The sequence below is a fragment of the Anaerobacillus alkalilacustris genome (assembly GCF_001866005.1).
In the GTDB taxonomy this organism is placed as follows: domain Bacteria; phylum Bacillota; class Bacilli; order Bacillales; family Anaerobacillaceae; genus Anaerobacillus; species Anaerobacillus alkalilacustris.
This window is the reverse complement of the sequence record NZ_MLQR01000016.1, coordinates 1-57,671: the sequence shown is the minus strand read 5'-3', so window position 1 is coordinate 57,671 and position 57,671 is coordinate 1. Positions and strand designations below refer to the sequence as shown.

Genomic DNA, 57,671 nt, shown 5'->3' with positions numbered 1-57,671 from the left:
TGCTACCTTTATTTATAACAAACCTATTGAAGTTTCCCAAATCCTTGCAGAAAACTTCTTCAGCAAAAAGCATAGTGTGATAATGACTAGTGCAACATTAACAGTAAAAAATTCGTTTGAATATCTTATTCATCGATTAGGATTAGAGGATTTTGGTCCATCAACAAAGATTATTGAGTCTCCTTTTTTGTATGAAAATCAGGTGCAGTTGATGGTACCAACGACGCTTCCTAATATTAAAGAAGTCGATGAAGATGAGTACATATATGAGATTGTCATGAGTATTTTAGATATTGCAAAAACGACAAAAGGAAGAATGTTAGTATTATTCACTTCCTATGATATGTTAAGAAAAGCCTATTATCAGTTAAAGGATTTTATTGTTAATGAGGAATTTGTCCTAATCGGCCAAGGAATTAGTAGTGGTAGTAGAGCGAAGTTAACCAAAAACTTTAAACAATTTGACCAAGCAATCCTGTTTGGGACAAGTAGTTTTTGGGAAGGGGTTGACATTCCTGGCGAAGACCTAAGTTGTCTAATAATCGTTCGATTGCCATTTTCTCCACCTGATAATCCTATATTTGAAGCGCGAAGTGAAAAGTTAAAAGAGTTAGGAAAGAGCCCGTTTATGGAGCTTTCTTTACCACAAGCTATCATACGTTTTAAGCAAGGGTTTGGTCGTTTAATACGTTCATCACATGATAGAGGGGTTGTGTTTGTATTTGACCGAAGAATAACTGGTACTAGGTATGGAAAATCATTTATACAGTCTTTACCACAAGTTCCGTTAAAAGAAAACACTTTACAGGAACTATTATATGACATAGAAAATTGGTTATAATGTAAAAGGTTTGAAAGAAGTTTTTTCGGAGTGATTAAATTGAAGAAAATTGTACTAATGGTTATTTTGGCAATGCTACTTGGTTTAGTTCCACAAACAATATATGCTGAAAAAGAAACTTTGGAGGTTGATCTGAATTTAGAAGATCAAGATTTAGCTTATACTTTCTTTGATTTATCCAACGGTGAAGCGACATTGTTGCAATCAGGAAAAGGCCAAAATATATTAATAGATACTGGGAGTATACAATCTCAAGAAGAGTTAGAAGAGCGATTAAAAATGTATCATGTTTCTATGATAGATACCGTAATCCTAACAAATCAAACGGAAGAATATACAGGTAATTTACAATGGATAATTAATAATTTTAATGTTGAAACTGTTATTGTTCCTGAAATAGTAAAGGAAAATTTTGTTAACCTTTATCACCTCCATGATAAAAAAGTGATTGGCTTAAAAAAAGGTGATAAATTTGAGTTACTCCCATTTTTAAATACCGACGTTATTTATGTTGAGGAGAGAGACATCGAAGATAAGGGTGCCCTTGTTCTTGTTCTTACTTTTGGAAAGCAAACGTTGCTGTATATGGGAATTGCTGATCAGCAAGTTGAAAAGCAATTAGTTGATAGTTATGCATTAAAGTCAACGATATTAAAGGTTGCAGATTTTGGAAGTGAGAAGGGTACTACTGAACCCTTTTTAGATGAAGTCGATCCTCAAGTAGCAATTTTGTTTAAAAAGAATGGTAGAGCAGTTAGTGAAATAGTATTAGAACGACTTCAAGAAACGTGGATAGAAATTTATCAAACGAACAGATTAGGTACAGTTTCAATCAAATGTCATAACGATGATTATGAAATTTTAACTGTACGCCCGAAGGAAGAGGAATTCTCTTTTGGTTTGGCGAACAATATTTCTAAATATATTAGAAATCATCATTAGTTAATGGATAAAGGAGAATAAATGAAACAGCTTTTTTATAACGGAATGATTGTTACAGGGAAAAAAGGCGAGATCTTAAAAAATGGTTACCTAATCGTAAATAACGGTAAGATTGAAAAAGTAGGATTAGATTTTGAATTTAAGGACACTGATGAATTTACAGAAAAGGTTCATTTAGGTGGAAAGTGGGTTCTGCCTGGTCTTATTAATACTCATGGTCATATAGGGAGCTGTCTGTTACGTGGAAATGGAGATGACCTTCCATTGCAAGAATGGTTACAATCGAAAATGTGGCCAATGGAAGCGAAATTTACAGAGAAAACTGTAAAAGCTGGTGCGTCTTTAGCGATCATTGAGATGTTAAAAAGTGGAACAACAACATTTTTAGAAATGTATCACCTTCATTTAGATATTATTGGCCAGCTAGTTGAAGATTCAGGTATTAGGTCTGTGATATCAAGAGGAATGATTGGACATTGTTCGATAGAAGAACAAGAAAAGAAACTAAGAGAAGCGTGTGACCTTAGTAAACGATTGCGTTCAATGGCAGGTGGAAGAATTACAACAATGTTAGCACCACACGCCCCGTATACTTGTCCACCTGAGTTTTTAAAAAGTGTTATTTATGAAGCGAAGAAGAAACAATTACCAATTCACATTCATCTTTCTGAAACAGAACAAGAAGTGAATGAACATATTCAAAAATATGGAAAGCGTCCAGTGGTTCATCTTGCAGAGTTAGGAATGTTTGATGTTCACACCTTAATTGCACATGGTGTTCATTTAGATGATGAAGAATTAAAACTTTTAGCTCATTTTGGTGTTGCAGTTTCTCATAACCCCACGAGCAATTTAAAGCTCGGTTCTGGAATTGCTGATGTACCTTCTATGTTGAATAAAAATATTTTAGTTTCAATTGGTACTGATAGTGCAGCGTCCAATAACAATTTAGATATGTTTCAAGAAATGAGAATGACGGCTCTTATTCATAAAGGAAATAAACAAGACCCTACAGTTGTTAATAGTGAAACAGCTTTATTAATGGCAACTCACAACGGGGGAAGAGCTTTAGCCATTGATGATATTGGGGCGATTGAAACAGATAAAGATGCTGATTTTATCATCGTTGATAGTAGTAGTCCACACTTACAACCGAGTGAACATCTTCTTTCTCATCTTGTATATTCGGCTTCAGGATCAGATGTAGAACAGGTTTATGTAAAGGGTAAATGTTTAGTACGTAATAAGGAATGTCTTACAATGGATGAGGAAAAAATTATTTATGAAGCAAATAGAGCTTTTAAAAGATTATTTTACTCCTAATGGGGTATTTAAATGATTGTAAAAAAAAGGCTAAACTCAAAAATGTAATATACATCGATAAAGTGGAAATTAGCATCGTAAAGATGTATCTATACATTTTGAGTAGCCTTTAGAAAAGGTTGTAGGTGTAGTTAGGAGGTTATTTTAAATCATTAAACGTAATAAAGGGATACTGTTACTTAATAACTAAGTAACTTTTAATTCTTTAAAGAACTTGGAAAGGATGTTTGCCTAAAGGAATACTTTAGTGTACTTTCAATTTTAGGCCGATTAGGGGAAGACAATGCATAGTTCTCTTTTTCCCTTTGATACCATTCACAAGTACTTAATTGAGAGCTAGTTTCTTTTGTTGGAGATACTTGCTTCACGCTCATTCCTCCTTTATTGAGCGGTATTTATATTATATCCTTTATGTACATACCTATGTTTAGTAATATTTTAATAAGTAGGAAGAAAGCTTTATAATAAGATAAGTATAGAAAAAATGCTTTATGAAGGGAGAATATTTAGTGAATAAAATTGATATAATATCTTCAGCGAAGGTGAATAAAACCCCCGACTTATATGAAATTGTTGGTGCGTGCAATCGAACACTTAAAGAGAGAGATTTGATGTTTGGTCTTGCTCTTGATGAAAAAAATAAAACAAAAATGGTATTTACCATATACGGTACATAAATTAGATGATGAGAAAAGCAATTATTTTTTTTCTTTTAATTTTTAGCATAATTATTATCTGGCAAGGTATACATTTATATTCTGTTATAAACAAGTCATTTCAATTAAGCGAAAAAGAAGCACTTCAATATATTGAAAGTAAGAATTTAGATTTAGTAGATATTTATGAAACATCTTTTTATAATGGGACAGAAAGTTACCAAGTAATAGTAGGTAAAAACTCAAGAGGTAAGGAAATTATTATCTGGGTAGCCGACACATTGGATACTCATTTTATTAGAAAAAAAGAAGATGGAATTTCCTATGAGCAAGTATTAAGTTTTATCGAATCCGAATTAAGTCCTGAAGAAACTATTAGTATAAAATTAGGGATTGAACAGTCAGTACCATTATATGAAATTATTTATAAAGATCAATCTAATCGTTTTTCATATTATTATATTAGCTTTAAGGATGGCAAGTATTTAAAACATTATCACTTAGGTCGTGAGTGAATTCCTTAATTACTAAAACCGTGGCGTCGATTAAATCTATTTTTAGTGGTGAGAATAAGGATTATTAAATTCAGTAATGTGAAGAAATATAATTATCTGAAAAAAGCTTGAAAGGACAGCTGAACACATTTATAGTTGAGATATAATGTTTTATAATCGATGATAAAAGTGCTCCTCGGATAATATAATAACTATAGAGTAATAACGAGAAAGCATAGACAGATAAGGGGATGAGAAAAATGAAATTAGCGAATCGAGTTGCAACGTTAACACCGTCTACAACACTTGCAATAACAGCTAAGGCAAAAGCTTTAAAAGCAGAAGGACATGATGTAATTGGTCTAGGTGCTGGAGAACCTGATTTTAATACTCCAGATTATATTATTGAAGCAGCGGTTAAATCAATGAGGGATGGGCATACCAAATATACTCCTTCAGGTGGATTACCAGCGTTAAAAACAAGTATTATTAAAAAGTTCCAAGATGATCAACAGCTTACATATTCACCAAAAGAAGTTATGGTGGCTAGTGGAGCTAAACATGCTCTTTATTTATTATTTCAAGCGATATTAAATCCTAAGGATGAGGTAATTATTCCTACACCATATTGGGTGAGCTATCCAGAACAAGTAAAGCTTGCTGAAGGTACTCCAGTCTATGTAGAAGGTATGGAGTCAAATAACTTTAAGATAACTAAAGAACAACTAGAAGCGACAATTACTGATAAAACTAAGGCGTTTATTTTAAACTCACCGAGTAACCCAACAGGTTCTCTTTATACAGAGGAAGAATTAAAAGAACTAGGTGAAGTTTGTTTGAAGCACGATATTATTATTGTTTCCGATGAAATTTATGAAAAATTAGTATATGGCGATGCTAAGCATATTTCGATTGCCCAGCTTTCTGATGAATTAAAAAAACAAACGATTATTATTAATGGTGTTTCAAAATCACATTCAATGACAGGGTGGCGTATCGGATATGCAGCTGGTGATGCAGAGATTATCAATTGTATGACAGACTTAGCTAGTCACAGTACATCGAATCCAACTTCAATGGCACAATTTGGTACGATTGCAGCTTATGATGTAAATAGTGACTTTGTTGAAAAAATGCGAGTAGCATTTGAAGAGCGTTTAAACGTTGTTTATGAACAATTAATAAAAATTCCTGGTGTTACGTGCGTAAAACCTAAAGGAGCTTTTTATTTATTCCCTAATGTTAAAGAAGCTGTTAAGTTAAATGGCTTTGATAATGTTGATGATTGGGTAACAAAGCTATTAGAAGTGGAAAAAGTTGCTTTAGTTCCTGGCTCAGGGTTTGGCGCACCTGATAATGTTCGCTTGTCTTATGCGACTTCATTAGATCAAATTCAAGAGGCATTAACAAGAGTTGAACGATTTGTAAAAAATAATATGAAGGCTTAAAATCACCTTTCCCTCCATACGTTGACTTCTATTTTTAAAGAGATGTATAATGGTAAAAGTCAGTAATGACTAGTTATACATAGAGATAGAAACAACATTTATGGAGGGAAAATTTGTGAAAACGACTATTTCTCAGGTTGGAAATTATTTAGATAAAGAGGTCACCATTGGAGGCTGGCTAGCCAATAAGCGCTCAAGTGGAAAAATTGCATTTTTACAATTACGTGACGGAACAGGTTTTATTCAAGGTGTTGTCGTTAAAGCAGATGTAGGTGAAGAGGTCTTTACTGTTGCTAAAAACATGACACAAGAATCGTCACTCTATGTGAAAGGAATTGTTCGTGTCGATGAAAGGGCTCCTTCGGGATATGAGTTAACGGTGACAGGTTTAGAAATTATTCATGAAGCTGTTGATTACCCAATCACACCTAAAGAGCATGGAACAGAATTTTTAATGGATCATCGCCATTTATGGCTTCGTTCTAAACGACAACATGCCGTTATGAAAATTCGAAACGAATTAATTCGTGCTACATATGAATTTTTTAATGATAATGGTTTTGTTAAGGTAGATCCACCAATATTAACTGGAAGTTCTGCAGAAGGAACAACTAACCTTTTCCATACGAAGTACTTCGATGAGGATGCTTATTTATCACAAAGTGGGCAATTATATATGGAAGCAGCTGCTATGGCGTTAGGAAAAGTATTTTCATTTGGTCCTACTTTTCGTGCTGAAAAATCCAAAACACGTAGACACCTAATTGAGTTTTGGATGATTGAACCTGAAATGGCGTTTATTGATCATGAGGAAAATCTTAAGGTTCAAGAACAATATGTTTCTTATATGGTTCAATCGGTCTTGAAAAATTGCCAACTAGAATTAAAAGCATTAGGTAGAGATACCTCTAAGCTAGAAAAGATTGTTGCACCATTTCCAAGGATTACTTATGATGATGCTATTAAATTCTTACAGGAAAATGGTCATGAAATAGAGTGGGGAGAAGATTTTGGTGCTCCACATGAAACTGCTATAGCAGAAAGTTTTGATAAGCCAGTTTTTATCACGCATTACCCTTCTGTGATTAAGGCATTCTATATGAAACCGGATCCAAATCGTTCAGAAGTTGTTCTATGTGCAGATTTAATTGCTCCTGAAGGGTACGGTGAAATTATCGGTGGTAGTCAGCGTATTGATGATATGGAATTATTGAAAAAACGTTATGCAGAACATAACTTATCAGAAGAAGCATATAAATGGTATTTAGATTTACGAAGGTATGGTTCGGTACCACACTCAGGTTTTGGCTTAGGGTTAGAAAGAACAGTGGCTTGGGTTTGTGGTTTAGAGCATGTACGCGAAACAATTCCGTTTCCACGTCTGTTGAATCGATTATATCCTTAAGGACAATGATAAAAACCCCGATCATCGGGGTTTTTTATTTCTAATAAATAGTTTATAAATTGTCAAGGTGGTACTAACACTAAGGTATCGCTTAAATCGCATAACGATAAGTTCAAGTAAGAACATGATATAATTGTATTTGAGGTGTATGAAATGGATCGAAGTATAATGGTAAAATGGATTAATGAGGGAAATGTTTCGATCCCAATTAGATTAATCCAGGATTATAAAAAGTTGGGTTTAAATGAAAGTGAAGTAATGCTTTTAATTCATTTCCATTCCTTTATCCAACGAGGGAATAGTTTTCCAACTCCACAGCTAATAGCAAGTCAAATGAGTCTTTCGGAAACAGAATGTCTTTCGGTATTACAAAGCTTATTGAAAAGAGGTTTTCTAGAACTTACTGAACAAAGTGATGAAAATAATATATTTTATGAAGCATTCACTTTATCTCCTTTATGGGACAAGCTCGTTACTTTAGCTTTAGAAGAAAACTTAGAAGAGACAACTCAAGATAATTATGAAGAAGAACAATCATTATATCATTTATTTGAGTCGGAATTTGGCCGGCCATTATCACCGATGGAATGTGAACTAATTACAATGTGGTTAGACCAAGATAACTACAACCCAGGTTTAATAAAAGCTGCACTTATGGAAGGCGTCGTTTCAGGTAAGAGAAATTTACGTTATATTGACCGTATATTAATTGAATGGAATAAAAATGGCGTTAAAACAGTTCAAGAAGCAAAAGAATATGGACAGAAATTTCGGCAACACCAATACAAATCAACTCCACAAAAACAAACAGAACAAAAGAAATTTCCAACGTATAATTGGTTAAAAAATTAAATGCGTTATTGAATAGGGAACATAACGGTAATAAAAAGAGAGGTTGTAAATAATGAGCTTTGGTGGTAACCATATTAAGTAACTAATAAATAAAGTATTGCTAATTAGGAGGGGGTAAACATTCTTACAATAAAACAAATTACGGAAGAAGTATTAGTTGAAATGGAGAAGATGTTCCCAGATGCTCATTGTGAGTTAAATCATGATAATCCATTTGAGTTAACAATTGCAGTTTTACTATCAGCCCAGTGTACCGATGTACTGGTAAATAAAGTTACAAAAGAATTATTTAAAAAATATAAAAAGCCAGAGGACTATTTGGCAGTACCGCTTGAAGAATTAGAACAAGATATTAGGTCAATAGGATTATATCGTACAAAAGCCAAAAACATAAAAAAACTTTGCCAATCATTGATAGAGGATTTCCGAGGAGAAGTGCCTAGGGAGCGAGATGAACTAGTTCGCTTGGCTGGTGTAGGACGTAAAACTGCTAATGTAGTTACGTCTGTTGCATTTAACGTTCCTGCTATTGCGGTAGATACACATGTAGAGAGGGTAAGCAAACGCCTAGGTATTTGTAAATGGAAAGATTCTGTTTTAGAAGTAGAAAAAACCTTAATGCGTAAAATACCAGAACATTTATGGTCCGATACACATCACCGCTTAATCTTCTTTGGAAGATATCATTGTAAAGCACAGTCACCTCAATGTGAAATTTGTCCTTTGCTATATTTGTGCAGAGAAGGGAAAAAGCGGATGAAAAAGGAAGAGTGAAAATGAAAGAAATAAAAATGCCTGAAGAATTTATTTTATCTCCGTTTTTTGAAATTGGAGATACAATTTTTTTTGGAAGTGAAAGTTCCTTTGAAGAATTGATAAATAAACAACCACTCTATTTTGATATACTTTATAGGAAACAAAAAAATACAATAAAGCCTTGGGAAGATAAGAATACTTATATTCCGATTTTGTTAGAAATCTGGAAGTCGGAAAAACCTATTATTACTAACTACTTTAGTGAACGTAAAAGAAAAGAAGCAATGGAACCAATGAAACTAATGATCATGAATTTTATTGCTTTCCTATTTTGGCTTAACGATAAACCTGTACCTGAATTAAAGAATATTACGCCTCACATAAATCTTTTAAATACAAAGCCTGTGAATGCAGTTGAGAGAATAGCATATGTATTATCGGTACCAAATCATCATCATGCTTTTACTCAGCTTGATCAACTTTATATTGAGTTAAATAAAAAATATGCAGTCATAAAATTAAAGTCAGTTTAGAAAAAAATGCTAGTCAAATCGAACTATTTAAAAGATACAAAAAAGGATGACTTATCAAGCAAATAGTAGCTTTTGATAAGTCATCCTTTTTATTTTTTACTCTAATCATTGAAACTTAATCAAACTGATTTGGACTTAAGGGTCATAGACCTCCACCTCTAAGCGTAGCTTAGGTGGGAACTTCCATTCAGTTGGAGTTGATACTCCATCTGAATTTCTATGTGTTCTAGCGAAGCTAGAACGAGTTGTCTCAAGTTCCATTTGTATCTTCACTTTGTTGTTCTACGATTTCTTCTGTTTGCTCGCTGTTATTTTCTTCTTCTGGTTTCTCATCATCTTCTTGTACTTCATCTTCAACTTCTAGATCTTCAACAGGATCAGGTATTTCAATAGGTGGTGGCGTTTCTTCAACCACTTCTTCAATTTCCTTTTTAGGGGTTGTTATAGAAATTTCTATCGGATCGCTTCTTAATTTATTATTATCTTTTGATACGGCACTTAATCTAAACCTGTAAGTTGAATCCTCATTTGGATTTTTAATAATGTGCTGCAGGTCATTAGTTGAAGAAATTAATGAGAATGAACCACCATTAATTGATACTTCAAGTTCAAATTTATGATTTGCTCTGTCTTCGCTAGGGTAGACCCAGGATAAGATAATTTGAGCCGAATCTTCTTGGTACGCTCCCATAAAGTCTCTAGGAGCAACTGGTTTAGCAAATCGTTCTGATACTTTGGATGGTTCCGTACCTTTGACAAAATATTCATAAATAATTTGATCTCTAGGAGTATGAGCACTCGGTAAGAGCCCTGTTCCTCTTTCAAGTCCAACTTTTACTACTGAGTTTGGTTGTTTAAAATCAGGAGTTTCGTTTCCTTTTGATATTTCTGTCATTACTTTTTTAAAGAGATCTTTAGCTATATGTTCACTATGACCATCATACTTAATATAACCCTCTTCGGGAGTGTTATATCCAGTCCAAACAGCAATCGAGTAATTAGTTGTATATCCGGCAAACCATATATCTTTAGCTCCACTTGTTATATTAAATCGCTGTTTTTCTTGTTCACTAAAATTTGAGGTACCTGTCTTACCTGCCATTGGTAAGGAATCAACTCTTGCTCGAACACCTGTACCACCAGGTGCTACAGCCGATTTTAACATGTCTGTAATCATAAAGGCTGTATAGTCACTCATAGCCATATGGGATTTTGGTGTTAGATCAATTGTACGCCCATCTGGAAATACGACTTTTCTGACGGTGTGAGGCTTATTATAAACTCCTTCATTGCCAAAAGCTGAATAGGCACCAGCAAGCTCTAAAGTTGAAATTCCGGTAGTGAATCCACCAAGGGAATAGGGTTCTTCAATTGTATCTAAAGGTATACCTAATCCTTTTCCAAATTCTGCAGCAGTTTCTTTACCAACTGCTTGAAATGCTTTTACGGCCGGAATGTTTAATGATCTCAACAAAGCATGTCTCATTGATACGTTACCAGCATATTGGTTATTAAAGTTACGAATTGGAACACCGTTTGTATATTGATGTGGTTCATCTTTAATCTGATGATAGGTCGACCATTTAAGATGTTCAATAGCAGGTCCATAATCTAAAATAGGTTTAATCGTTGAACCAGGCTGACGTTTAGGGTCTGTTGCCCAGTTATATCCTCTTTTTACGACCTCTTTTTGTCTACCACCACCAATAGCTTTTATTTCTCCAGTTTTTGTATCAACTACTGTTAATCCAGCTTGGAAAAACTCATCAGGAAAATTGATTTGGTCCTCCGATTGTAGAAGGTTATCAACAAATCTTTGTGCATCTTGATCAATTGTTGTATATATGGTTAAACCACCTGTATAAATATCAGTTGAGGTAATTCCATCTATTGCCTCTACTTCTTTCAATACTTGATCTAAGAATGCCCGGTATGGGTAAGGTTCTTTTTCTGAACGTTTTAGTTGATCTTCTACGCGGATCTCTCTGGCCTTTGTAGCTTCTTCAGAACTTATCTTTCCATAACGCTCCATTAGTGAAATAACAACATTTCTTCTTTTTTCAGCTTCCTCTGGATTTTTAAATGGATTAAAGAAATTCGGTCGTTGTGGAATTCCTGCTAATAATGCAACGTCTTGAACTTCTAATTCATCTAATGTCTTACTAAAGTATCGTTCTGCTGCTTCAACGACTCCATAAGCACCTTCAGAAAAATAAATTGCATTTAAATACATTTCTAAAATTTGGTCTTTGGAATATTTTTGTTCTAATTTAATTGCTAAATATTGTTCTTGGATTTTTCTTGTTATCCTTTTTTCACTACTTAAATATAAATTTTTCACAACCTGCTGTGTAATTGTACTAGCACCTTCTGCTCCAAATCCACCTGTTACGTTTGCTCGTACCGCTCCACCAATACGTCTTAAATCAAGTCCAAAGTGTTCTCGGAACCGAATATCCTCCACTGAGATAAAAGCATTTTCTAGTAGCGGAGGGATTTCATCTATCGTAGCTAAACGCCTGTTTTCAACTGCAGTTAAAGTTGTAAACAACTCATCATTTTGATCAAGGATTGCAGGGTTTTGTGCAAGTGTTAATTTTTCTGGGTCAAGTGGTGGTGCATCTTTAATCATTGAAAAGATCGTTATTGAACCACCGATTAGTAGCACACCAAATAAAACAGCCAAACTAAGTCCAATTTTTTTCAATACTAATTTTTTTGGAGAACTATCTTTTTTCTTTTTTTCAGATTCTTTTTGTTTACGACGACCTTGCCTTGTGCGAATATCTTCTGACATGATCCATCTTCCTTTCAGTTAATTAGCAAAAAACAAATGCCGCTTTTTATTAGCGGTTATGCTTCTACACTCTTAAATATTTATAAAGTAGACCTCACGATGAAAATCATGAGCTCGTATTTAACTTATTAATGTCTACATATTAAAAATATACATCTTTAACTATACGTAAATAATCAACCCTTGGGTGAAACCCAAGCGGAACAAGAAACCCTAGGTCTTCAATTTCTTTCTTAGGAATTGATTTCCTACCACTTTCTTGATTACTCCAGTAAGTACATAGGTGCTTTGCATCAAGTAGGTATACTTCATCACTTATTGAGAAGCGTAATAGTGCAAAGCATACACCGTTTTGACTTAAGACTTGTCTCATATGATCTATTTGATGTTTATGAAAGTTCTTTAACGGAAATGACGATTTATTTTTTGTTTCTTTTGCCTCAAAATCAATATATTTCCCTTGAAAAACACCATTATAATCTGTAGTCGATGCTTGTTGGAAATATGCCTCTTTTATGATTGCAGCACTCCGTTTTGGATAGTCTACTTTAACAACCTGCAATGGAGTAGGTTTTTTATGAATAACAGCGAGACCATTTGCTAAATAATATTCGTTAGAAATATTAATATCTTCTTCTAAGCTCATTCCGCGATTTCCATACGAGGAGGTCGCATTAGTATTTCTTTTTTTTGATGTCCCCGTTGCTTTTGGAGGAATATAGGCTTTACCGTTTGGATATCGTAATGACATTTGAAATACCCCTTATTTTAACTTTATTACATCACTAGATCATACCATAATTTAGATTAATTGAATAGTTATAACTGTATTTGTAAGTAATGATAATGAGTGATAGGTGAATAGTAAAGAGTTTGGAGTTTTAAAAAAGGTGTGAGCATATGAGTTCAAAATTAGATGACGATAACTTATTAAAAGCAATAAAAGAAAAAGTGCAAAAAGGAAACTTGCATAATATTTCACGTACCGAATTTTATGAACAGTTTTACAGTGAAAATAAAGAAATTATTTGGGGGTATTTAGCTAGTAGTGTTTCGAGAAATGCAGGATGGAATATGACAGACCTAGAAGGAGATCTTTTTAAAGATTTGCTTCCAAAAGCTTATAGAGAACTATTGTATTTAACGTATGAGAGAGCAAATTGGCTCATCTTTTTAGATGCCTTTCCGCAATTACTTCTTTATAAAGCATCAAAACAAAAAGGGCGGCCGTTATTTTACTTATTAAAGTATTTTCACGTTTCTAACTTTATGGAAAAAGAATGGAATAGATTTTGGTTAGAAAGAGATATTTGGCGATTATGTACAGCACTCATTATTAATGAACAACATGTAATCCAAAAACCTGTAATAGAGGATCCGTTTTTTCATGATAAGATTTTTGGGAGCCTGCCATTTGTGATTGAGGACCGTATGCATTTTAGTACTGTCATTTTTCCTACTCTAGAAGGAAAACTGTATGGATATTCTGTACATGGATTTAAAAAGGTACAGAAAAGAATTGAACTTGGTAAACGTTTGGCTTGGATTTTGTTCTTTTCTAATGAACGAAACCAAATAAGGGATTTTGCTTCCAAGGTAGAGCACACTGGTTCTAGATATGATTATGAACAATTTGTTTCGAGAATTAAAGGAAAGAGAACGCCAAATTTAAAGGATACTTTTCCAATTATCGCTCACCACCGACGACCTTCTTCTGATTGGTATATCCAAAAAGATACTCGAACAATCAACCTTTATTTTCAAAAAACAAAAGTAATTGAAAAATATGATTTATCAAAATGGTATTATAAGAAGCAATCTCAACTAGAAGTAGCGCTAAAAATAGAGCAAAAATTATTAAATATGCTTCCGCTTTTAAAGGGCAATAGATACTTAAAATAGATGTTGATATAGAAAATTTATATAAAAAGGGTTAGACTCAAACGAAATAATGACGTTTAAGTCTAACCCATTCTTTTTAGTCCTTATAAGGTGAACGCCAACTCAAAACTAAGAAATATAAAGTTTAGTTGTTGGGATCCTTTGAAAGTCTGATAAGTTTAATCATTTGGCATTAAAAGAACTACAAAAATTGAATTTAGCCTTATGTCGAAGGACGGTCAGGCCCTTCTAATTTCTTATCACCATAGCCTGGAGTACGATCAACTTTTTGTTGTTGTTTGTTCTTACCTTCTTTACTCATTTGCTCTTTACTGCGATTTTCCATTTGTTTTTCACTTCCTTATTTAAATAATGTTGAATTTCAATAATAGTTTAAACAAATTGTAGAAATTTCATGTAGAGAAATTAATTTTGGCATATTTACACTTTCTTTGCCGAACGAAAACTAGTTTTGTCAAGGGTGAAGGGATTAATAAAAATAAAAAGAAATACGTATATAACATTAGCGGCGAAAGGGGTAGATTTGATGGACAAGTTACTGAAAAAAACGAAAGTAGTTTCTGAAGAATTAGGTGTAAACCCTACGACGGTACAGAGATGGATTAAATACTTTAATATTCCTTGTGTAACTAACGATCAAGGTCATTATTTAATAGCTCCAGAAGAGTTTGAAATTCTCCGTTCTATAAAAGATAAATTAAATCAAGGATTAACAATGAAAGATATCTTAGAAAGTGATAATACAATGCAAGAAGGGTTTATAAAGAATGGGAAGAAAGAAGAGATGCTGTCGGCAAACGTAATTGAAGAAAGACTCGAGCAACTTATGATCCATATTGAACAGCTTGAGAGAAAGCTTTCAGTTAAAGCTGATGAAGTGGTAGAATATCAAGTGTTACAACATCGTTCAGAGTTAGATAATTTATTTACAATGATAAAAAGAATTGAGGATAGAATGAGTAAAATGGAACAACGGTTAACACCAGTCTTAGATCAACAGAAAGTAGTAGGGGGTATAGAACACGAACTACCGGAAAAACTTAATAAACCCAAAAAAAGTAAACTGATGAGAATTTTTTCGTTTTAAATAAATGCAGAAAAACTAAGGCAAGGGGCCTTAGTTTTTTATTGCAATATCAGAATTTTAAATTTCTAACTTGAAACCTGTCTAGCGCAAGCAGCTTACAAGCTCGGTCACTTCAGTAAAGCAACTGATTTCAATACTTACATGAAATACATCTCTGAATGCCCTTCATATAACAATTGCTCTTGCGGTTACTCGTCGCAGATAAAACCAACACTGCTTCGAGAAACCTACTTCACAGCTACGCTAGAAGACGGAAAAACACAATAATGTTACGTTTAAAGTTTAACGCTTATGCATTTCTTATTGAGCTGGTGGTGTGAAGGTTCGTCCTGCAAATTCAGTATCCATCATATAGAAGGCATTGCTGTCCTGTTCAATACGTTTCAGCTTTTGGATGATGTTATCAAAGCTCGCTTCTTCTTCAACCTGCTCTTCAATGAACCATTTTAAAAATGTCATTGTTGCATGTTCTCGCTCATTTAAAGCGATATCTGCAAGACTATATATACGTTTTGTCACTTCTTTTTCATGGGCTAAACCTTGTTTAAAAGTATCAAGAACAGATGAGAAATCATTATTTGGATCTTTCATTCCTTTAATTATTGCTTTATGACCTATATCATTAATGAAGTTGTAAAATTTCATTGCATGAAAGCGTTCCTCCTCAGCTTGTACTAAAAAGAAGTTAGCAAATCCATCAAGACTTTCTGATGAACAATAAGCCGCCATTGCTAGGTAAACATTTGCAGATTCAAATTCAAAATTCATTTGCTCATTTAATGCTGTAACTAATTTTTCACTTACCATTTAATACTCCCCTTTATATGTTTTGACAAGTATAACATAATTAGCTAATAAATACCGATATGAAAACCATAAAGCCTTGCCCAAAAAGGTAAGTAGTCAACAAATAGTATGAGTAAAAAAGAATAAAGTTATGACGTTTCCTCGTTTGATTCTTTTGTAAATGATTTGTAAGATTGGAAGATAGACGGATGTAAGGAGAGATACTTAATGGTTAAGTTACAGTTTTTGGGTACTTGTGCAGGGATTCCTTCAAAAATGAGAAATGTTAGTTCTTTAGTTATTCAAATGTTACAGTATCAAAATGAATGTTGGATGTTTGATTGTGGTGAAGCAACACAGCACCAGTTATTGCATTCACCACTTACCTTAAGCAAAATCACAAAAATTTTTATTACACATTTACACGGTGATCACATATACGGTTTACCAGGTGTGATTGGGAGTAGATCTTTTCAAGGAGCTACAGAAAAATTGCAAATCTTTGGGCCAAAAGGTATAAAAAACTTTATTGAAACAACTTTAACCGTTTCTAATACATATGTGAGATATCCTTTAGAGATTATCGAAATTCAAGAAGGGCTCATTTGCAAAAATGACTTTTTCTCATTTGAAGCGGTAAGACTCGAGCATGGTATCGTCTCTTATGGTTACCGGATTGTGGAAAAAGATTTACCTGGCCCAATAGATGTTGAAAAGTTAAAAAGTATAGGGGTTACGCCTGGCCCGATATATAAAGAGTTAAAGGCGGGAAAAAAGGTTAAATTGCCAAATGGAAAAATTATTGATGGAAAAGATTATTGTGGTCCAAAAAAAGTAGGTAAAATCATTGCTATTGGAGGAGATACTAGAAAATGTGAAAGTATAAAACGGTTAGCAAAAGATGCAAACATTTTAATACATGAAGCTACTTTTCTCGATAAGGATAGAGATCTTGCTTTTGAACATTTTCATTCGACTGCGTTTGAGGCAGCCAAAACAGCAAAAGAATGTAATGTTAAAGTACTTTTCCTTAATCACATTAGTTCACGTTATTGTGAAGGTATAGACGATTTATTACGAGAAGCTAGATCAACTTTTATTAACTCCTATATACCGCATGATTTACAAACTTATTTACTTCATCAAAATGATGAAGTTGTCTTACAGTTAGATTAGCATTGAAAACATTCCTCTCGAATAAATTTACTTGTTAAATGCCAAATTAATGAGGAGCCTCATGATTTAAACTCTTAACGAATAGGTAAGGATTTTTTCTTAAATGAGCTTAAGGAGGAAAAATATATGGCAACACACGAACAAGTGAAGGAACAATTACAGCAGGTAGGTGAAATATTGCAATTAGCTGAAGAGCAACTAAATTCGGCAAAACAAGTGCAAGGTGGAGATGACATCAAGTATGACGAAGCTCAACTTCAATTAGAGCAAATAAATAATCATATAGAACGTTTACTAATGAGTGCAACTCCTGAGCAAAGGGACCAATTATTTCGCGCGAGACAACAGGTTAACCAAATGCAAAATAAAATGATCTTAGGTATATAAATTAAGGACGAGGCTGACATATTTAAGGTCAGCCTTTTTTCTATAATCAGAATTTATAAATTTCTAACTAGGAAACTGTCTAGCTTCAGGCGCCATCGCCTCGATCACTTCAGTCAAGCAACAGACCAATTACTGCTTGAGATCCTTCGTCGATTAGCTTCATGCAGCTTTGCTCCTGCGATTACTCGTCGCACGAAAAACAATTGCTCCTGCGATTACTCGTCGCACAAAACACTGCTTCGAGGAAGCTTGCTACGAAGCTATGCTAGAAGACGCAGAAGCACGTAACCGTAAGAAGCCAAAGAGCGGCTTCTGTCAAAGGCCTTCCAGTGCCTTTCGCTCGTGACCAAGGCGTTTGCGCTTTTCTTGTGAAAACGATAACCTTTAATAAAAAATGAAACTAATAAATAATGTAATAAAATGTTTAGATATCAGGTAATTAAGGTTAGAAATTTTTTAATATAATTAGGTTGTAACTACTAAATTTTAGGTTGACTTCTTTTTGTAGCTATTTATTTTCCTATAAAGAGCGTGAAAATTGAATAGTTTCGTAACTTCTTAGGAACAAATAGCCTTCGTTTTAAAGTATTCATATATTATTATAAAGGAGGTCAATTTTATGGAATTTGAGCTCGTGTTGACATTTGTAATTTTATGTGTTACAACATTTTTTTTTATGATAGGAAAGTTTCGAGCAGACCTAATTGCTATGTGTTCATTATTATCCTTACTTCTAACGGGTATTATTACTACTTCTGAAGCATTAGCAGGATTTTCAAATTCAGTTGTTGTTATGATTGCAGGCTTATTTATAGTAGGTGGAGGAATTTTTCGAACTGGGTTAGCTCAAATGATTGGCAATAAACTCCTAACATTTGCAGGTAAAAGTGAAGCGAAGCTGTTACTAATATTAATGATACTTGTTGCTGGATTAAGTGCATTTATGAGCAATACAGGAACAGTAGCTGTACTTATGCCAGTAGTTATCAGTATAGCAATAGGGATGAAAAAAAGTCCGTCATTATTTCTAATGCCTCTTGCATTTGCTAGTAGTTTAGGAGGAGTGCTTACATTGATCGGAACTCCGCCCAACCTAATTGTTAGCCAGACTTTAGCTGATAACGGATACGAGCGCTTATCGTTTTTTGATTTTACTCCAGTAGGTATAGTTGCGTTAGCTACTGGGATTTTATTTTTAATGACAGTAGGTAAGAGATTATTACCAAAAGGTGACCCAAGAAAAAAATTACGAGATAAACAAGATGTTAGTCCTACCGAGTTGGCTAATAACTTTCATATCTCTGATCAGTTATATCGAGTAAGGGTACATCCTTTATCACCAATTATTAATAAACCCCTCTCTAAACTTGAACTTCCAAAACTGTATCAAGTGAGCATAATAAAAATAGAACGTGGAAGCTTGGAATTCAAGAAAATTTTACCACGTACCAAACATTTCTCAGCTACATCAAATACGGTTATCAAAGAAAATGATATCTTGTATCTTCAAGGCGAGGTTGATGCTATTGATCAGTTCAAAAGTGATTATCGCTTAATGTTTTTAAAGGAAAGTAAAGCGGCCCCTACTGATTTAGTTTCGCGAGAGTTTGGTGTCGCTGAAATTTTATTAACCCCTGAGTCATCCTTTATAGACAAAACCATTACTGAATTAAAATTTCGAGAAAAATATAACCTTAATATATTAGGAATAAATCGAAAAGGAAAGTATCAATTAGACGCATGGCTAACAGAAACATTAAAATTTGGTGATGCATTGCTCGTACAGGGAAGATGGTCAGATTTAGAATTGTTAGCAAAAGAAACTCGAGATGTCGTAGTGCTAGGTCAAACAAAAGAACAGGCTAGTATGGCAGCTGCGAATGGTAAAGCACCAGTTGCCGCAGCTATTATGATGGGAATGCTACTTATGATGACATTAGAAGTAGTTCCAGCAGTTACTGCTGTATTAATCTCAGCAGTATTGATGATTATTACGGGTTGTTTAAGAAATGTAGATGACGCTTATGGTAGAATAAATTGGGAAAGTGTATTTTTAATTGCTGCAATGCTTCCAATGGCAACTGCTCTTGAAAAAACGGGTGGTGTTTTATATCTGTCGGATATAATTACAGGTTTTTTAGGTGTATATGGTCCACTTGCACTAGTCGCTGGTTTTTATTTCATTACCATGTTATTTAGTCAATTTATTAGCAATACTGCTACAGCCGTTTTGTTTGCTCCAATTGCTATAACAACTGCAATCAATTATGGTGTAAGTCCTTACCCATTTTTAATTGCAGTTTCTGTTGCTGCGAGTATGGCGTTCGCAACACCAGTTGCCTCACCAACTAACGCCTTAGTAATGACTGCAGGTGGTTATAAATTTAGTGACTTTGTAAAAGTAGGTGTCCCATTACAGATCGTGATATGGCTTGTCATGATGTTTACAATTCCTTATTTCTTTCCATTTTAGTAACCGCTTCCTTTTTATTGTGTAACAGAGGTCAAATAGACCTCTGTTTTTTATATATTCATCCTATTTTGAGAGACACAATACGTTAGTAAAGGAAACTTTCAAAACAGTTGTTTATTTACTGATACCAGTGTTATAAAATTATTAGTTAGTAACAAATAATGAAAACTTTCAAAGCTTGTGAGTAAACTAAATATTTGACACAATGCTAGTAATAGATAGTCTTTGTTTTTAACCAAAAAAGAACCTTAATTACTGTTAAGAATGGAATGGAAGGGGAAAATATATGAAAGCACCAGATTTTATACTGAAGAAAATGGGGCAAGAAGAAGAAGTGTCCTTACATTCGTATGTAGGAAAGCCTATTTTGCTTACCTTTTGGACATCGTGGTGCCCAGATTCTCAAAAGGATCTCTATATTAAAAATCAATTTTACGGTTCAATGAAAAATAATAATTTAATCTTATTGACAATAAATGTTACGGGGCGTGAAGGGAATAAAGATGCCGGATTAAAGTTTATGGAAAGGGAAAATTACTCTTTTCCAGCGCTAGAGGATGAAGGTACAAAAACGTATGATGCCTATCGATGTATGGGGGTTCCGACAACAATTTTAATTAGTAAAGAACATGATGTTGTAGCTACGTATAATGACAAAGTTCACTTCACAGAAGTTTTAAAAAATATTGGGAAGATATTATAATGAAAACTGTCATGTGATCACATATTACATTTTTGAGTGAAAAAAATATTTTAAAGGAGTGACGTGCATGAATAAAGAGAATGTAATAAAAATTCTAGAAGAAAGAAAACTTACAGATATTATTGAGTTGATTGAGGACGCAGAAACGGGTGACTTAGAAGAACTTGAGTTAGTAAAATCTGTAGGGCTTCTCTATGATGTTGCATTAAATAAAGAAGTTATTCAACTCTTACAAGATTTAGGAGTAAAGATTATTTATGTAACAGATGAAGAATAGGGGGCATTAATAAATGCGGCCGATCCCGAATCAAAGGATTTCAAAAAATGCTTTAAAGGTTTGGCGAATTTTAGGTGCAATAGAAACTTTCATTTACATGCTTTTACTTATAGGATACTACTTTTTGTCAACTTATTTTCAAGGAACTGATTGGATCAAATGGACTTTACTAGTTATTGTTATAAGTATTGGAATAATTAAAGTGGTATTTATTCCAACGTTTCGATGGCGTAGATGGCGCTATGAAGTATATGAACAGGAAATAGATCTTCAATTTGGGATAATTGTCGTAAGAAGAGTACTAATTCCGATGATTCGAATTCAACACGTTGATACAAGGCAAGGTCCACTGTTAAAATATTTTCGATTAGCATCAGTGACAGTTACTACTGCTGCTACAGTTCATCAAATTCCAGCACTACCAGAGAGTCAAGCAGCAAATCTTAGAGACCGTATTTCTAAGTTAGCAGCGGAGGCAGACGAAGATGTTTAAAGGAAAAAGGCTACATCCAGTATCAATATTCTTTTTATCTTTTTCTGCATTAAAAGAGCTTTTAGTTCCATTTTTTGCTGCTTTTATTTTTGGTAGAGGTGCCGCTCCTATGGGTACGCCATTTAATCTTTACTTTATTATCGGTGTGTTTTTACTTTTATTTATTTATGGCTATTTGAAATGGCTTACGTTTACATATGAAGTAAATGAAAAGGAACTTGAGATTAAAACAGGAATTTTGGTTAAAAAGCATCGATTTATACAAAAAGAAAGAGTTTATAGTATTGATATTACTTCGAGTGTCTTTCAAAGGTTATTTCATTTAGTAACTGTTAATATAGAAACAGCTGGAGGTGGGCATGAACCGGAAGTTAGATTAGCGGCTATTAGAAAGCAAGAAGCATACAAGATTAAAAGGAAACTATTATTTAAACAAAGTACAGAGCCTTCGGTATTAAATGATTTAGAGAAATCCAAAGCATCGGTAGACACTTTGTGGACACTAACGCGAAAGGATTTAATAATTACAGCCCTAACATCGAGTGGTATTGGGATCGTCTTTATGGCGATACTTGCATTAATTACTCAACTAGAAAATTTGCTTTCTGAAGGGTTAATTGTATATACATTCGGATATTTATTCGAATCAAGTGTTGTGGTAATCATCTTTATTTTGATAATAATTTTGATTATTGCATGGCTTATTTCAATTTTAGCTACATTGTTAAAGTATGGTGGCTTCAAAATAATGAAAAAAGGTGATGAGATAGAAATTACGAGAGGCCTTATTGAAAAGAGGCACCTTACATTATCGTTAAATAGAATCACTGCGATTAGAATTGTAGAAAGTGTATTAAGACAGCCATTTGGATTAGCTACTATATATGTTGAGAGCGCTGGTGGAGGGTCAAAAGATGAACAGTTTCTACGGTACTGTTTCCTTTAGTAAGAAAAAGGTATTTTCAAAAACAATTAAGTAAGATTGCCCCTAACTTTTCTTTTCATTACACTATTGAACCTTTACCGAAACGTGCGAGATTACGGTATATTTTTCGGAAGTTAATTCCTGCAAGTTTAATATCTAGTTTAGTAACATATTTTCTCCCATACGGATTTGTATTGGCATTTTGTTTGGTTTTAGGTTCTATTTTACTTGGTAACCTTCAATATCAAGATGGTGGGATTGGGAGAAATAAAGCATTTTTTTTGATTTCCAGTCGTTCCTTTTCAAGAACATTAGTAATTATACCAAAGCACAGAATCCAAGCTCTAGAAGTTAGTCAATCTTTTGTTCAAAAATTTAGGACTTTGTTTACGATTCAAACGTCTATTTTAACAAGTATTACTGGGAAGTCTTTTCGTTCTATAGATGTAAGTACTGAACAAAAGGAAGAAGTATTAGATTGGTTTACTTATGAAAAATAAGCACAGTTACACTGTGCTTATTTTCTATCTAGAAGTTTCAGTTGAATATGTCATTAATAGTCTTTTGCCTTGGTCGTTTGTAAACTCAAAACGATCATAGGTAATGTCTTGTCCATCTTTAGAACTCTCTCGTTCGTAGTGATGCTGGACTAGCAACGTCATTTCGTCTTTTTGATAGGAGATAAAATTAACTCCTTTTAAGACCTTTTCGTTTTGAGAGCTTAAATATTTCATTAGCAGACTATTATGGCAATGCACACAATGGTCATGACTAACATCAAACTTTGATAGACCACTATTTAATGAGTCTAATGCAGGTTTCTCAAGTTCGTTCATAAACAAGTGGTAAGGACTAAAATGATCTTTTATTAAACGTATTTGTCCACCTTCTTTAACTTGATACCTCTTTTTATTTTCATCAATAAAAGTTAAACCAATGTCATATTGGACATTTACCCATTGACCTTTATTTTTTATTTGAAATGGAAATGGGCATTGTTTAAGTGGTATACGATTATTATCTACATCAAGTAAATACACAATTTCATTATCTTTCAAAATAGTAAAATATTGAACGTCATTTCCTGATTCTGGGTCTAATTTCTTTAAATCATCATTAAGTTCACTGAGTACATGAGTTATCTTTTCTTTCTCAGACTCAAAATAATTTATTTCATTAACCAATGCATCTAATAAAGAAGAGTGATAATCTAGGTTGTCCACATCACCAAGTATAGGTTCAATTTTAGAACCAGCTATTTCATATATCTCGCCATGTGTAAAAGAGGGGCGTGTCAAAATATCGACGTTTAAATCGGATAAATTTTGAACTGGGTATTGCTCAATAGCATTTATTTTTACTTTTCCTCGCCATGGCTTTCGTGGTTCGGCAATTATCTCTAATAATTCACCTATATAACTACCTAGCAACGGATCTACAACACGAATTTGTTTTCCGATATGGTTGTTTGCTTCTTTTCTATTCATGAGTAACCCCACTTTTTCAATTTTATTCGTTTTTTTAAGACATAATGTAGTATAAATTAATTGTGACGTTGGAAAGCTCTAGCGCTTATGCTTTTCTTAATTATAGTACATTTTTTTGTTGTTGAGAAATATTTGTTTCTATCATTTATGTAGTTTTAAAAAAAATTAACAGGAGTTAGGTATTTCCTCACTCCTGTTTAAAATAAGTATATTTATTTATCATATCGAATTTTATTTAATCTAAATAGTTGCTCCATTCTGTCAAGTTTCATCGTTTCCATTTGTTTTATTAACGAAATTATTTTTGTTTCAATTCTTGCTATGGCTACTATAAAATTTTCTTTCTGTTCTAACTGTTGAATTTGTGTTAAGGCTAAATAAGAGTGAAGAAGGTTAGGAAGATCTTCGCGTACTACTCGTTTAATAGTATGTCGATCCTCAATATCTAATAAGTGAAAATCTGGAACGATACGGTCGATTTGTTGGATAATACTCCCTAATCTATTTTCGATTATTGGATCAACAGCTAGGTGATGATTATGATTAGATATTCGCTTCATTTCCACAAGAAGATTTCTTATTTCTTCTTGTTTTTCTGTAGGGGAAGTGTTTGTAGCTTGATTTCTAATCTCTTGTTCATTTTGTTTTACTAACCTTCCAATAAGTGCATCATCTAACATATCTAGTTTATAAAATATTCCATGAAGAAATGGACTACGCTTTACTGAACGAACATAAGACTTCCCTTGATAGGAATAGTATATTGTTGCTTCTAAAACTTTTCCAGTTCCATTCTTTGTTTTATATATTTTCCTAAAGACTTCAATAATTATTCGTTTTTTTATAGGGGCTTCAGAAAGCTTCTGATCACATATATCTATACGTAGCCGCTTTTTTCTGATTTTTATTTGAAGTTTCATTTGGGTTGTTTTCCTTTTAAACACCCGATTCATTCTTTCAATTTCAGTAACTTGAATGATGTCGTCAATAAATTTTTCTGTTTCTAAAAGAAGCGCTTGACTATACTGATCTGAAATAATTACTTCCTTAACAGGTCTAAGCCTATCAGGTAACCAACTTTCAAAGAAAGGTAATTCCAATATTCTATTGATTAATGTCATAAGCGGGCTCCATTTATTCTAATAATTTTTGTTTCATTTGCGTATTCAGTTCATCTAGTTCAAGAATAAACTTTTTTCCACTCTCAATAATTTTTTCATTTGAAGTTTCCGTTAGTTTGATTGCTGAATAAACATCTTCATAGGCTTTTCGGAAAGTTTCTATTGCAATTGCAGGCTCTTCTAACATTTTTAACGTTTCTTCAGTATTTGACTTTAATGCCTGAGCATTTGAAAGAAGCATTGCTTCGGTTGCGTCATTTACGTTTTTAACAGCATTAATAACAGTTTTTTGATTACCTAAAGCAAGTTGAATGGATGCAGTTACGGTAATGATATTTTTTGTCATAGTAATTGCATTAAAGATTGCTTCTTCAAGTTTTTCATTATTTTCTACTATCAAATCGACACTTGCTAAAGATTGTTGTAAAACGAGAACGGCTTGGGACATGTTTTTCACCCTTGAAATAACTTTTTGCTGTCCTTTCTGTAATGCAGGTAAATTTCCGTCAAACATCTCATCTGATTTCTTTTCTTCCAACATTTCATTTAGCTTTTTTCCAACTTCAATTTGCTCATTTAGATTGTTTATCCTTATAATAGCAACTTCCTTTAATTGATGAAGCATAACTGTATCTTCTTGTAATTTATCTTTGCCTATTAAGAGAGCTTCAATTATATTTTCTACTTGAGCTTCAACTGTTTTATATTTTTTGGCATATTGTTCCATTGGGTTTCTTTTTAATAAACGATTCAGTAAGGTTTGAACTTGCCCCTTTTTTAAGTGATTAGGCTCTAAATCAGATACAATTTCCTTAAGACGATGTAAGTTTTTGGGGAGGTCGTTATTTGGTTGGTGCATCATTTCTGAAACGGGTCGCTTTAAAGCTTCTAGTGATTCACCAGCACTTTTTTGCGCTTCAGTACCTAATCCACTTAGCTTTTCTAAAAGACGATCTACATCCTCTACACTATTTAATGGATGAAGATATTCTTTAACCTTCTTATCTATTTTTAAATTGAATGCATGTTTATCTTCCATTGTAATCCCTCCTGTTTTTCCTCTTATTACATACGATTAGCCACGTATGAAGTTTCATAATTGGCTAATTTTGTCTGAATTATATAATGAAAACTACACCTATTCAAGGGGAAGGCTACGTATTAGTTTTGTATTTGTATTTATGAGTTGGAAAAGCTGTCTTACTCCAGTACTTATCCATATAAGTTCACTTCGTGGTGACAAAGGACTAGCGCATTTCTTAATTGTAAATAGCCAAGCATTTGCTTGGCTAAATGAAATTTTATCATTCATTATTGTAGCTACTACTATATCTAGTTATGTTGAACTGTTCGTAACAAGTACATAGATTTATGCAGTTCACTATGATAATTACTCAAAAAATAAAGATATAGTAACTTGTTACAATGTAAGAAAGAACAATTATCAGTGACGGAAAGGAATAATTAAAAGAAGTTTTTGGTCTAATGCGAATAAGTAAATAAAAAGTGATTACGTATAAGAAAATAATTAGAGAAGCTGTAAGTTCATGAATTGGTTCTACATGAACTAGTAAAGGGCCTTCTCTGTAAAAGATATCCGTTCCACATAAAATTAGGATATTAAATAAGTTACTTCCTAAAATTGAACCGATAGCTAAATTGAAGTTTCTTAATTTACAGGCTACAAAGCATGCAACAGCCTCTGGCAATGAAGTTGAAGCTGCTAAAAGAAAGCTACCTACAAAGCTTGCTCCAAGTCCTGTAGCCAGTGCTATTTGATCACCTAGGATCGTCAATAAAGTTCCACTAACTAAAATAATTACAGCTGCAATTATAAACCTTTTTAAAGCTTGTTTTGCTGATAACGGAGGTAGTGGAATATCTCTTTTTTCATTCTGTGATGTCTTATCCTTAGAGGATTGCTTTAATTTTGAAATTAAAATCATTCCAACCGTGTAACAAATTAGGAGAAAAAAAGTATCAACTCCTACACCTAAAATAATAAACATTAGATTTGTTTGTAACGAGAATAAGATAATGAACATTAAACCGACCCCTAAACCAGCTGTATAACGGTGTTGCGTCCAGATTTTTTCAAAAAACTGAGCTTTTCGAAAATATAGGTCTAAAAAGGCTAGGATAACAAGATTAAACACGTTACTGCCTAGGATATTTCCGACTGCTAAATCTGGGTTATTTAACATAATGGATGTATAACTAGTTGTTATTTCCGGTAATGACGTTGCGCCGGCTAAAAGCATGGAACCAATAATCATACCACCAACTGCTGTTTTTTCACTAATAATATCAGCATATCCAGATAGTTTTGTTGCGGTAACAATCGTGATTATAGCTACTAAAAAAAAGTATAGAAATAACAATTTATATCACCTTTGCTTGATAAAATATCTTCGTATGATTATCATGTACACATTGATAAAATAAATGTTATGAAACCAGTGGTAATATTTTTAACGAATGGAGCGGAGTAACGATGAAAAAAGCACATAGAAACCTAAAAAAACAAGAAGATGGAAAAATCCAATTAACAGACCAATTAAATGAAGGGGCGCTTTCAAAATTAAAGTTAATTGGTAAACAGCTTAAAGATGAAGAAGCAAAGAAGCAAATAGCGAAACAAGAAATGGAAAGACAAAAAAGAATTGAAAGAGAAAAAAATAAATCCTTTGAGGAGCTTCTTGATGAAAGTAACCTCGATTGGAAATCGTATAAATAAGCCTGAACTAATCATCATCCTTCTCTAATGAAAGGTATTCTATATCGAAACTTTAGAGGCAGCTACTTTTTCCTTTGGAAAAATAATGTTCAAAGTTAATATTAGTTATGTAAGCATGCAACTGACTTTTGCCACTCTACACCTTTACAAGATAGATGATTAATGATTAATTATGAATAAATACAAGTTGTCTCACCTCGAAACGTTCATTTGTTCTCTTAGTATTCTATGAATTTAAACGCAATGATTTCGTTTTAGCTCGCTATTAATGGCCAGTACTATCCACACTTTAATGAAGTAAGTTTAATGTGTATAGACTTTAAGAGGTATGTTAAAAAACTTTAGAGACCTTATGAATATTTGATATTAAATTATAATATAAAACTAATAAGTTATAGAATATAAACAGCAGTTCATGTATACTAAAAAAGTAGTGGAGTAACTTAATGGATCTCATAATACAATTTTACTTGACTAAATTCCATTTAGTTGACTTGTTATGTTTCTAACTTGATATAATTGTTGTCGCTAGATTAATGGAGTTACGAGAATTTACTCAACTAGTAAGTAAATATTAAATATATTTACTAAGGAGGGCTTGAAAATGCTGACAAATATAGGAATACCAGGTTTAGTACTTATTCTAGTAATAGCTTTAATTATTTTTGGTCCGAAAAAATTACCTGAATTAGGAAAAGCTGTAGGGCAAACGTTAAAGGAATTTAAGTCGTCTACTAGGGAGTTAACGAGTGATGTAATGGAAGAACTTGAAGATGAAAAGTCAAAAACAAAATCAAAAAAATAATACAAAAATAAAGGTATAATATTTTATTATAGTTGGAAGATGTGAGAATATAGTCATCTGTCTTGCATCTTTTTATTGTTTAAGGAGATGTTTAGTTATGACCGATCAAAGTATGAACATCCTAGATCACTTAGACGAGTTAAGAAAAAGGGTTATGGTTGTTTTGGCTGCTTTTATAATATTTTTTATTGCTAGCTTTGTATTTGTCACAAATATATACGACTGGTTCGTAAAGGATTTGGACATGACATTAACAGTCCTCGGTCCATTGGATATTGTATATGTATATTTTTTATTAGCTGGAGTAATTGCTCTTGGGTTATCGATACCGGTTTTAATCTGGCAAATTTGGCTTTTTGTAAAGCCGGCGCTAACAAAGCGTGAACAAAGATTAACTATAATTTATATCCCGGCATCCTTGTTTTTATTTATAGCTGGATTGTCATTTGGTTATTTTATTGTCCTACCTTTAGTTTTAAACTTTCTAACTGGTTTAGGAAGCGATATGTTTACAATGATGTTTACGACTGATAAATACTTTCAATTTGTTTTACGTATGACAATTCCATTTAGTATTCTTTTTGAAATGCCATTAGTTGTTATGTTCTTAACAAGTTTAGGAATAGTCACGCCAAAAGGAATGCAGAAAAATAGAAAGTATGCATTTTTTGTTATTGTTGTTATTTCCGTACTAATTTCACCGCCCGATTTTATTTCAGATGTATTAGTTATCATTCCGTTACTTTTCCTTTATGAAGTAAGTATCATTTTGTCTAGTATTATTTTTAGAAGGAAGTTAAAGAAAGAACAGGAGAATGAGAATACAGAAGTGTAAAACAAGAAAAGCGCAAGCGCCTTGGTCACGAGCAGCTGCTCCTGTGCCTCTGCGTTTGCTCAAGAGCAAAGCCGCTTCGAAGTAATTCAAGTAGTAGCTTCACTGGGGCGGCCTTTGACAGAAGCCGCTCTTTGGCTTCTTACGGTTACGTGCCTCTGCGTCTTCTAGCATAGCTTCGTAGCAAGCTTCCTCGAAGCAGTGTTTTGTGCGACGAGTAATCGCAGGAGCAATTGTTTTTCGTGCGACGAGTAATCGCAGGAGCAATTGTTTTTCGTGCGACGAGTAATCGCAGGAGCAATTGTTTTTCGTGCGACGAGTAATCGCAGGAGCAAAGCTGCATGAAGCTATTCAGAGACGTTATTCAAATAGTAATTGAAGTCCGTTGCTTGACTGAAGTGACCGAGCTCGTAGGCTGCTTGCGCTAGACAGTTTCCAAGTTGAAATTTATAAATTCTGAAACTGTGAAAAAGAAGTATCTGACAGATGACGTCAGATACTTCTTTTTACTACGGAGAAAGTTAACGATCCACTAATTTTTTACTTGCAGTTAAGTTGTGAAGCGACTTTTGAAATTTGTAAATATACTGTACTAATTGTGTCACAAAAAGTGTGCGAAAATAACGTATAGTATAAGGTAGGTAAAAATATTTATGTTAACTTGAGTTTAATATAGAAAATACTTATTAAGAACCCTTAAAAGTGGGGAGGGAATAGCATGGATGCGTATATGATCGCTAAGTATAGTTTTATATCTTTAGTTAAAGGGATAGCTGTCGCGTTAGCTACATTGTTTGGGATACTTTTCAGTCAACCTATTATTTTGTTATTAAGGTTTGATTTTCCCGAGCATCCGATTTTATTGGCAAACATAAATAGTACGTTATTGTTTATTTGTATTATTATTTTAACTTCTATATTGGTAGGAGAATTGGTAAAAAAATTAAATCAACCTATTTTGGAAAGATTTGTGTTTATTTTTGTTTATCATTATTTCTTTTTTCATTTAGTAAGAGCTATTGATGGTTATATATCTAATTTAAATAATAATGTCATATTCGACTTAGTTTCACATATTATTCCTTCATTAGTTTTTGCTTTTACTGTATCTTTATTATGGAAGCCTGAAAGGGAGTTAATATCTATTAGACATAAGGCAAAAGAGTATTTTAGCGCTACGAAAGTAAGTAGTTGGATTTGGAAATTTTGGATTGGAGCCCTATGTTTTGTGCCGATTTACCTAGTTACAGATTCGCTAATATCTCCCTTTGTAGCACCGTATTATACAGATCTTGCAAATATTTTATCAACCAGTCCAAGCTTACTTACATTATTAATGATTAAGCTAGCAATCGGTTTATTATCTGTCCTTGTTTTAATGCCTATTTTTGTTATGTGGACTGGACCAAAAGCTTCACTATTATTTTGGAGTGGTTTTCCTATTTTCGTTCAAGCTGCTGTGTATCCTTCAATTGTAGAAGTTTGGCTTCCGCTAGGTATGAGGTTTCCTTACCTAATTAAATATACGGTTATCACCTATTTATTAGCAATTATTTTTGTTCAATTATTTTTTGTCCCTCATGAAAATGAGGTCATTGACGATCAATTTAATTGGATGTATTAAAGAAAAATTGCTTTCAGTAAAGAAGCATTTGAGTTACTTCTCAATTACTAACCTAAATCACAACTGATTTAGGCTTTTCTTCCTCTATCTTAATAACGAGTATTGTATTGTTCTATTCAACATTATACATACGCTTCGGGTTAGTATAAGTTAAATGTAAGTTGTAGTAAAAAACGCACAATTTGTGCGTTTTTTTTACTTAATCAGAATTTATAAATTTCTAACTTGGAAACTGTCTAACTCCAGGCGCCATCGGCTCGATCACTTCAGTCAAGCAACGGACTTCAATAACTATTTGAATAACGTCTCTGAATAGCTTCATGCAGCTTTGCTCCTGCGATTACTCGTCGCACAAAACACTGCTTCGAGGAAGCCTACTTCGATGCGTTGCTGTCAGACGCAGAAGCACGCGGAAGCCAAAGAGCGGCTTCTGTCAAAGGCCTTCCAGTGCCTTTCGCTCGTGACCAAGGCGCCTTGAACTTTTCTTGCTACAAGTTAAAGTATAAATTTCTTATTTGGAAAACTGTCTATCTTCAACTGCTAATTCCTCTTCATCTTGAGTATACAGTTCTATCTGAATTTTTTGGTAAAAGAGACCCCCACCTCTAAGCTTAGCGTAGGTGGGATTTTCCAATCAGGTGGATTAGACTCTCCACCTGATTTTCCGATGTTTCAGCTTGCTGAAACGAGTTCACTTACGTTAGAGCGGCTGCTGCTCAATTCTAATCTAATGTAAGTTCTATCTACAGAAAATGTGACATTTAACACATTTCATTCAAAAAACTAGGGTTACAATTGAAAGATAGAGTTTTTAGAGAAGTATGAGGTAGGGGGGAAGCTGGAATGGAATTAACAAGAAGAAGTCTATTAAAAGCTGCTGCGATCTCATCAGCTATGATTGCCGCAGGATGTACATCAAAGACAACACCGGAACCTAAGAAACCAACAAAAGACCCAGTAGAATTGGAAGCACAATCAATTCAACCAGATGAATGGAAAACTTCTGTTTGTCGCTACTGTGGAACTGGTTGTGGAGTTTTAGTTGGAATAAAAAATAACAGAGTGATAGCGGTGAAAGGGGACCCTAATAATCGTTCAAATAGGGGACTTAATTGTGTGAAAGGTTACTATTTAGGAAAGATATTGTTCGGGAAAGACCGATTAACAAAACCTTTAATCCGTGAAGATAACAGTAAAAAAGGTACAATGGATGGCTTTCGTGAAGCGACATGGGAAGAAGCTCTTGATTTGGTTGCAAGTAAATTGAAAGAAGCCCACGAAGCTGATCCTAACTCTATTGCTTTTTGGGGATCTGGACAACAGACCATTCATGAAGGTTATGCTTCAGTGAAACTTTGGAAAGTTGGATTACAAAATAATAATATAGACCCTAACGCAAGACTTTGCATGGCAAGTGCTGTAGCTGGGTTTATGACGACTTTCCAATCTGACGAGCCGATGGGATGTTATGAAGATTTAGACCAAGCCGATGTATTTCTTACATGGGGAGCGAATATGGCAGAAATGCACCCGGTATTATATTCGCGTTTAACTGCTAGAAAGCTAACAGGTACCAATGTTTTACATTATGATTTAACAACGAGATATTCTCGTACAAGTGAAGTTGCAGACAAAGTACTAGTATTTAGGCCACAAACTGATTTAGCGATTGCAAATTGTATTGCTAATTATGTAATTGAAACCGAAGCTTACGATAAACAGTTTATTAACGACCACTGTCAATTTAAAGCAGGGACTGAAAATTTAGGCCATGCAATCAATGATGATTATGATGGAACTGAAATTGGTCTAAATTCTGGTGCGAATTGGTCCATTTCATTTGATGAGTTTAAAGAAAGTGTTAGTCAATATACATTTGAATATACTTCTGAACTGTCTGGTGTAGCAGTTGAAGATTTACAAGCACTAGCTAAAGAATTTGCAGATCCTAATAAGAAAATCGTTTCAACTTGGACGATGGGTGTTAACCAGCACACTCGTGGAACATGGATGAACAATTTGATTTATAATATTCATCTCTTAACAGGAAAGATTAGTCAACCAGGTAGTGGACCGTTTTCATTAACTGGCCAGCCGAGTGCTTGTGGAACCGCACGTGAAGTAGGGGTATTTTCACATCGCCTTCCTGCCGATTTAGTTGTTGATAATCAAGAACACCGCCGCTTTAGTGAAATGATTTGGAATTTACCAGAAGGGTATCTCGATGCTATTGAAAAACCAGGTTTTCATACGATAAAAATGTTTCGAGAGTTGGGGAATGGGAAAGTAAAATTTCTTTGGAGTATGTCAAATAACTGGGGGCAGACACTACCTAAAACTAATCGATTTCGTGGTGTTGATGAAGATGGAAAGGGCGTTAATGACGGGTTTATTGTCGTATCTGAAGTTTACCCAACTCGCTCTACAGAAATGGCAAATGTCGTTTTTCCTGCTGCTATGTGGGTGGAAAGAGAAGGGATGTTTGGCAATGCTGAGCGTCGAAACGCTATTTTTGAAAAGTGTCAAGAGCCACCAGGAGAAGCGAAATGGGATTTGTGGACAATTGTTCAAGTTGCCAAACGTGTTTTAGAAGGTAAAAAAATTGGTGGGCATGATGCGTTTGATGTAATTTTCGGAAAGAATGGTCCAGATATTTGGGATTATGAGAATCAGGATCTGAAACACAATCAGACAGAGGTTTGTCGTAATCTTTGGGAAGAATATCGATTATTTTCTAATCCTCATATCCATCCAAATTCGAAAGTACAAGAGTTAGGTAAAAAGTTGAAAACGAAAGCCAAGCAATTAGCTCCATATGAAGAATACTTAAAGCAGCATGGTATTTTATGGCCGGTCCGAGAGGTAAATGGAAAGTGGCTTGAAACAAAATGGCGATACGCTCATGGGAGACAAGAAGATGGCTTTGATCAAGTGGGTGTTGAAGAATATGGTCAAGCAGGTAAGTATAAAAATATTGATTTCTATAAATCTAATGATCATCGTCCTACTGTATTTTTTAGACCATTTGAAGATGCTCCAGAAATTCCTGATGAAGAATATCCTTTCTGGTTATGTACTGGTCGAGTATTAGAACATTGGCATAGTGGATCTATGACTCGTCGGGTACCTGAATTACACCGAGCTGTTCCCGAAGCTCTTTGTGAGATACATCCTGAGGATGCCAAAAAGCTTGGAATTGAGGATATGGATTGGGTATTTATTGAGTCGCGTCGTGGAAAAACAAAGGTAAAAGTAACAACAAATGGACGCGGTAGGCCACCGAAAGGTTTAATATACGTGCCCTTTTTTGCTGAAGAAGTATTGATAAATGATACAACACTTGATGCCTATTGCCCAATTTCAAAACAACCAGATTATAAAAAATGCGCGGTTAAGATTATGAAGGTGTAGGGGGCAGTCATATATGAAAAAGTTAAAATATACTATTTTTTTATTCGTGATTGGACTATTAATTGTGGCAATATCTGTTGGTTCTAGTTTCTTTAGTCATACAGAACCAAACGAAGATCAAACTGAACAGCAGACAGCTAAAACATTATTATTACCACAGTTGAATGAAGAGAGAGCTGATGCTGCAACGATGGTATTAGTATCAGCACCACCACCCCAACCAGCTGATCATATAAATCGTTGGAACCCCGATCTACAGCAAGATAGTTGCTTAATGTGTCATGCTCTAGAAACTACTGGAGCAGCTACATTACCAGAAGATCATTATTATGACAATAATCGAAATAATGAGCTATACAGAACATACTGTATTCAATGTCATGTAACTCAAGAAGATGATAAGCCAGCTTTTAATAGGGATAACTAATGAGGTGTATGTATGGTCATTTCAGGATTTATGTTAATTACAGTTAATGGAAAAACAAGGATGGTTATTGAAAGTCTACAGAAAATAACTGGAGTTGAAGTGCATCACGTTGTAGAAGAGGTAAAAGTAATTGTAACTCTTGAAGCTGAATCTGTTGATGAAAGCTATCGAATAGGTGAAAAATTTAAAGAAATTGATGGCATTGTTTCCGTTTGTCTGGCGTATACAAACTTTGAGGAAGATCGAGCAATGCAACATTATATAAGTGTGGACTAGCAATGAATGAAAAAATAAGTCGTAGACAATATTTACAGGCAAACTTTCGTTCATCTTATCAATTCCTTGGTACACTTATTGGGTCTACTATAGAAGAAGATAGAAATTTCATGCGACCACCTGGTGTTAGTCATGAACTTGCCTTCATGACAACATGCACTCGTTGTGGCATTTGCAAAGAAGTGTGTCCTACTTCAACAATTGAATTATTTTCGGTTGATTTTGGAGCTAAGCTTGCCGGAACTCCGTATATAAATCCTAATGAATCTCCATGCACCTTCTGCAATAATTGTATAACTCATTGTCCTACTGGAGCGTTAGTAGCAGAGGGTAGTGTAGAAAAATTGGGTGTTGCCGAGATTTTCGAATTCAACTGTTTAGCTTATAAAGGGACGATGTGTGATTACTGTACTAGAGCTTGCCCATTAGGGAGCGCAGCTTTAACTATTGAGTCGGGGAAACCAAAAGTCATTGAGGAGAATTGTAATGGCTGTGGTCAATGTGTCAGTGCTTGTATTCAGACGTATAAAGGGATTTATGTTAAACCGATAAAGAAAAAATAGAATCGGATGACCATTTTGGTCATCCGTTTTCATATTACATTTTATCGTTACTTTGCTTGCCAGCTTGCCCAGCTTCTACGTAAGGCTCTCTTGCAAATTCTTGATCTGGCGAGTTACCTAGTGGACTGACGTGAGCTCCATGTTTGTTCTTTCCTTCTTTTTTAGGGTTACTTTTCCGTTTTGTCATGATACTGTCTCCTTTTAAATTATTGTGACGTAGGAGTTTGAACTCCAACTTATTATTCGCATAATTTAATTTTCTATTTACTTTATTGTCCTTATTTCAATTTTTAGCATAATCTTTCCCGACAGATATAACTATGTTATTGTATCAGTATTACTTAAATGTAACGGAGTTGGAAAAATGTTTGTAAAAGATACACTTCAGCAATCACCTTTGGAAATTTTAAAAAAATATTATGGATATGATCACTTCAGAAAAAATCAAGAAGAGATTATTTCTTCCCTCTTAAACAATCAAGATACTCTATGTATTATGCCTACAGGCGGGGGGAAGTCGGTTTGTTATCAAATACCTGCCATCTTGTTTCAAGGAATTACTATTGTTATTAGCCCATTGATTTCTTTAATGAAAGACCAAGTAGATACGTTAACAAGTAATGGAATTCCAGCAGTATTTATAAATAGTACGTTGTCTCAAATTGAACAGGACGATATTATGAATGATTTGAAACAGGGTGTTTATAAGCTTGTTTACATTTCTCCCGAGAGATTAGAATCTATTACGTTTGTTAAATTTCTCAAGCAATTACCTATTACATTCATCGCTGTTGATGAGGCGCATTGTGTTTCGCAATGGGGGCATGATTTTCGTCCGAGCTACGGGAAGATTGGTAACTTAATTAATCAACTTTCTCCTAGACCAGTACTTGCTGCTTTTACAGCTACAGCAACTAAGGAAGTAGCTGAGGACATAAAATTAGGTTTAAAGCTTCATGAACCTCAATTGTACATCTCAGGTTATGAAAGAGAAAACCTAGCTTTTTCTGTCGTGAAAACAGGAAATAAAAGAAATTATTTACTTGATTTTATTCAGCGTTACAAGGGTGAAAGCGGGATTGTCTATGCAACCACAAGGAAGGATGTAGAGGAGCTTCAGCTTTTTTTACAGAAAAATGGCGTACAAGCTGTCACGTATCATGGTGGAATGTCAGAAACATTACGTAATAAAAATCAAGAAAAATTTATTTATGATGATGAAAAAATAATTATTGCTACAAATGCTTTTGGAATGGGAATTGACAAATCGAATGTTCGCTACGTTCTTCATTATCAAGTTCCAAAAAGTATGGAAGGTTACTATCAGGAAGCGGGTCGAGCAGGAAGAGATGGTGAGAATAGTGAATGTATATTGTTATTTACTAGTAAAGATGTACAGACACAAAAGTATTTAATTGAACAGTCAGCATCTGTCGAGGAACGGAAAGTACAAGAGTACCAAAAATTACAATCGATGGTAGATTATTGTCACACAACAAAATGTTTACAGAGCTATATCGTTAATTATTTTGGTGGAAAAGTTAACGCTGATTGTGGAAAATGTTCTAATTGTAAATCAGAGTTAGAAGAAATTGATGTAACTGTAGAAGCCCAAAAAATTTTCTCTTGCGTTGTGAGAATGAAAGAAAGATTTGGTGTAACTTTAATTGCCCAGGTACTGAAAGGTTCTCAAAATAAACGTATAAAAGATATGCGTTTAAATGAACTGACAACTTACGGAATAATGAAAAGCAAAACAGAAAAAGAAATTAGTGAACTGATTCAACTTTTCATCGCAGAGGGGTATTTAGAATTAACAGCAGGCCAATTTCCGACTGTCAAAATAACAGAAAAGGCTGTAAGTGTTTTGAAAAATGGATTGAAAGTACTCCAAAAGGTTAAACCGAGTAAACAAGAAGTTCCGATCCAATCAGAGTTATTTGAGAAGCTACGACAGCTCCGTAAAGAAATCGCAGAAAAAGAAATGCTACCTCCTTATATAATTTTCTCTGATTCTACGTTAAAGGAAATGTGTAGGTACAATCCCACAACAAAAGAAGAAATGCTTTTAATAAAAGGAGTGGGGGAATTAAAGTATGAAAAATATGGTGATATCTTCTTAAAGGAGTTAAGTAAATACTCAAACCCAAATGCTGAAAAAATAGTAAAACAAACTGAGGAAACGTTAAAGGACAAAAAGGAAGAAATTCCTAGCCGTTTAGTCACTCTACAATTATTTAGTGAGGGGAAAAATATCCTTGAAATTGCTGAAGAAAGAGAGTTAAAGGTAACGACCGTTGAGCAGCATATTATTCAAAATGTATTAGAAGGGTACGAGATACAATGGGAAAGAGTGTTACCAGCATCTATTGAACAACAAATTCAAGAGAAAATTGATCAAATTGGTGGGGAAAAGCTTAAGCCTTTAAAAGAAGCGTTACCAGAAGAGGTTAGTTATTTTTACATAAAGTTAACTCTTTGTAAAAATAGTAGTAAATAGACGAAAAAGCCTAAACGATGTTTAGGCTCTTCCTTATGGTATCAGAATTTATAAATTTCTAACTTGGAAACTGTTTAGCTCCAGGCGGCTACGCTTTTCTTGTTAGAAAGGTGCTTTTTTTCATTTTTCGACCACGCTTATGAAATTTGTTCAAAACAATTTATTATTGTATTTTTTCCTCACAGATGGGGTGGCAGACGTCCTTTTAAGAAGTCCTAAAGTAATTGAAGTGGTTACCATTTAAAGAAACAGATAAACGTTATTTTAACATAGCTTATAGGTGCTAGGTAGAATTTTAATAATTTTTTATGGTATACATTCTTAAAAATAAGGAAAGTATATTTTTTATATTATTTGTTTAAAGGAGGAATACTAATGGAAGTTGAAATGAGTATGGATGAGGTTGTTAGTTCAATTAACCAATTACATTCAGATGGACAGATGCTTGCTAAGAAAAAAGTTAAGAAATCACACCCAGAATTAATGAGGAGTGCTCTTCACTATTTTCCTAGCTGGGAACATGCTATTAGAGAAAGTGGAATAGAATAAAAAAGATAAGAGCAAAAGAATTCTCACGTCTTTTGCTCTTATCTTTTTTGCTGCTTGTACGTATATTATAATTAGTTAGTAAGGTGCTGTGTTCACACTAACACTTTGTCATATTTTGTAGTAAGATAGATATATTGACAAGGTTGACAATGTCTATCTAAATTTTAGGGGTAGTAAGATCCAAAAACTAAAGTGGGAAAATCACTTAATGAAGTTTAGCATTATGCTAGATGAATTCATCGACGCAAATTAATAAAAATGGGGTGTTTATTTGAATAGAGTAAAGATTGTAACAGATTCTACAGTGGATGTACCAAGAGAGGAATTAAAGGCATTAGGTGTTGAAGTTGTTCCGCTTACGATTACTGTAGACGGAAAGTCTTATTTAGATGGAGTTGATATTTCTCCTAGCGATTACATACCATTATTAAAACAATCACAGGAAATCCCTAGAACCTCTCAACCTGCTGCGGGAGTTTTCACAGAAGTATATGATCGCCTCGGGGAAGATGGTAGTGAAATTATCTCCATACATTTAACTAGTGGTATGAGCGGTACGTTTAATTCAGCTCAAAGTGCTGCTCAAATGTCGAAATCGAAGGTATTGGTTATTGATTCTAAATTCATATCATTTGCATTAGGGTTTCAAGTAATAGAGGCTGCAAAAATGGCAGAACAAGGAAAAAATGTTGAGGAAATTGTTAACAGGTTAAAGACAATAAGAGATAACACGTCGTTATTTATTATGGTTGATACACTAGATTATTTGGTGAAAGGTGGAAGGATTGGTCGAGGTAAAGCTTTAATAGGCTCTTTACTGAAAATCAAGCCAATTGCTTCTTTAGCAGATGGTATTTATACTCCTGTTTCTAAGGTTCGTACTTATGTTCAATTAATTAAATATTTTCTTAAACAAATAGAGACTGACACAGCAAATAAAACAATTAAGGCGATAGGAATTGCTCAAGCCGATGCTATCATTTTAGCTACCAATCTTAAAGACGCAATAACGAAAGAAACTGGTTTTACGAATGTTAAAATTGTAGACACTACCCCTGTAATTAGTACTCACACTGGTCCGGGAGCAATTGCATTAATGTATTATACAGAGTAATATTTTTATGAACTGCAAAATTATCCCAAGCAAAAGAGGGGAATGATGCTATCAGTATCATTCCCCTCTAACTATTATCCTCTTGGTACACGTTTTGTATTCTTTTTTGCTTTAGTGATATCAACATTCTCATCAGCAAATTCTTCGTTATAGACACTTTCGGTAGGTGTAAAATTATTTTTAGATGCAGCGTTACGAAAATGTTTTCGTTTTGTCATAGCTACTTACCACCAAGCTGTTGTTCAGCCATTTGAACAAGTCGCTTAGTGATTTCTCCACCAACTGATCCATTAGAACGTGATGTGCCATCTGCATTAAGTTTTACGCCGAATTCTTGAGCAATTTCATATTTCATCTGATCTAATGCTTGTTCGACACCAGGAACAACTAATTTATTGGTTGTTGCCATCTTAATCCCTCCTTACTTAATATACTTACCATTGGGAAGGAATATATTAGATGAAATCATAACCAATAACGACAATTAAAGGGTAATAACCTTATATTGTTTTGCTAGATCTATAAGTTCACTCATCGATGAGATGTCACCAGAAGTAAGTTCATTTTCAATTCCGTAATAATCTACACATGTCTTACAAGCAAGGATTGGTATACCTTTGTTATATAGTTCCTTAATATGTAATGAGGCTAATGATTGGTTAGTTAAAGCAAAAACACCTGAATTTATAAAGAATAAAGCTCTAGGCATTTCTTTATTCTGCTTTAAATGTGTAAAGAAATTTTCTAATAATGCTTCTCCGAGTGTTTCATCGCCCTTGCCTAAAAACTGAGAATTAATGAGAATGACAGTATCTTGCATTGCTAACCTCCAAAAAATAAATTATTGCACTATTATAACCTTGAGAAGTAAATTTAGTTTGTAATTTGTTGCACGATTTCAAAATACTGTAATAAAATAGTGATTTTTTTATGAATATTGATAAAAAAATATTTTCAAAAGATAAAAAAATGCTAAAGTAGTACTGTAACTATTTATTAATTTATGACCTAATAAATACAAGTTATTAGGCAGATTTTAAAATGAGAAAGGAATTAAAAATTATGAGAGAAAAAAATCGGTGGTTAATTGCATTATCAGCAGTAGCGATCCATTTATCAATTGGATCTGCATATGCGTATAGTGTATTTCAAAATCCACTATCAGAAACATTAGGCTGGGAAAGATCACAAGTATCGCTTGCATTTACAATTGCAATTTTCTTTTTAGGTATTTCTGCAGCGGCTTTTGGTCAATTTGTTGAAAAAAATGGTCCAAGAAAATCTGCATTATTAGCAGCTGTATTGTTCGCATCAGGGATTATTGGTTCAGGTCTTGCTGTTTCCCTTGGATCACTTACGCTATTTTATGTAACCTATGGGGTTCTAGGTGGTATGGGCCTTGGTTTAGGATATATTTCACCAGTATCTACATTAGTAAAGTGGTTCCCTGATCGCCGTGGATTAGCGACAGGTATGGCAGTATTTGGATTTGGAGCAGGCGCTTTAATTGCTGGTCCAATCGCAGCACAATTAATAGGAATTTTAGGTATTGCTTCAACGTTCTACATTTTAGGTGTTACGTATTTTGTATTAATGGTAGCAGGAGCTTCATATATTGCTAAACCACCTGTTGGATGGGTACCAAAAGGTATGGAACCTGGAACTGTTAGTGGTGGGAAATACGACATTAAAGGAACTGAAGACTTAGCTCAATTAACAGCTAAGGAAGCTTCAAAGACAAAACGTTTTTATTTATTATGGATCATGATGTTTATCAACATTTCAACTGGTCTTATGTTAATTTCTGTTGCATCGCCAATGGCTCAAGAAAAAGTTGGTATGACTGCAATTGCTGCAGCAAGTATGGTTGGTTTCATGGGCTTATTTAATGGTGGTGGACGAATCGGATGGTCGAGTGCTTCAGACTATATTGGTAGATCAAGAATTTATCCAATCTTTTTTGCTATTCAACTAGTTGCATTTTTAATCTTACCAAACATTAATAACGTCATTATTTTCCAAATTTTAATATTCATCGTACTAACAATTTATGGTGGTGGATTTGCGGTATTACCAGCATTCATTGGTGATTTATTTGGTACTAAGCAATTAGGAGCGATACATGGATTAATTCTGACAGCTTGGTCAATGGCTGGAGTTATGGGACCTTTACTAGTTGCATATATTCGTGATGTAACAAATAGTTACGATGCTACTTTCTATATTTTTGCAGTATTCTTAGTAGTTGCTTTCGCTACATCCTTACTGATGGTTAAAGACATTAATAGAATCAAAGCAATTAAAGAAAAAAAGTTATCTGAAAAAGTTAGTTAATCATTTATAATGAAAAACATTTTACATGTATTGTTGAAGGTGTTTTTCTATGGGAATATAAGACAATTATTTATAACACAGTATTTGGTGATCAAGGGCGCTTGTGCTTTCCTTGATCATCTTTTTTTGCTGTATCTAGGTTTTAAAACTAAAAAAATACCAGGTCTTTATAGGGACCTGGTAAATAATGTTATGAGATTTTTGAAATCTTTACTGCGCAAGCTTTAAATTCTGCAGTACCAGAGATTGGATCGTACTCGTCAATGGTTAAAATGTTAGTAGGAACTTCCATCCAGTGGAAACTCATAAAGACATCGCCTTGTTTCATTTTTTTACAAACCTTTACCTTAACTTTAACTTTACCACGTCTAGAAGCTACCTCAACGTACTCACCGTCTTCAATGTTTAAGTTAGCTGCATCATTCTCATTCATATCAACGGTTTCTTCTGTTTGCTTTAGCTTAATATTAGGCGGATAATACCTTGATTGAGAATTTGTATTATACTGTTCGTAACGGCGCCCAGTAATAAGTGTTAATGGGTACTCCTCATCAGTTGGTTCTGCAGGAAGAGAGAAATCTACAGGTACAAATCTTGATTTCTCCTCTAATTCTACACCTTGGTGGAATCTTTCATGTAATAAAAGTGTTCCAGGGTGATCAACTGAAGGGCATGGGTAATGTAAGCCGCCTTCATTATCAAATCGCTCGTAAGTCATACCACCAAATACATCAGGTGCTAAAGTTCTAACTTCATTCCAAATTTGCTCAGATGAGTCATAACTCATCTCATAACCCATCATTGCTGCAAGTTCACAAAGAATTTGCCAATCATCTTTTGTGTTTGGATGGGCTTCAATGCCTTGTCTTGTTCTTTGAACACGACGGTCAGCATTTGTATACGTACCATCAACCTCTGCCCAAGATCTTGCTGGTAAAACAACATCTGCAATTTTCGCTGTTTCGTGTAAGAAAATATCCTGAACAATGACTAAATCAACGTTTTCAATAGCCTTTCTTGTGTGGTTCATGTTAGCATCAACCATAATTGGATTTTCTCCAATGATGTAAAGAGCTTTCATTTTTCCTTCCGTCATTTTTTCAAACATCGTAGTTTGAGTATGACCTACCTGTGGAGAAATTTTTACATCCCAAGCATCTTCAAATAATTTACGTTCACCATCGTTGATTAATTTTGAACCACCAGTTAGTTGGTTAGGTAAACAACCCATATCGCCAGCGCCCTGAACGTTGTTTTGACCACGTAGTGGCATGATGCCTGTACCTTCTTTTCCTATATTACCTGTTAAAAGGGCAAAATTTGCAATAGCAAATACGTTGTTAACACCAAAATGATGTTCAGTGATTCCAAGTGTATAGGCAATCATTCCACGATCAGCTGTTGCATACATGCGAGCAACTTCACGTATATCGTCTGCGGGAACCCCAGTAATGTCCTCTGCATATTCAGGTGTATATGATTGGACCTTTTCTTTTAATTCATCAAAGCCTTCTGAGACTCTTTGAATGTATTCTTTGTCATATAGCTCTTCATTGATAATAACGTGCATCATCGCATTTAAAAGTGCAATGTCACTACCAACTTTTAGTTGTAAATGCTTTTCGGCAGGCTTTGTCATGTCAATTTTTCTTGGGTCAATAACAATTAAACGTACCCCTTGTTTTACTGCTTTTTTAATTCGATTAGCAACAACAGGGTGTGCATCCGTTGTGTTTGATCCGATTAATAACAATACTTCTGCTTTATCAAAATCTTCAAAACGGTTGGTAGGAGCTCCGCTTCCACCGAAAACAGTTGCCAGACCGGCAACGCTAGGAGCGTGTCAGGTTCGGTTACAACCGTCAATGTTATTTGTTCCTAATACAGCACGAGCAAACTTTTGTGTAACAAAATTAGTTTCGTTAGTTGCCCTAGCGCATGCAAAAACAGACATACTTTCAGGACCAAATTCTTTTTTAAATGTTGAAAGTTTTTCAGCAATAAACGATAATGCTTCTTTCCAAGAAACAGGTTCTAACTTACCATTTTTACGTAGAAGTGGTGAAGTTAATCGGTCTCCTGAGTGTACATAATTATAGGCAAATGCTCCTTTAATACAAGTTTGCCCCTTATTAACTGTCGCCTCTTTGTCCCCCCGAACCTTTACAATCTTATTGTCATTTACTTCGACAATTAAGCCGCAACCTGTTCCGCAATAACTGCAGATCATTTTGACTTCTTTGTTCCCCATTTAAAGTTCCTCCCTTGTACTATCTATCTTTTGATGTGGATGTATAAAATTCTGCAAAAGCAGATTTTTACCATAAATGTAATTTTTTGTTCGTGATGGCTACATCACAGTTTTTTATACTATAATTAATATTGTATCAAAGTCTAAAAATTAAAAAAGGACAAAAATCACACTCTATATTCGAAAAGAGGGAATTTTTTTTGAATAATATTGGTTTAGTTTTAGAAGGTGGGGGTATGAGGGGCGCCTACACTGGTGGTATATTGGAAGTGAGCATAATTTGTTCTTTCCTTATGTAGCTGGTATATCTGCAGGTGCATGTAACGCAGCTTCCTACATTTCTAGACAAAATGGTAGAAATAAAAAAGTGATGATTGACCTAGTCGGTTATCCTAGTTACATATCTTATAAAAAATGTTACGAAAGAAAGAACTTTTTTGGGTGGATTTTATTATTAATGAAATTTCCCACCGTTCCCTTTGACTATGGTACATTTTATCAACGTTTAAGAAATACAAAGGACTTATTGAAACAATGAAAACGAGACACGAACCATTATAATTCATCATTAGATTTTATTGAAGCAGAAGAAAAAAAGGGGAATGTGTTTGTCATTAGACCCTCGCAACAGGCAACAGGTAAAGGTAGGACGTGGTGAGCGTAATGAACAGAAGTTAATAGACCTTTATTGGCTGGGTTATCAAGATTCAAAATCACTACAAAAACAGTTAGATAAATGGGTGGCAGAATATTTAACATTTCTAACTAATCTTTGAAACTATGATAAAATAAAGGTATACATACATATATATATGGGGTGGTTCTTGTTATGAACACACGTAAAGCATATCGAATGCTAATCGTTGTCCTTTTTTTTGCGTTTATAAGCTTGATATCCAGATCTATTGTTTATTTAATTTTATCAGTATTAATTGCTACAATTATCATTTTTTTATTAGGTAATGCAAAAAAAAAAGATAAAGTAAATAATGTAATACACACATCTTTAGCACCAAAAGATAAAGGGAATTTATTAGTGAAAATATTATTGGTAGTAATGGCGGTAGGTTTTCTACTGATTGCCTATGGGGCATTGTATTTCATAGAGGCACCATACTTTCTTCAAATAATTCCATTACCTGAACAATATCTGACCGTAATTGCTATACTTGCTGTAGGGTGTTTTGTTATTGTAGGTAGCCTATACTATTTCATTAAGGAATTACTAAATGAAGAAAAATAATAAGCTTAGATATTGTGGGTATATTGAGTGGGCTTGCGGTATTGACTAAAGTTCCGACTATTATCTAAATAAAGAAAAGATAAAACACTTTTTGGTGATAAAATAATACCTGTAGTACATCTATTATTATAGGTAGAAGTTCTTCCTGAACTCCTTGAAGGGGAAAGTTTTATCTGACTCTTCAGGGGCAGTAATACTATGCTCAAAACCTTGTAAAATTAGATCGGATTAACTTCCCCTAAGGCCGAACAAGTGAAACTAATATACAGTGATGTCGAAGGAAAACCTACTGTATTTAATTTAATCGAATTACTGATCTTATACACGAAAGGATGGTTGTTATGCTCCTTACGTTAAAAGAGAAGAAATATTTAATGAAGTTGTTAGCAAAGCAAAAGAGGAATTTTTGGAGCTCTAAAGAAGAGCAACAAATGGCAAAAGAGCTATTAAAAAAGTTTGAACAAAATACACGTAATGAAAAAGTTAATGATATGAAAGAATCAAAGTTGTAACTCATACCTTTTGGTTTTCCACTTTTTTAGTAGGTGGTTAAGACCAAAAGGTTTTTTAGTAATATTACAAACGATACTCTCTAAAAAAATTGTAAGTTAAACAAAAAATAACATGAAATTGTGAAAAAGTATTTTATTCAAAGCAATAAATCATGTACTTATCTATTTAATAAAATTTTTTGTAGATCATTATTATAAACTATCAAAATTATGTTCGATTTGTTATTCTAGTAACGGTTTACAATGAAAGGAGAAGGTAATCATTTCTAATCAAGTTTTATTTTTCAATATGAATAAGCGATCTTTTTTGTTGGTACGAAGAGTAATGATTGTAGTCACGTTATTTCTTACTATGTCTTTAGTCGGTTGTATTCAGCCTGAAGAAACAAGTAGCAATGTCGAACGTGGCAAACCTAGTCAGAAAATTAGTGAGGCTTCTTTTCACTTTATTGACGTAGGTCAAGGTGACGCTACACTATTAATTGGTCCGGATTTTTCAGTGCTTATAGATGCGGGAAGGCACGATCATAATGATGTGGTCCCATATTTAAAAAAGCAAGGTGTTAGTCACTTAGATTTAGTTGTTGGAACGCACCCTCATGCAGATCACATTGGGCAACTCGATAAAGTCATCGAAGCTTTCCCGGTTAAGGAAGTGTGGATGTCTGGTGATACTCATACTACCAGAACATTTGAGAGAGTCATCAATGTGATTATTGAAAATGATATCGACTACTATGAGCCAAGAGTCGGTGAAAATTTTCAAATTGGGTCATTACATATTGATGTAGTCAATCCATTAGAGTTGACTGGTGATTTTCATGAAGGAAGTATAGGCTTAGTTGCAACCTATGGAGAAGTAAGAATTTTGTTCACTGGGGATGCGGAAGAGCAAACAGAGGATGAGATGTTAGAAAGGAAGGAAGACATTGAAGCTCAAATCTTCCAATTAGGCCATCACGGTTCTTCCACTTCTAATACAAAGAAGTTTCTTGAAACCGTAAATCCTGAAATAGCAATATACTCTGCAGGAGTTGAAAATTCTTATGGACATCCACATCGGGAAGTAATTGACAGGTTAAATAAGATGAATATTTCTGTATATGGAACAAGTCAAAATGGAACGATCGTGATAAAGACAGATGGCATAAGTTATAGTATTGAAGTGAGTGAAAAAACGGAAATAAACGAGGCGAACGAACAAGAACTGATTTCAAAGCCATGTATCGATATTAACACAGCTTCTCTAGATGAGTTAAGGTTGATTACTCACATTGGAGGAGAAAGAGCGCTACAACTAATTGAGCTACGCCCATTCAATAATGTAGAATATTTGACGAGGGTTGATGGTATAGGGAAGGGAAGGCTAAATGATATTTTAGAACAAGGCAAGGCATGTGTTAATTAATATGAAACAGTATTTTATTACCACTCTCTAAATCCTACATTAAATTTAGCAGAAGGTGCATCCTATTAGTATGTACGAATACGTATAGGAGGTTTTTTTATGCGCCGTTTAGCAACGTTGTTTAGTATCGTAATGATAGGAGTTATTGCCATCTGGTATGCAAATGATCATCACAGAGATGAATATCAAGGACAATCATTAATGCAGAAGCAGGCTGTTGATCAAGTTTTAGCTGAAGATTTAGCATTAACGACATCATTATTTATTGACCAGCTAAAGAGTCAATTATTACGTTGGAGTGAACAAGATTTTTCTAATGAGGAACTTCAAAAAAAGTTTCAGGAAGAGTTGATTACTCACGACCACTTTGAAGCATTTGCCCTTGTAAACAAAGGTGAAATAGAGTATATGATCGGGGAAATTCATGAGCAAGATTTAAAGAAATTAAACCATTCATATGATGGGATAGAAAGCTCAGATCCTTATACGAAAGATGGAAATGAGTATATGTTGTTTAGTTGTACTACAGCTGATGGTAATGAAGTACTAGGAGAAGTCGATTTATCTTTCGTAAAAAAGTATGTTCGTGATTTAGCGCATGTAGCAGATGCAAATGGAAATTTATTCATTGGCGGAGAAGATGTAGAAGTTGAATTTGAGGGGGAAGGAATTCGTCCTTATGGTGCGACTGAGAAAGTTCCAGAACTTGGGTGGGAAATATCTGTACAATCTGAACCAGATACTGAAGTAGGGCCAGATTATGTTGAACATGAAGTAATTATTAGTTTTGTTCCTGGGGTCAATGGCGAACAGTGGATTGAAGATTCGCAGCTAGTTCTCGTGAAAAATGGTGGCCCATATTATGTTGTTCGCGATCAAGCGAGAACAACTGACAAACTCGTTTATGAATTAAGTCTTTTAGAAGAAGTTGAAACTGTAGAACCTAACTATTTTTATACAAAGCAGCAAGAGTCATTTGTTAGAAGGCAAGGCGATTTTCCAAACGATGAATTTTTTGAGCCGTATCAATGGAATTTGACGCAAATCTTTGCAGAAATAGGGTGGAATATTACAGGTGGAACTGAAGATATTCCAATTGCTATTCTTGATAGTGGTATTGATCCAAATCATGAAGATTTAAAAGAACGTATTTTGTATGGGTATAATGCGTTTAAAGATGATGATGAGTTTTTTGACGAACATGGTCATGGAACTCATGTTGCTGGTATTACAGCAGCAACAACAAACAACCTAACAGGTATAGCGGGGGTTTCTTGGTTTAACCCAATACTACCAGTCAAAGTATTAAATGAGAATGCTGAAGGTACAGCTTTTGAAATTGCTAATGGAATAAGGTGGGCTACGGATCATGGTGCGAAAGTTATTAATATGAGCCTTGGTGATACCTTTAATTCAAAGATTATGCATGATGCTATTCGTTACGCTTATAAAAATGATGTAGTTTTAATTGCAGCTGCTGGCAATGACAATGTGGAAACACCGATGTATCCTGCTGCATATGATGAAGTTATTGCCGTTTCGGCAGTTGATGATAAGCGTCATAAAGCGATTTTTTCAAACTATGGAAATCACATTGATGTTACTGCCCCTGGTGAACATATTCCAAGTACATTTCTTGATAATACCTATGTTATGATGTCTGGAACGTCAATGGCAGCTCCTCATGTGGCAGGACTAGCTGGGTTAATTAGATCTATAAATCCTAGCTTAACAAATGACGAGGTAGCAAAGGTAATAATAGACTCAGCTAATGACATTGGACCTAGAGGATTTGATCCATATTATGGTCACGGTGAAATAAATGTCGTAAGAGCATTACAGATGTTAGAAAATAATTAAAAGGTTTCATAAAGGCGTTTAACTGGCAACAGTTTCAAACGCCTTATTACATATGGGGTGTCGAATTTCTATTGTAGAGTATTGTTTAAAGATCAACATGTCCGCTTCATTATGATAATACAATGGAAAGTCATATTATAAAAAAAAAAAAGAGGCTGAATTCGACAGCCTCTAAGTATTTTTAGGTACTATTATCTTAAGGAGCGATACCCTTAACATGATTGAATTTTAAATTGTACTAAGTTTAGGAGCTCGTCCAATTCTTGGCTACATTTTATGGTCTTTTTCGATGTCATACCTGTCATACTTGCTAAGTAAATCATTTGCATGCGTTTTTTCTCAATTACTAGTTGTAACATTTCTTTCGGGTTCACTCCTTAAATCTGCAGTATTTAATTATCAATATTGATATTAATTATTCTTATATTATTCAACAATTTTATGAAAATTTAAACCGTTTCGCTAAAACTAGTCATTAGTCACCTTGATTAGATGAAAAGCAGCAAGATTATCTCTGATTCGACAGTATATGTGTTACTTTATTCCTTTTAATACTCTATTTCATCATAGTCTTTTGGTTGTGGTTCTCTATCTTCAGGTGTTAGTATGTCATATTTAATTTTTACTTCTTTTTCATTGGTTTGAGCTTTACGATTTTTTGTTGTTTGTGCAACATCTTTTTTCTGATTCATCTTTTTCACCTCTTTTTAGGAATTATTAATATATATTTTTTCCTGTTTGGGTGAATTTTATAAACCCAATAATTAAGGGCTCCAAAAGTATACCTAGTTTAAAGCAGACTGATACAGCTATATATATTATCTTTGTAGCTTACAGACCTTTATGAAGAAAGCCTTCGTATTTTTTTATACGATCAGAAAAATACTCTATTTTCTGATCGTATAAAAAAATCCTACCTAAAAAATTTAGATAGGATTCTATATGGTGTATGTATAATTTTGGAAATTAGAATTAACTAATTAATTCAGTTTGAACCTCTTCAAAGAAATATTCAGGTTTACTACCACCTCTAACCATAAGCTCTCGCATTAATGAGTGATACTGTTTAATGGATAATTTGTTATTTAAATAACATAATAAGGCAAAATCCATTAATTGATTTACGTTTCCTGGTTTATCATTTTTTTCAACAATAAATTTTTCAATAAGCATTTTGACTATCATGAATATCCCCCTTGTTAAACTATTAACTATTAAAAGCGCTTTAATGACTTACTTTCTTAATATTAGCATGTAAAACAACTTTTTTCCTCAATTAGAATCTTTTAAGATTAGACACCTTCTTTCATAATTACAAGTGGTTTTGCATAGTTCGAAGAATAAAATGTAAAAAAAGATAACATTAAGTAATAAATCTAGAGAATATCAGAGAATTTATATTATTTTATTTTTCTTTTATAATGTTTATTTGTCTTGTTAAGAAAACATTCCTACTTGAGGGTCTGAAGAGAAAAAGTTCTCAATTTTGACAATAGTCTATGTCTAGTTATCACGAAATACATTTTTGAGTATAAAATTTTGTTTGCTTTTCCCATATTGATCATTGTAATTTATACATCGGTATTATTTTCACCGAAGGTTCGAAAATTAACCTTGACCTTTATAATAATTAATGAATTCTTGCAATGTTTTTTGATGTTGATCATTAGTTACTATGTCATGAAACAAAAAACAATAAAATCTTTATTATTTGAACCAGAAATTACTTGTAATAGGTAAGCCCTACTTCAAACAACGCATATAAAGACGTAGCGCCTCCTGGTACGATACAAGTATCAAATAAAGGAGGTGCTTTTCTTATGCCACAAAAAAAATTAACAATTGTCCCCGTTACACTTCACTCAGAAAGTAAAAATCTCGATACACCGATGCCGCCGGCAACACTTTCAAACAGCATTTGCATGATCAAAAAGGCAGACGCTGAAATCTCCTTCTTCCACGGCGTAGATGAGCGCACGATCCAAACCGTGATGAGGGAGTTGAAACATCTATGAAACAGGATTATTAAAGGAGGTGCTTTTCTTATGCCACAAAAAAAATTAACAATTGTCCCCGTTACACTTCACTCAGAAAGTAAAAATCTCGATACACCGATGCCGCCGGCAACACTTTCAAACAGCATTTGCATGATCAAGTATCAAATAAAGGAGGTGCTTTTCTTATGCCACAAAAAAAATTAACAATTGTCCCCGTTACACTTCACTCAGAAAGTAAAAATCTCGATACACCGATGCCGCCGGCAACACTTTCAAACAGCATTTGCATGATCAAAAAGGCAGACGCTGAAATCTCCTTCTTCCACGGCGTAGATGAGCGCACGATCCAAACCGTGATGAGGGAGTTGAAACATCTATGAAACAGGATTATACAAGTGTGAAAAATATCTATATCATTTGTGGAAAAACCGATATGCGGAAGGGCATCGATGGATTAGCCACACTGGTTCAGGATTGTTTCGACCTAGATCCGTATAGCGATTCGATTTTCTTATTCTCTGGTTGGAGTAAAGATCGCTATAAATGTTTATATTTTGACGGTGATGGCTTTGCCATGCTTTATAAACGGTTAGATAACGGAAAACTTCAATGGCCTAAAAATGAAAACGAAGTACGTAATCTTTCCCAAAAAGAGATCCGCTGGCTTCTTGAAGGGTTATCTATTGAGCAGCCAAAGGCGATTCTTCCATCATCAAAAGGAGTATTCTAAAAGTTGTAACGCAGTGAATTTTATCTTTATTCCACCGTTCAAACTAGTTATAATAAAAAGAGCGAATTTGAACGAAATGTGGTGAAGCATGTGGTTAACGGTCCTTCTAGAAATGAAATTCAGTCCGAAAAATTAATTCGATTGCTTGAAGAGCAATTGGCTCATTCCAATCAACAAAACCAAGAGTTATCAAAAAAGTTGGATCAATCGTTGAAACAGAACGAAGCGTTATCACAACAACTTCAACACTTAACAAAACTCTTATTTGGATCTAAAACAGAAAAGTCGAAATATAATATGCCCGATGGGCAAATGTCATTGTTTGAAGACGATCCGTCTTTTAGCGATTCTGAGCACACAGAAGAACAAAGCCAACNGACGATTTCTTATACTGTTGTCCGAAAAATACAAAAGAAAAAAAGAAATGATTCTTTGAAAGCCAAATGGTTGAAATCGGTAGTAGTATCGTGCGTGAAGAAGCGGTATTTATCCCTGCAAGGATGAAAAAAGTAAAGCATATTGAACATGCCTATGAATGTACAAGCAACTGCAAAAGCGATTTAGCCCATTCTGCGCAGATTAAACGTGGGAAAGCTCCAAAGCCAGCTATTCAACGTAGTATCGCAAGTCCTAGCGTACTAGCCAAAGTCATACATGATAAATTTGCGCTATACTTACCACTTTACCGTCAGGTCAATGAATGGGGACGTTACGGACTAAATACAAATGATAAAAACCTTTCTAACTGGGTCATTCGCGCTGCACATGATTGGCTATTGCCTATATACGAGCGAATGAAAGATATGATGATGTCTAAATCTGTCCTACATGTCGACGAAACTTACTCACAAATTATCCGTCGTTCTGATGGGAAATCAGGTCAATCTAACGCCTATAACTGGGTATATCGAAGTGTGCCAAGCCAAGGACCTACGATGATTTTGTTTCAAAGCTCCCTATCACGAGCCCGATTTGTTCTTGAAAGTTTCATAGAAGGTTATACTGGAACGATCATTTGTGATGGTTACTCCGCCTATGATAAGATTGGTGGAATTACTTTCGCAAATTGTTGGGCTCATTATCCAAGAAGATTGATTATCCGAGAAGAATTGAGAAATTCCGCATAATTACTTTATTCCTTATCTTTTTTCTCGAATAATTATGATCTCCTTATGCAATGATGGAAGTGTAACCATACAATTGTATAGGAGGTTTATCTTATGGAAAAAGAGAAACAGTCAGTCGAACAACTAACACATGGATTGTTAGAGGAGCTTCAAATAAAATGCTATGGAAAGGAAACACTAAATAATTACCGGCGAATATTAAAAAACCTTGCACTATATATGCAGCTGAATGAAAAATCTACGTATTCTTCCGAAATCGGGAAAGCCTTTGTTGAGGATTACATTTCCACTCATGAAATAAGTGTTTCTTTTCAAAAGACAATTAGTACAGTAATAGGAAGATTAAGCGATTATTGTGATGGAAGGGAGTATTCACTTCAACGGAAGAAATCTTCTGTTAAGTTGCCGGAAAACCATGCGGTTTTGCTTGAAGATTACCTGTCATTTTGTAAGCAGGATGGAAATCGATCAGGAACCATTAAAAGAAAAAGAAAATTCTGTGGCGATTTTCTGATCTTTTTGATGGCTTTGGGATGCAATGACATAAGAGATATAAATTCCACACAGATATGTAAAGCCTGTTTGATGTTTCATAATAAGGACGCTTGGGCGGTTATCCGAATGTTCCTTAAGTATCTTTACAAAAAAAACGTGATCGAATACGATTATTCCACCATTGTCCCCCATTATACAAGACCATTTATGGTCCCTTCCACATACTCGGAAGATGAAATCCTCAGGTTTGAAAACGCTATAGACCAGTCAAGTAAAATCGGAATACGTGATTATGCGATGCTACTTCTTGCTACTCGGCTTGGGATGCGCTCTGGAGATATCGCAGGCTTGACTTTTGATGAAATAGATTTTGAGGGAAATTCTATTCACATAGTTCAGGAAAAGACCCTACAACCGCAAGAATTACCACTGCTCCCAGAAATAAAAGATGCTCTTATGAATTATATTGAAAACGCACGTCCGACAGATAATGATGAATGTCGTATATTTCTCCGTCAGAATGCTCCTTATCAGGGGATAACCACTTCGGCTATTCGATTTGCAACTACAAGATATTTTCGAAAAGCCGGCATTGACATTTCTGATAAAAAACATGGGTTACATACATTCCGGTCATCTCTCGCTAGCTCCATGGTTAATAATCAAGTACCGTATGATGTTGTACGTAAAGTGCTTGGACATACGGATCCAAACGCAATAAAGCATTATGCAAAAGTTGATATAGAGCGTTTACGTGAATACGCAATAGCGGTACCAGCACCTTCCGGTGTGTTCGAAGCTTTTCTGAATGGAGGGCGGAGTTATGCCGGACTTTAAAAGCATCTTGCGCATTGAGTTTGCCGATTTCTTATCAATGAGAGAAGTTGTACTAAGTGAAAGTGCTTATGCTCATGATTGCCATTATCTTACCTCCTTCGATAGCTATTTGATAGATTGTAATCTTCAACATAAGGAGATTTCTGAAAGTGTCATAATCGAATGGGTTAAGAATTTATCAGGAAAAAGCAGTTCCGTTGCCAATAAGGTTATTGTTATACGACTGTTTCTCCGGTATTTAAGCAGTATTGGTATTAGGGTTTTTATGCCGCCAATACCGAAGGTTACAGATGATTATATCCCGTATATTTTTTCTGACGAGGAATTGAAAAGGATTTTTGCATTATCCGATAATATTACCCTTACAAAGAGCCAACCGAATCCTTATATCCAGCTTGAATTTCCAATGATGCTCCGAATCATGTATGGCTGTGGGTTGCGCGTGGGGGAAACTCTAGCTTTGAAGATGAAGGATGTGGATCTCGATGGTGGGATCCTCATTCTAAAACAGACAAAAGGAGACAAGCAACGGCTAGTACCTATGCATCAGACCTTGACTTCAATCTTGATTAGATACTGTTTAGCGATGGGGGTGATAGGAAAAGCCGAAGCATTACTGTTCCCCAGTGCAATACAGGAAATACCACTTTCTGTAAAAGCTGCCCGTAATAAACTCAATACCATACTGAAATATGCCGGCATATCGTTGAAAGGTAGAGCAAAACGGGAACGTGGACCATGTCTTCACTGTCTGAGGCATGTGTTTGCCTTTAAATCCTTTGCAGAAGCTGAAAAGTCAGGGCGATCGATTGACGCTTCTGTTCCCTATTTATCTATATATCTGGGACATGACAGCCTTAAAGAAACCGAGAGTTATCTAAAGTTCAGTAGCGAATTATATCCTGAAGCTATGGAACTGTTTGAGGATTACACACTGCAGGTTTTCCCGGAGGTATCTTATGATGAATAAAGCATCTGATTTTTTAAGGCTCCTTGACGCTTTTATTACCACCTGTGTTCCGTAGGTGCAAGTCCCAATACAGTTAAATCCTATAAATATGCATTCCGCCTGCTCATCCAATTTATGTACAAGGAAAAAGGAATCGAAGCTGACAAAATAACCTTTGAAAAACTTGACTATATAACATTAACGGAATTTTTTACATGGATTGAATCGGTGCGTGGTTGCAGTGCATCTACTAAAAACCAACGGTTGTCTGCAATAACCTCTTTTTCTGCTTATGCACAAAACCGGGATTTTGCTGCGGCTACTGTTTTCAGGAATAGTGTGAATAAGATTCCAATGAAGAAAAGTCAGCATAAGCAAAGGGCGATTCTTACCCGTCAGGAAGTCACAATACTTTTATCCCTTCCTAATGATAATAGGAAAATTAGTCTCAGAGATAAAATCTTGCTCAGTCTTATGTATGCAAGCGGAGCACGTGCACAAGAAATATGTGACCTTACGGTCGGAAATCTTCAGTTTCATCAAAAAGGCGCTACATTAAATATTACGGGGAAAGGCAGAAAGAGCCGCCGCATCGGGATTCCTATCGCCTGTGCCACCCCGCTTAAGCAGTATATCGAGCACAGAAAAATCAGTGATAAACCTGAAAGACATCTATTTTCAAGCCAAACGCATGAGCATATGACAGTATCTTGCATAGAAGGTATATTCAAAAAATATATAACCATTGCTAAAAAAGAAAAACCGTCCATGTTTCTTGCTAGTAGTTATTCACCTCATTCTATGAGACATACAACTGCCAGCCATATGCTTGAAGCCGGTGTTCCTCTGGTTGTAATAAAAAATTTTTTGGGTCATGCATCTTTACAGTCGACTCAGATTTATGCAGATATTTCCCAAGACACAGTTAATAAGCATTTAAAAGAGTGGAATGAAAAATGGTACCCTTCAAATATAGATGAAAGAAAAACTTCTCAAAGGTCAAATAGAATTCCAGATTTTCTAAATTAAAAACCGAAATTTGTATCGAATAATTATCTAAGAAAAAAGAGAAGAATTACTTTATTTTAAAGACCTACAGTAATTCTTCTCGGATAATCAATCTTCTTGGATAATGAGCCTTATCCGAGAACTTAGATAAGGCTCATGTTCGTCGTTATTGGTTGAAAGCAGACAGCAAAAATGGCCAAATTGGTGTGAAGTATTGCGATGAGTTGTATCAATTAGAAAGGAAATTTAAACATTTGTCTCCGAGTAAGCGTAGAAAAAAACGACAAAAATACTCAAAGCCAATTGTGGAGAAATTCCTAAACTGGGTTGAAACATCACCATTTTTCGGAAAAAATGCCCTCGCCAAGGCAGCTGAATATACTTTAAACCGAGCGAATGGGCTCAAAGCTTTCTTGAACGATGGTCGCATTGAAATCGATAATAATCCAGCCGAAAACGCCATCCGTCCTAATGTTCTTGGGAGAAAAAACTGGCTCTTTTCAGTCAGTGAAGCTGGTGCCAAAGCAAACGCCATCTGTTTAAGCATCGCGGAAACCGCTAAAAGTAACGGTGTCGATTTCTACGAATACATAAAGAAACTTTTGACGGATCTACCGAATATCGGCATCCATCAAAACCCTGAAATTTTAAATCAGTACATGCCCTGGTCCAAAATGATCCAGGTATCATGTATGAAAAAATAAATATGCCGTATATTCGATAAAAAAGTCGTGATATACGGCTATTCGTCATGCGTACCGGAAAGGTGCGCTATTTTTTATATTTCGGGCTTACTTCATTAGTGTCAATATTCTTTTCACATTCACTGTGAAAATAGCCATTGCCCCTTGCAGTTGCATGCCAATTAGACCCGAGGATTCTGCAACATCGTACCCGTGTCTATGTTTTAATTCACTATTTTTAGCTTCTATTTTGTAGCGCTCTTTCGACTTTTCTTTAAAATAGTCGCTCTCTTGAAACTTTATTTGTTCTGCGCTATTTTTTATATTTCGGGCTTACTTCATTAGTGTCAATATTCTTTTCACATTCACTGTGAAAATAGCCATTGCCCCTTGCAGTTGCATGCCAATTAGACCCGAGGATTCTGCAACATCGTACCCGTGTCTATGTTTTAATTCACTATTTTTAGCTTCTATTTTGTAGCGCTCTTTCGACTTTTCTTTAAAATAGTCGCTCTCTTGAAACTTTATTTGTTCT

The 57,671-nt window shown here is 34.4% G+C and carries 63 protein-coding genes and 5 pseudogenes (1 of these 68 running past the window's edge); 48 read left to right on the top strand and 20 right to left on the bottom strand.

Going from position 1 to position 57,671, the window contains the following annotated elements:
* The 3 genes in view from dinG to BKP37_RS07265 are tightly spaced (at most 39 nt apart) and all read left to right on the top strand, a layout consistent with a single transcriptional unit that may run on beyond the window.
* Nucleotides 1–841, top strand: partial view of an ATP-dependent DNA helicase DinG gene (dinG, locus tag BKP37_RS07275; protein WP_245712463.1) — the end only. It extends 2,018 nt beyond the left edge of the window; only the last 841 of its 2,859 coding nucleotides appear in the window; the start codon falls outside the window, past its left edge; it ends in the stop codon at nt 839–841.
* 39 nt (nt 842–880) lie between these two features.
* Nucleotides 881–1,783: a ComEC/Rec2 family competence protein gene (locus BKP37_RS07270; protein WP_071308948.1), complete on the top strand. Its 903-nt coding sequence runs from the start codon at nt 881–883 to the stop codon at nt 1,781–1,783.
* 21 nt (nt 1,784–1,804) lie between these two features.
* The gene (locus BKP37_RS07265) at nt 1,805–3,106 is read left to right on the top strand and encodes an amidohydrolase (RefSeq protein WP_071308947.1); all 1,302 of its coding nucleotides are present in this window, start codon (nt 1,805–1,807) and stop codon (nt 3,104–3,106) included.
* A 197-nt stretch (nt 3,107–3,303) separates the two neighbouring features.
* Here BKP37_RS07265 and BKP37_RS19975 read toward each other — a convergent pair whose 3' ends face one another.
* Nucleotides 3,304–3,474, bottom strand: a complete 171-nt coding sequence (locus BKP37_RS19975) for a hypothetical protein (protein ID WP_169823100.1) — start codon at nt 3,472–3,474, stop codon at nt 3,304–3,306.
* A 141-nt stretch (nt 3,475–3,615) separates the two neighbouring features.
* Between BKP37_RS19975 and BKP37_RS07260 the strand changes: the two genes are divergently transcribed.
* From BKP37_RS07260 to BKP37_RS07230, 7 genes are all read left to right on the top strand, one after another.
* Entirely contained in the window at nt 3,616–3,783 is a 168-nt protein-coding gene (locus BKP37_RS07260; protein WP_425424979.1) for a DUF4264 family protein, read from the top strand.
* Nucleotides 3,784–3,788: 5 nt separating this feature from the next.
* The gene (locus tag BKP37_RS07255; protein ID WP_071308945.1) at nt 3,789–4,277 is read left to right on the top strand and encodes a cell wall elongation regulator TseB-like domain-containing protein; all 489 of its coding nucleotides are present in this window, start codon (nt 3,789–3,791) and stop codon (nt 4,275–4,277) included.
* A 239-nt stretch (nt 4,278–4,516) separates the two neighbouring features.
* Nucleotides 4,517–5,704, top strand: coding sequence for a pyridoxal phosphate-dependent aminotransferase (locus BKP37_RS07250; RefSeq protein WP_071308944.1), 1,188 nt, complete (start codon nt 4,517–4,519; stop codon nt 5,702–5,704).
* 115 nt (nt 5,705–5,819) lie between these two features.
* Entirely contained in the window at nt 5,820–7,109 is a 1,290-nt protein-coding gene (gene asnS / locus BKP37_RS07245) for an asparagine--tRNA ligase (RefSeq protein ID WP_071308943.1), read from the top strand.
* Nucleotides 7,110–7,262: 153 nt separating this feature from the next.
* A complete protein-coding gene (locus BKP37_RS07240) occupies nt 7,263–7,961 on the top strand; it encodes a DnaD domain-containing protein (protein WP_071308942.1) in 699 nt (232 codons plus the stop codon).
* A 120-nt stretch (nt 7,962–8,081) separates the two neighbouring features.
* Entirely contained in the window at nt 8,082–8,735 is a 654-nt protein-coding gene (nth, locus tag BKP37_RS07235; protein ID WP_084034584.1) for an endonuclease III, read from the top strand.
* 2 nt (nt 8,736–8,737) lie between these two features.
* Complete coding sequence (locus BKP37_RS07230; protein WP_071308940.1) at nt 8,738–9,250, top strand: YpoC family protein; 513 nt, start codon at nt 8,738–8,740, stop codon at nt 9,248–9,250.
* Between the two features lie 250 nt (nt 9,251–9,500).
* Here BKP37_RS07230 and BKP37_RS07225 read toward each other — a convergent pair whose 3' ends face one another.
* Both BKP37_RS07225 and recU read right to left on the bottom strand, forming a co-directional pair.
* On the bottom strand, nt 9,501–12,047 hold the full coding sequence (locus BKP37_RS07225) for a penicillin-binding protein 1A (protein WP_071308939.1): 2,547 nt from the start codon (nt 12,045–12,047) through the stop codon (nt 9,501–9,503).
* Nucleotides 12,048–12,189: 142 nt separating this feature from the next.
* Nucleotides 12,190–12,798, bottom strand: coding sequence for a Holliday junction resolvase RecU (gene recU, locus BKP37_RS07220; RefSeq protein ID WP_071308938.1), 609 nt, complete (start codon nt 12,796–12,798; stop codon nt 12,190–12,192).
* Nucleotides 12,799–12,947: 149 nt separating this feature from the next.
* Between recU and BKP37_RS07215 the strand changes: the two genes are divergently transcribed.
* Entirely contained in the window at nt 12,948–13,949 is a 1,002-nt protein-coding gene (locus BKP37_RS07215; RefSeq protein WP_071308937.1) for a DUF2515 family protein, read from the top strand.
* Between the two features lie 202 nt (nt 13,950–14,151).
* On the opposite strand, the gene BKP37_RS20680 is transcribed toward BKP37_RS07215, so the two are convergent.
* Nucleotides 14,152–14,274, bottom strand: a complete 123-nt coding sequence (locus BKP37_RS20680) for a hypothetical protein (RefSeq protein ID WP_281243013.1) — start codon at nt 14,272–14,274, stop codon at nt 14,152–14,154.
* A gap of 201 nt (nt 14,275–14,475) precedes the next feature.
* Between BKP37_RS20680 and racA the strand changes: the two genes are divergently transcribed.
* Nucleotides 14,476–15,036, top strand: a complete 561-nt coding sequence (gene racA, locus BKP37_RS07210; protein ID WP_071308936.1) for a chromosome-anchoring protein RacA — start codon at nt 14,476–14,478, stop codon at nt 15,034–15,036.
* A gap of 300 nt (nt 15,037–15,336) precedes the next feature.
* On the opposite strand, the gene BKP37_RS07205 is transcribed toward racA, so the two are convergent.
* The gene (locus BKP37_RS07205) at nt 15,337–15,843 is read right to left on the bottom strand and encodes a ferritin (protein ID WP_071308935.1); all 507 of its coding nucleotides are present in this window, start codon (nt 15,841–15,843) and stop codon (nt 15,337–15,339) included.
* 207 nt (nt 15,844–16,050) lie between these two features.
* Here BKP37_RS07205 and rnz point away from each other — a divergent pair, with 207 nt between their 5' ends.
* The 8 genes from rnz to BKP37_RS19970 all read left to right on the top strand — a co-directional run bounded on the left by rnz (nt 16,051) and on the right by BKP37_RS19970 (nt 22,756).
* Entirely contained in the window at nt 16,051–16,998 is a 948-nt protein-coding gene (gene rnz / locus BKP37_RS07200; protein WP_071308934.1) for a ribonuclease Z, read from the top strand.
* Between the two features lie 126 nt (nt 16,999–17,124).
* Nucleotides 17,125–17,385: a DUF2524 family protein gene (locus BKP37_RS07195; protein WP_071308933.1), complete on the top strand. Its 261-nt coding sequence runs from the start codon at nt 17,125–17,127 to the stop codon at nt 17,383–17,385.
* Nucleotides 17,386–18,004: 619 nt separating this feature from the next.
* The gene (locus tag BKP37_RS07190) at nt 18,005–19,858 is read left to right on the top strand and encodes an SLC13 family permease (protein ID WP_071308932.1); all 1,854 of its coding nucleotides are present in this window, start codon (nt 18,005–18,007) and stop codon (nt 19,856–19,858) included.
* A gap of 286 nt (nt 19,859–20,144) precedes the next feature.
* The gene (locus BKP37_RS07185; RefSeq protein ID WP_071308931.1) at nt 20,145–20,561 is read left to right on the top strand and encodes a TlpA disulfide reductase family protein; all 417 of its coding nucleotides are present in this window, start codon (nt 20,145–20,147) and stop codon (nt 20,559–20,561) included.
* Between the two features lie 67 nt (nt 20,562–20,628).
* Nucleotides 20,629–20,838: a hypothetical protein gene (locus BKP37_RS07180; protein WP_071308930.1), complete on the top strand. Its 210-nt coding sequence runs from the start codon at nt 20,629–20,631 to the stop codon at nt 20,836–20,838.
* A gap of 13 nt (nt 20,839–20,851) precedes the next feature.
* Nucleotides 20,852–21,331: a PH domain-containing protein gene (locus tag BKP37_RS07175; RefSeq protein WP_071308929.1), complete on the top strand. Its 480-nt coding sequence runs from the start codon at nt 20,852–20,854 to the stop codon at nt 21,329–21,331.
* Nucleotides 21,324–22,277 (top strand): PH domain-containing protein, encoded by a 954-nt coding sequence (locus BKP37_RS07170; RefSeq protein WP_071308928.1) that lies wholly within the window; start codon nt 21,324–21,326, stop codon nt 22,275–22,277. Before BKP37_RS07175 ends, BKP37_RS07170 begins: the two co-directional genes overlap by 8 nt.
* 173 nt (nt 22,278–22,450) lie before the next feature.
* Nucleotides 22,451–22,756, top strand: a complete 306-nt coding sequence (locus tag BKP37_RS19970; protein ID WP_071308927.1) for a PH domain-containing protein — start codon at nt 22,451–22,453, stop codon at nt 22,754–22,756.
* Between the two features lie 24 nt (nt 22,757–22,780).
* Here the strand turns inward: BKP37_RS19970 and BKP37_RS07160 are convergent, their stop codons facing one another.
* From BKP37_RS07160 to BKP37_RS07150, 3 genes are all read right to left on the bottom strand, one after another.
* The gene (locus BKP37_RS07160) at nt 22,781–23,743 is read right to left on the bottom strand and encodes a DUF2777 family protein (protein ID WP_071308926.1); all 963 of its coding nucleotides are present in this window, start codon (nt 23,741–23,743) and stop codon (nt 22,781–22,783) included.
* Between the two features lie 212 nt (nt 23,744–23,955).
* On the bottom strand, nt 23,956–24,864 hold the full coding sequence (locus tag BKP37_RS07155; RefSeq protein WP_071308925.1) for a hypothetical protein: 909 nt from the start codon (nt 24,862–24,864) through the stop codon (nt 23,956–23,958).
* A 13-nt stretch (nt 24,865–24,877) separates the two neighbouring features.
* Nucleotides 24,878–25,903: a toxic anion resistance protein gene (locus tag BKP37_RS07150; protein ID WP_071308924.1), complete on the bottom strand. Its 1,026-nt coding sequence runs from the start codon at nt 25,901–25,903 to the stop codon at nt 24,878–24,880.
* A gap of 46 nt (nt 25,904–25,949) precedes the next feature.
* On the opposite strand from BKP37_RS07150, the gene BKP37_RS07145 reads away from it, so the two are divergent.
* Nucleotides 25,950–26,231, top strand: coding sequence for a hypothetical protein (locus tag BKP37_RS07145; protein ID WP_139193085.1), 282 nt, complete (start codon nt 25,950–25,952; stop codon nt 26,229–26,231).
* A 27-nt stretch (nt 26,232–26,258) separates the two neighbouring features.
* Here the strand turns inward: BKP37_RS07145 and BKP37_RS07140 are convergent, their stop codons facing one another.
* Nucleotides 26,259–27,245: a sodium:calcium antiporter gene (locus tag BKP37_RS07140; RefSeq protein ID WP_071308922.1), complete on the bottom strand. Its 987-nt coding sequence runs from the start codon at nt 27,243–27,245 to the stop codon at nt 26,259–26,261.
* Between the two features lie 113 nt (nt 27,246–27,358).
* Between BKP37_RS07140 and BKP37_RS07135 the strand changes: the two genes are divergently transcribed.
* The 8 genes from BKP37_RS07135 (at nt 27,359) to BKP37_RS07100 (ending at nt 35,539) form a co-directional block, all read left to right on the top strand.
* Entirely contained in the window at nt 27,359–27,601 is a 243-nt protein-coding gene (locus BKP37_RS07135; RefSeq protein WP_071308921.1) for a YqkE family protein, read from the top strand.
* Between the two features lie 604 nt (nt 27,602–28,205).
* On the top strand, nt 28,206–28,406 hold the full coding sequence (locus tag BKP37_RS07130; RefSeq protein WP_071308920.1) for a twin-arginine translocase TatA/TatE family subunit: 201 nt from the start codon (nt 28,206–28,208) through the stop codon (nt 28,404–28,406).
* 97 nt (nt 28,407–28,503) lie between these two features.
* Entirely contained in the window at nt 28,504–29,241 is a 738-nt protein-coding gene (gene tatC / locus BKP37_RS07125) for a twin-arginine translocase subunit TatC (protein WP_071308919.1), read from the top strand.
* Between the two features lie 715 nt (nt 29,242–29,956).
* The gene (locus tag BKP37_RS07120; protein ID WP_071308918.1) at nt 29,957–30,862 is read left to right on the top strand and encodes a hypothetical protein; all 906 of its coding nucleotides are present in this window, start codon (nt 29,957–29,959) and stop codon (nt 30,860–30,862) included.
* An 843-nt stretch (nt 30,863–31,705) separates the two neighbouring features.
* Nucleotides 31,706–34,273, top strand: coding sequence for a nitrate reductase catalytic subunit NapA (napA, locus tag BKP37_RS07115; RefSeq protein ID WP_071308917.1), 2,568 nt, complete (start codon nt 31,706–31,708; stop codon nt 34,271–34,273).
* Between the two features lie 13 nt (nt 34,274–34,286).
* Nucleotides 34,287–34,700 carry a nitrate reductase cytochrome c-type subunit gene (locus tag BKP37_RS07110; RefSeq protein WP_071308916.1) on the top strand — a complete coding sequence of 138 codons (414 nt, stop codon included), beginning with the start codon at nt 34,287–34,289 and terminating at the stop codon, nt 34,698–34,700.
* A 12-nt stretch (nt 34,701–34,712) separates the two neighbouring features.
* Entirely contained in the window at nt 34,713–34,976 is a 264-nt protein-coding gene (locus tag BKP37_RS07105) for a chaperone NapD (protein WP_071308915.1), read from the top strand.
* A gap of 2 nt (nt 34,977–34,978) precedes the next feature.
* On the top strand, nt 34,979–35,539 hold the full coding sequence (locus tag BKP37_RS07100; RefSeq protein WP_071308914.1) for a 4Fe-4S dicluster domain-containing protein: 561 nt from the start codon (nt 34,979–34,981) through the stop codon (nt 35,537–35,539).
* Between the two features lie 34 nt (nt 35,540–35,573).
* Here the strand turns inward: BKP37_RS07100 and BKP37_RS19965 are convergent, their stop codons facing one another.
* Entirely contained in the window at nt 35,574–35,726 is a 153-nt protein-coding gene (locus BKP37_RS19965) for a hypothetical protein (RefSeq protein ID WP_169823099.1), read from the bottom strand.
* A gap of 177 nt (nt 35,727–35,903) precedes the next feature.
* Between BKP37_RS19965 and recQ the strand changes: the two genes are divergently transcribed.
* The 3 genes from recQ to BKP37_RS07090 all read left to right on the top strand — a co-directional run bounded on the left by recQ (nt 35,904) and on the right by BKP37_RS07090 (nt 39,702).
* Complete coding sequence (recQ, locus tag BKP37_RS07095) at nt 35,904–38,039, top strand: DNA helicase RecQ (RefSeq protein ID WP_071308913.1); 2,136 nt, start codon at nt 35,904–35,906, stop codon at nt 38,037–38,039.
* Between the two features lie 375 nt (nt 38,040–38,414).
* Nucleotides 38,415–38,588, top strand: coding sequence for a hypothetical protein (locus BKP37_RS19960; RefSeq protein WP_169823098.1), 174 nt, complete (start codon nt 38,415–38,417; stop codon nt 38,586–38,588).
* A 271-nt stretch (nt 38,589–38,859) separates the two neighbouring features.
* Nucleotides 38,860–39,702 (top strand): DegV family protein, encoded by an 843-nt coding sequence (locus BKP37_RS07090; RefSeq protein ID WP_071308912.1) that lies wholly within the window; start codon nt 38,860–38,862, stop codon nt 39,700–39,702.
* A 74-nt stretch (nt 39,703–39,776) separates the two neighbouring features.
* Here BKP37_RS07090 and BKP37_RS19955 read toward each other — a convergent pair whose 3' ends face one another.
* From BKP37_RS19955 to BKP37_RS07080, 3 genes are all read right to left on the bottom strand, one after another.
* Entirely contained in the window at nt 39,777–39,920 is a 144-nt protein-coding gene (locus BKP37_RS19955; protein ID WP_169823097.1) for a hypothetical protein, read from the bottom strand.
* Nucleotides 39,921–39,922: 2 nt separating this feature from the next.
* Nucleotides 39,923–40,111: an alpha/beta-type small acid-soluble spore protein gene (locus BKP37_RS07085; protein ID WP_071308911.1), complete on the bottom strand. Its 189-nt coding sequence runs from the start codon at nt 40,109–40,111 to the stop codon at nt 39,923–39,925.
* A gap of 75 nt (nt 40,112–40,186) precedes the next feature.
* Nucleotides 40,187–40,522, bottom strand: coding sequence for a DsrE family protein (locus BKP37_RS07080; RefSeq protein ID WP_071308910.1), 336 nt, complete (start codon nt 40,520–40,522; stop codon nt 40,187–40,189).
* Nucleotides 40,523–40,743: 221 nt separating this feature from the next.
* Between BKP37_RS07080 and BKP37_RS07075 the strand changes: the two genes are divergently transcribed.
* Complete coding sequence (locus tag BKP37_RS07075; protein ID WP_245712462.1) at nt 40,744–42,036, top strand: L-lactate MFS transporter; 1,293 nt, start codon at nt 40,744–40,746, stop codon at nt 42,034–42,036.
* A gap of 190 nt (nt 42,037–42,226) precedes the next feature.
* Here the strand turns inward: BKP37_RS07075 and fdhF are convergent, their stop codons facing one another.
* Both fdhF and BKP37_RS20855 read right to left on the bottom strand, forming a co-directional pair.
* Nucleotides 42,227–44,152: a formate dehydrogenase subunit alpha gene (gene fdhF / locus BKP37_RS20860; RefSeq protein WP_342707769.1), complete on the bottom strand. Its 1,926-nt coding sequence runs from the start codon at nt 44,150–44,152 to the stop codon at nt 42,227–42,229.
* Nucleotides 44,129–44,266: pseudogene (locus BKP37_RS20855) on the bottom strand (hypothetical protein); the annotation flags it as partial. The pseudogene BKP37_RS20855 and the gene fdhF, both read right to left, overlap by 24 nt.
* Nucleotides 44,267–44,895: 629 nt before the next feature.
* On the opposite strand from BKP37_RS20855, the gene BKP37_RS20955 reads away from it, so the two are divergent.
* The 5 genes from BKP37_RS20955 (at nt 44,896) to BKP37_RS07045 (ending at nt 49,310) form a co-directional block, all read left to right on the top strand.
* Complete coding sequence (locus BKP37_RS20955; RefSeq protein ID WP_425424978.1) at nt 44,896–45,063, top strand: hypothetical protein; 168 nt, start codon at nt 44,896–44,898, stop codon at nt 45,061–45,063.
* Nucleotides 45,064–45,116: 53 nt separating this feature from the next.
* Nucleotides 45,117–45,530: a hypothetical protein gene (locus tag BKP37_RS07055; RefSeq protein ID WP_071308906.1), complete on the top strand. Its 414-nt coding sequence runs from the start codon at nt 45,117–45,119 to the stop codon at nt 45,528–45,530.
* 341 nt (nt 45,531–45,871) lie between these two features.
* Nucleotides 45,872–46,042, top strand: a complete 171-nt coding sequence (locus tag BKP37_RS19950; protein WP_169823095.1) for a hypothetical protein — start codon at nt 45,872–45,874, stop codon at nt 46,040–46,042.
* Between the two features lie 325 nt (nt 46,043–46,367).
* Nucleotides 46,368–47,450: an MBL fold metallo-hydrolase gene (locus BKP37_RS07050; RefSeq protein WP_084034581.1), complete on the top strand. Its 1,083-nt coding sequence runs from the start codon at nt 46,368–46,370 to the stop codon at nt 47,448–47,450.
* Nucleotides 47,451–47,549: 99 nt separating this feature from the next.
* Entirely contained in the window at nt 47,550–49,310 is a 1,761-nt protein-coding gene (locus BKP37_RS07045) for a S8 family peptidase (protein ID WP_071308904.1), read from the top strand.
* Between the two features lie 212 nt (nt 49,311–49,522).
* On the opposite strand, the gene BKP37_RS19135 is transcribed toward BKP37_RS07045, so the two are convergent.
* The 3 genes from BKP37_RS19135 to yppF all read right to left on the bottom strand — a co-directional run bounded on the left by BKP37_RS19135 (nt 49,523) and on the right by yppF (nt 50,495).
* On the bottom strand, nt 49,523–49,669 hold the full coding sequence (locus BKP37_RS19135; RefSeq protein WP_084034580.1) for an aspartyl-phosphate phosphatase Spo0E family protein: 147 nt from the start codon (nt 49,667–49,669) through the stop codon (nt 49,523–49,525).
* Nucleotides 49,670–49,858: 189 nt separating this feature from the next.
* A complete protein-coding gene (locus BKP37_RS19945) occupies nt 49,859–50,002 on the bottom strand; it encodes a hypothetical protein (RefSeq protein ID WP_169823094.1) in 144 nt (47 codons plus the stop codon).
* Nucleotides 50,003–50,282: 280 nt separating this feature from the next.
* Nucleotides 50,283–50,495 (bottom strand): YppF family protein, encoded by a 213-nt coding sequence (gene yppF, locus BKP37_RS07040; RefSeq protein WP_071308903.1) that lies wholly within the window; start codon nt 50,493–50,495, stop codon nt 50,283–50,285.
* 635 nt (nt 50,496–51,130) lie between these two features.
* On the opposite strand from yppF, the gene BKP37_RS07035 reads away from it, so the two are divergent.
* The 10 genes and pseudogenes from BKP37_RS07035 to BKP37_RS20675 all read left to right on the top strand — a co-directional run.
* Nucleotides 51,131–51,325, top strand: a complete 195-nt coding sequence (locus tag BKP37_RS07035) for a hypothetical protein (RefSeq protein WP_071308741.1) — start codon at nt 51,131–51,133, stop codon at nt 51,323–51,325.
* A gap of 30 nt (nt 51,326–51,355) precedes the next feature.
* Complete coding sequence (locus BKP37_RS19940) at nt 51,356–51,511, top strand: hypothetical protein (RefSeq protein ID WP_169823093.1); 156 nt, start codon at nt 51,356–51,358, stop codon at nt 51,509–51,511.
* On the top strand, nt 51,493–51,687 hold the full coding sequence (locus tag BKP37_RS07030; protein ID WP_071308741.1) for a hypothetical protein: 195 nt from the start codon (nt 51,493–51,495) through the stop codon (nt 51,685–51,687). The genes BKP37_RS19940 and BKP37_RS07030 overlap by 19 nt, the downstream gene beginning before the upstream one ends.
* Nucleotides 51,684–52,037, top strand: coding sequence for an IS66 family insertion sequence element accessory protein TnpB (gene tnpB, locus BKP37_RS07025; protein WP_071308902.1), 354 nt, complete (start codon nt 51,684–51,686; stop codon nt 52,035–52,037). Before BKP37_RS07030 ends, tnpB begins: the two co-directional genes overlap by 4 nt.
* A 90-nt stretch (nt 52,038–52,127) precedes the next feature.
* Nucleotides 52,128–52,475, top strand: a pseudogene (locus BKP37_RS20430) (IS66 family transposase); the annotation flags it as partial.
* 5 nt (nt 52,476–52,480) lie between these two features.
* A pseudogene (locus BKP37_RS20425) lies at nt 52,481–53,155 on the top strand (IS66 family transposase); the annotation flags it as partial.
* Nucleotides 53,156–53,257: 102 nt separating this feature from the next.
* A complete protein-coding gene (locus BKP37_RS07010; protein ID WP_084034579.1) occupies nt 53,258–54,496 on the top strand; it encodes a tyrosine-type recombinase/integrase in 1,239 nt (412 codons plus the stop codon).
* On the top strand, nt 54,483–55,466 hold the full coding sequence (locus tag BKP37_RS07005) for a tyrosine-type recombinase/integrase (RefSeq protein WP_071308899.1): 984 nt from the start codon (nt 54,483–54,485) through the stop codon (nt 55,464–55,466). Before BKP37_RS07010 ends, BKP37_RS07005 begins: the two co-directional genes overlap by 14 nt.
* Before the next feature lie 42 nt (nt 55,467–55,508).
* Entirely contained in the window at nt 55,509–56,474 is a 966-nt protein-coding gene (locus tag BKP37_RS07000; protein WP_211271429.1) for a tyrosine-type recombinase/integrase, read from the top strand.
* A gap of 131 nt (nt 56,475–56,605) precedes the next feature.
* A pseudogene (locus BKP37_RS20675) lies at nt 56,606–57,157 on the top strand (IS66 family transposase); the annotation flags it as partial.
* Nucleotides 57,158–57,244: 87 nt separating this feature from the next.
* Here the strand turns inward: BKP37_RS20675 and BKP37_RS19125 are convergent.
* Nucleotides 57,245–57,445: pseudogene (locus BKP37_RS19125) on the bottom strand (transposase); the annotation flags it as partial.
* Between the two features lie 24 nt (nt 57,446–57,469).
* A partial coding sequence (locus BKP37_RS06990) for a transposase (protein ID WP_211271428.1) occupies nt 57,470–57,671 on the bottom strand: 202 nt, incomplete at its 5' end.

Coding starts and splice junctions, on each gene's coding strand:
- BKP37_RS07010 (WP_084034579.1), top strand. CDS start 53,258: ATGGAAAAAGAGAAACAGTCAGTCGAACAACTAACACATGGATTGTTA.
- BKP37_RS07130 (WP_071308920.1), top strand. CDS start 28,206: ATGCTGACAAATATAGGAATACCAGGTTTAGTACTTATTCTAGTAATA.
- BKP37_RS07030 (WP_071308741.1), top strand. CDS start 51,493: ATGCCACAAAAAAAATTAACAATTGTCCCCGTTACACTTCACTCAGAA.
- BKP37_RS07195 (WP_071308933.1), top strand. CDS start 17,125: ATGGCAACACACGAACAAGTGAAGGAACAATTACAGCAGGTAGGTGAA.
- BKP37_RS19940 (WP_169823093.1), top strand. CDS start 51,356: ATGCCACAAAAAAAATTAACAATTGTCCCCGTTACACTTCACTCAGAA.
- BKP37_RS07185 (WP_071308931.1), top strand. CDS start 20,145: ATGAAAGCACCAGATTTTATACTGAAGAAAATGGGGCAAGAAGAAGAA.
- BKP37_RS07045 (WP_071308904.1), top strand. CDS start 47,550: ATGCGCCGTTTAGCAACGTTGTTTAGTATCGTAATGATAGGAGTTATT.
- tnpB (WP_071308902.1), top strand. CDS start 51,684: ATGAAACAGGATTATACAAGTGTGAAAAATATCTATATCATTTGTGGA.
- BKP37_RS07120 (WP_071308918.1), top strand. CDS start 29,957: ATGGATGCGTATATGATCGCTAAGTATAGTTTTATATCTTTAGTTAAA.
- BKP37_RS07155 (WP_071308925.1), bottom strand. CDS start 24,864: ATGACATTAATCAATAGAATATTGGAATTACCTTTCTTTGAAAGTTGG.
- BKP37_RS07145 (WP_139193085.1), top strand. CDS start 25,950: ATGAAGTTTCATAATTGGCTAATTTTGTCTGAATTATATAATGAAAAC.
- BKP37_RS19945 (WP_169823094.1), bottom strand. CDS start 50,002: ATGAATCAGAAAAAAGATGTTGCACAAACAACAAAAAATCGTAAAGCT.
- racA (WP_071308936.1), top strand. CDS start 14,476: ATGGACAAGTTACTGAAAAAAACGAAAGTAGTTTCTGAAGAATTAGGT.
- BKP37_RS07035 (WP_071308741.1), top strand. CDS start 51,131: ATGCCACAAAAAAAATTAACAATTGTCCCCGTTACACTTCACTCAGAA.
- rnz (WP_071308934.1), top strand. CDS start 16,051: ATGGTTAAGTTACAGTTTTTGGGTACTTGTGCAGGGATTCCTTCAAAA.
- BKP37_RS07205 (WP_071308935.1), bottom strand. CDS start 15,843: ATGGTAAGTGAAAAATTAGTTACAGCATTAAATGAGCAAATGAATTTT.
- BKP37_RS07175 (WP_071308929.1), top strand. CDS start 20,852: ATGCGGCCGATCCCGAATCAAAGGATTTCAAAAAATGCTTTAAAGGTT.
- BKP37_RS19965 (WP_169823099.1), bottom strand. CDS start 35,726: ATGACAAAACGGAAAAGTAACCCTAAAAAAGAAGGAAAGAACAAACAT.
- recU (WP_071308938.1), bottom strand. CDS start 12,798: ATGTCATTACGATATCCAAACGGTAAAGCCTATATTCCTCCAAAAGCA.
- BKP37_RS19135 (WP_084034580.1), bottom strand. CDS start 49,669: ATGTTACAACTAGTAATTGAGAAAAAACGCATGCAAATGATTTACTTA.
- BKP37_RS07250 (WP_071308944.1), top strand. CDS start 4,517: ATGAAATTAGCGAATCGAGTTGCAACGTTAACACCGTCTACAACACTT.
- BKP37_RS07005 (WP_071308899.1), top strand. CDS start 54,483: ATGCCGGACTTTAAAAGCATCTTGCGCATTGAGTTTGCCGATTTCTTA.
- BKP37_RS07135 (WP_071308921.1), top strand. CDS start 27,359: ATGAAAAAAGCACATAGAAACCTAAAAAAACAAGAAGATGGAAAAATC.
- BKP37_RS07160 (WP_071308926.1), bottom strand. CDS start 23,743: ATGAATAGAAAAGAAGCAAACAACCATATCGGAAAACAAATTCGTGTT.
- BKP37_RS07150 (WP_071308924.1), bottom strand. CDS start 25,903: ATGGAAGATAAACATGCATTCAATTTAAAAATAGATAAGAAGGTTAAA.
- BKP37_RS07050 (WP_084034581.1), top strand. CDS start 46,368: ATGATTGTAGTCACGTTATTTCTTACTATGTCTTTAGTCGGTTGTATT.
- BKP37_RS19955 (WP_169823097.1), bottom strand. CDS start 39,920: ATGACAAAACGAAAACATTTTCGTAACGCTGCATCTAAAAATAATTTT.
- BKP37_RS07180 (WP_071308930.1), top strand. CDS start 20,629: ATGAATAAAGAGAATGTAATAAAAATTCTAGAAGAAAGAAAACTTACA.
- tatC (WP_071308919.1), top strand. CDS start 28,504: ATGACCGATCAAAGTATGAACATCCTAGATCACTTAGACGAGTTAAGA.
- BKP37_RS07080 (WP_071308910.1), bottom strand. CDS start 40,522: ATGCAAGATACTGTCATTCTCATTAATTCTCAGTTTTTAGGCAAGGGC.
- recQ (WP_071308913.1), top strand. CDS start 35,904: ATGTTTGTAAAAGATACACTTCAGCAATCACCTTTGGAAATTTTAAAA.
- BKP37_RS07255 (WP_071308945.1), top strand. CDS start 3,789: ATGATGAGAAAAGCAATTATTTTTTTTCTTTTAATTTTTAGCATAATT.
- yppF (WP_071308903.1), bottom strand. CDS start 50,495: ATGATAGTCAAAATGCTTATTGAAAAATTTATTGTTGAAAAAAATGAT.
- BKP37_RS07100 (WP_071308914.1), top strand. CDS start 34,979: ATGAATGAAAAAATAAGTCGTAGACAATATTTACAGGCAAACTTTCGT.
- BKP37_RS07085 (WP_071308911.1), bottom strand. CDS start 40,111: ATGGCAACAACCAATAAATTAGTTGTTCCTGGTGTCGAACAAGCATTA.
- BKP37_RS19950 (WP_169823095.1), top strand. CDS start 45,872: ATGCTCCTTACGTTAAAAGAGAAGAAATATTTAATGAAGTTGTTAGCA.
- BKP37_RS07265 (WP_071308947.1), top strand. CDS start 1,805: ATGAAACAGCTTTTTTATAACGGAATGATTGTTACAGGGAAAAAAGGC.
- BKP37_RS20680 (WP_281243013.1), bottom strand. CDS start 14,274: ATGGAAAATCGCAGTAAAGAGCAAATGAGTAAAGAAGGTAAGAACAAA.
- BKP37_RS07190 (WP_071308932.1), top strand. CDS start 18,005: ATGGAATTTGAGCTCGTGTTGACATTTGTAATTTTATGTGTTACAACA.
- BKP37_RS07225 (WP_071308939.1), bottom strand. CDS start 12,047: ATGTCAGAAGATATTCGCACAAGGCAAGGTCGTCGTAAACAAAAAGAA.
- BKP37_RS07230 (WP_071308940.1), top strand. CDS start 8,738: ATGAAAGAAATAAAAATGCCTGAAGAATTTATTTTATCTCCGTTTTTT.
- napA (WP_071308917.1), top strand. CDS start 31,706: ATGGAATTAACAAGAAGAAGTCTATTAAAAGCTGCTGCGATCTCATCA.
- BKP37_RS07215 (WP_071308937.1), top strand. CDS start 12,948: ATGAGTTCAAAATTAGATGACGATAACTTATTAAAAGCAATAAAAGAA.
- BKP37_RS07240 (WP_071308942.1), top strand. CDS start 7,263: ATGGATCGAAGTATAATGGTAAAATGGATTAATGAGGGAAATGTTTCG.
- BKP37_RS19960 (WP_169823098.1), top strand. CDS start 38,415: ATGGAAGTTGAAATGAGTATGGATGAGGTTGTTAGTTCAATTAACCAA.
- BKP37_RS07055 (WP_071308906.1), top strand. CDS start 45,117: ATGAACACACGTAAAGCATATCGAATGCTAATCGTTGTCCTTTTTTTT.
- BKP37_RS07170 (WP_071308928.1), top strand. CDS start 21,324: ATGTTTAAAGGAAAAAGGCTACATCCAGTATCAATATTCTTTTTATCT.
- BKP37_RS07105 (WP_071308915.1), top strand. CDS start 34,713: ATGGTCATTTCAGGATTTATGTTAATTACAGTTAATGGAAAAACAAGG.
- BKP37_RS07110 (WP_071308916.1), top strand. CDS start 34,287: ATGAAAAAGTTAAAATATACTATTTTTTTATTCGTGATTGGACTATTA.
- BKP37_RS07075 (WP_245712462.1), top strand. CDS start 40,744: ATGAGAAAGGAATTAAAAATTATGAGAGAAAAAAATCGGTGGTTAATT.